A 55,974-nucleotide genomic window follows, 5' to 3' on the forward strand; every position below is an offset into this window, starting at 1 on the left:
TGGCGGAGCAGGGCTATCCGGGTTTCGAGGCCAGCATCTGGTTCGGCATGGTGGGCCCTGGCGGAATGCCCCCCGGCATGGTCCAGCGCATGAGCCGCGACATCGACCAGGTCCTGGCGATGGCCGACGTGCAGCAGAAGCTGGCGCAGGTGGGCGCGGAAGACGGCGGCGGGGGCGCGCAGCGCTTTGCCGACTTCATGAAGAACGAGCAGAAGAAGTACGCAAAAACGATCCAGGACGCGAAGATCGTCGCGCAGGGGTGATGTTTTCCCGGTGTCTGGCACCGGGAAAGCTGGCCTTCCTCAGCGGCCTCCCTCAGCGCGCCTCCCTCAGCGGGCCTCCGGGTCCACCCAGCCCGCCGTGGCCGAGATCGAGCGGGCCTTCTCGCTGAGCAGCCGGGCGGTGTCGGACTCCAGGTCGTCATCCACGGCGCCCACCGGCCCCATCAGCGTGATGGCCGCCTTCATTTCGCCGAGCATGTCGAAGATGGGCGCTGACAGCGACGTGAAGTGAGGCAGCAGCGCGTGGCGGCAACGGCTGATGTGGTGCTTGCGCACTTCGTCGCGGATGGCCTGCACGTCCGCCATCGTGTAGGCGTTGCCCGCGGTCCCGCCGTGGCTTTCCGGCACCGACGAGGCCATTTCCTGTTCCAGCAGTTCACGGGTCAGTGCATCCGGCAGGTGCGCGAGGAAGTTGCGGCCCAGCGCCGACGACAGCAGGGGCATCACCGTGCCCACGCGCAACTCCAGCAAGGGCCGGCTGCGGCTGCCTTCGACGCGATAGACGATGGTCGGCCCCTTGTTGCCCCACACCCCCAGGAACACGGTATGCCCGGTGGCCGCGGCCACCTCGGCCATGATGGGCCGGGCCGTCGTGAACACGTCGAACTGTTCCAGGGCGGCCAACCCCAGCCGCAGCGCGTAGGGGCCCAGGCCATAGTGGCCGGTGTCGGCATGCTGCTGCACCACGCCCACCTTCTGGAAACTCACGAGGTAATAGTGGACGTTGGGGACCGTCAGTTCACAGGCGTCTGCGATTTCCTTCAGGGGCAGCGGGCGGCCGGCCTTGCGGATCACGTCCAGGATCCGGAACCCCACCTCGATCGATTGGATGCCCCTGCGCGCCGTGGCCGGCGCCTGTTCCGAATTCTTTTCAGCCTTGCCGGCGGGCCTTGCCATTGCTGCCTCCACTGTGTTTGTGGCGGCAGTGTAGCAGCGGCTTTTGCCGGCTTTGCCGCGCCGCGCCGGGTTTCCCCTAGCTTTTTCCAGCCCCGTTTTAAGTTTGATAATAGTTAATGCATACAGCAGTATCAATCTAAAACGACAGGGGAAAGCAAGCATGGAAGCAAATGTCGCACTGCCCAGGCTCGACGCCGGGCCTACGCTGAGCCGCAAGGAAGAACGCCAGGTCGTGGTCGCCTCGACCCTGGGCACGCTGTTCGAGTGGTATGACTTTTTCATCTACGGAACGCTGGCCGTCTTCATGAGCCAGGTTCTCTTCCCGCAGGACAACCCGACGGTCGCGCTGCTGGCCGCCCTGGGCGCGCTGGCGGTGGGCTTCATCATCCGGCCGCTGGGCGCGGTGATGTTCGGCTACCTGGGCGACAAGCTGGGACGTAAATACACGTTCCTTATCACGGTCGTGATGATGGGCGGGGCCACGGTGCTGATCGGATGCCTGCCCACCTACCAGTCGGCGGGCCACCTGTCGTGGATCCTGCTGCTGACGCTGCGCGTGGTGCAGGGCCTGGCCGTGGGCGGCGAATACGGCGGCGCCGTGATCTACGTCGCCGAGCACTGCGAGCCCAGGCGCCGGGGGCTGCTGACCGGCTGGATCCAGATCACCTCGTCGGCCGGCCTGATCCTGTCGCTGGTGGTGATCCTGTGCGTGCAGGCGTCGATGAGCGCCGAGGACTTCCGCCAGTGGGGATGGCGCCTGCCGTTCATCCTGTCCATCGTCATGCTGGCCATTTCGATCTACGTGCGCGCCAAGCTGCACGAGTCGCCGGTCTTCACGCGCATGAAGCAGCAGAACCGCCTGTCCAAGAACCCGGTCAAGGAAACGTTCGGCCAATGGCCCAGCCTGCGCCTCGTGCTGCTGGCGCTGATCGGCGTCACCGCCGGGCAGGGCGCGACCTACTTCACCGGCCAGTTCTACGTCATGATCTTCCTGCAGCAGGCCGCGCAGCTCGACCAGACCACTGTCTACACGCTGATCCTGATCGGCTTCATCATCGGTGCGCCGACCTTCGTGCTGTTTGGCTGGCTGTCCGACAAGATCGGCCGCAAGTGGATCATGATGGCGGGCCTGTTCATCGGCGCCGTGGGCTACCACGCCATGTTCGACGTCCTGCTCAGCGCCGGCAACCCGGCGCTGGCGCAGGCCATGCAGACAACGCCCGTCCGTGTGCATGCTGACACCCGTGGCGGCGCGTGCGACTTCGGGCTGCAGGCGGCCATGATCGGCAGCCACGCCGACCACAAGAAGGTCTGCGTGCAGGCCAAGAAATTCCTGGTCGGCAAGGGCATCAACTTCGAATACGCCGCGCCGATTCCGGGGCAGGAGATCGCGATGAGCGTGGGCGGCGTCACGGTCAACGGCTTTGACCGGGCCGGCTACGCCAAGGCGCTGGCCGCGGCGGGCTACCCCGACAAGGCGGACCCCGCGCGCATCGACCGCGCCACCATCATCCTGATCCTGGTGCTCATGACCGCCGTCGTCGCCATGGTGTATGGACCGGTCGCGTCCTATCTGGTCGAATTGTTCCCCGCGCGCATCCGCTACACCGCGCTGTCGTTCCCGTATCACATCGGCGCCGGCATATTTGGCGGTATCGTCCCCTTTACCGCCACCTACCTGGCGCAGGCCAGCGGCAATATCTTCGGCGGCCTGATGTATCCGGTGACGGTGATGGTGATCGTGGGCATCATCGGCAGCCTGCTGCTGCCCAACACGCGCGCCCGGGCCATCGACGAAGACCCGGCCCATTAACGAAAAAAGCAGAATTCCGAGACAAGCGAGCAGACACATGTCCGAGCAAAAAACCTTCAAGGCCGCCGTCATCCAGGCGGCGTCCATTCCCACCGACAGCGTGGCCTGCGCCCGCAAGGCGGCTTCGCTGATCCGCCAGGCGGCCGAGCAGGGCGCCCGCGTGCAGGTGTTCCCGGAGGCCTTCCTGGGCGGCTATCCCAAGGGCAATTCCTTCGGCGCGCCCATCGGCATGCGCAAGCCCGAGGGCCGCGACGCGTTCGCCAGCTACCACCAGCAGGCCATCCGGCTGGACGGCGAGGAGGTCGCGCTGGTGGCGCAGGCCGCGGCCGACACCGGCAGCGTCGTCGTCATGGGCTGCATCGAGGCCGACGGCGGCACGCTGTATTGCACCGTGCTGTACTTCAACGGCCAGGAAGGCCTGGCCGGCAAGCACCGCAAGCTGATGCCCACCGCCGGCGAACGCCTGATCTGGGGCTTTGGCGACGGCTCGACCATGCCCGTCATCGACACGCCCTACGGCAAGATCGGCGCCGTCATCTGCTGGGAAAACTACATGCCCATGCTGCGCATGTATATGTACAGCCAGGGGGTGGCGCTGTACTGCGCGCCCACGGCCGACGATCGCGACACCTGGCTGCCCAGCATGCGCCACATCGCGCTGGAAGGCCGCTGCTACGTGCTGACGGCCTGCCAGCACCTGCGCCGCAGCGCCTACCCCGAGGACTTCGAATGCGCGCTGGGCGACGCGCCGGACACGGTGCTGATGCGCGGCGGCAGCGCCATCATCGGCCCGCTGGGCGAGGTGCTGGCCGGCCCGGACTTCTCGGACGAGACCATCCTGTACGCCGACATCGACCCCCACCAGATCCTGCGCGGCAAATACGATTTCGACGTCTCCGGGCACTACGCTCGCCCCGACGTCTTCCAGCTGCAGGTCGACACCCGCGAAAAGCGCGCGGTGTCGGCGGTCGGCGCCGCCGCGCCGCAGCAGGAGGCCTGATCGATGCATTTTGATTTCAGCGCCTTGCCGGCGCAGACGGTCTACAACATCCTCACTTCGACCGTCACGCCGCGTCCGATTGCCTGGGTCACCACGCTGTCGGACAAAGGCGTCGTCAACGCGGCGCCGTTCAGCTTCTTCAACGTGATGGGGCACCAGCCGCCCACCGTCGCCATCGGCCTGATGCGCCATCCCGACGGAGATTTCAAGGACACCGGCGCAAACATCATCGAGAACGGCGAATTCGTGGTGAACCTGGTGCCCGAGTCGCTGGTGCGCGAAATGAACCAGACCTGCGCCGACTATCCGGCCGACGTCGACGAATTGGCGGCGGCGGGCCTGACGGCGCTGCCGGCCACGCACGTGCGCCCGCCCCGCATCCAGGGCAGTCCCGTGTCGCTGGAGTGTGTCAGCCAGGCAACGGTCGTGACCGGTCCGCGGCAGATTGTCGTCATCGGACGGGTGCTGGGCGCGCACGTGGACGACGCCTGCGTGCGCGACGCCGAACGTGGCCACGTGGACACGCCGGCGCTGGGTTTGATCGCCCGCATGCACGGCGGCGGCTGGTATGCGCGCAGCACGGACACGTTCCAGCTTGCGCGGCCGACCTCGCCGACGTAGGCGGTTGGCGGCCTGCGGGCCGCCATTTTCTGCCGCCGGCAGCGGCTTTTTTACAACGTTGCCGGCGTGCCGGGCGCAATGCGTAGAGCTTGCGTCAATAAGGTCCCCACTTCGCCAGATGTCCCCTAAATCCGGGCTGCTAGCATCCGTTGGACCGTCGCGGGAACCCTCGAAACCGAACTCCCCGACGGCATTTCTCAGACACAACGGACACCTTTATTGGGGGCGGATAACCAGGGGCTTGCGAGCATCTGGCTTGAATTGGCGGCGGCGCAATCCCGCCGCCGAGGCATCCGCCCGAGCACGCATTCACACTCGCCCTGGAAGCCGCCGGAGGCAGTATGAAAAACATGAAGCTTGGAACCCGCCTGGCGGGTGGTTTCGCGATCCTGCTGGCCATGATCATGGTCATGAGCATCGTCGGGCTGGTCAGCCTGGCCAACATCAACGACTCGGTCGAAACGCTGACGCAGCGCTCCCTGACCAAGGAACGCCTGATCAACGACTGGGCGCGCAATATCCATTCCGGCGTGACCCGCACCACCGCGATCGCCAAGAGCGCCGACGCCAGCCTGGCGGGCTTTTTCGCCGAGGAAGCGGCGGCGTCGACCCGCAATTCGTCGGCCTTGCAGAAAAGCATCGAGCCGCTGATCGAAACCGACGAGGAAAAGGCGCTGTGGCAAGGCATAAGCAAGGCGCGCGGCGACTACCTGCGCACCCGCGACGGCATCTTCAAGGCCAAGCAGGAAGGCAACGTGGACGCCGCCAACAAGATCTTCACCCAGGAATTCCTGCCGGCGACGCGCCAGTTCATCGACCAGATCACGCGCCTGTCTGATCTGCAGCGCGCCGACATCGACGCCCGGGCCACGGAGATCGAAGCCTCGTACGGCGCCGCGAACCTCTGGATGATCGTCATCGGTTCGATTGCCGTCGTGAGCGGCCTGCTGCTGGCCGTGCTGCTGACGCGCAGCATCACCCGTCCGCTGTCCGACGCCGTGCGCGTGGCGCGCACCGTGGCCGCCAACGACCTGACCAGCACCATCGTCGTGACGTCCCGCGACGAGATCGGGCAGTTGCTGCGGGCGCTGGAAACCATGAACGCCAATCTGGCGGGCACCGTCGCCCGGATCCGGACCGGCGTGGACAGCATCGCGTCCGCCTCCAGCGAGATCGCGGCCGGCAATACCGACCTGTCCACCCGCACCGAGCAGCAGGCCGCGTCGCTCGAAGAGACCGCCGCCTCCATGGAGCAGTTGTCGTCCACCGTCAAGCAGAACGCCGACAGCGCCAAGCAGGCCAACCAGCTCGCCGCGGCGGCCTCCGAAACCGCCTCGCGCGGCGGCGCCACCGTGTCGGAGGTCGTGAGCACCATGAACGCCATCTCCGCCAGCTCGGTGAAGATTTCCGACATCGTGTCCGTCATCGACGGCATCGCGTTCCAGACCAACATCCTGGCATTGAACGCCGCCGTGGAAGCCGCGCGGGCCGGCGAGCAGGGCAAGGGCTTCGCCGTCGTGGCGGCCGAGGTGCGCACGCTCGCGCAGCGCAGCGCGCAGGCGGCCAAGGAAATCAAGATCCTGATCGAAGACACCGTCCAGAAGATCGGGCAGGGTTCGGGCAGCGCCGAACGCGCCGGCACGACCATGCAGGAAATCGTCAGCTCGGTGCAGCGCGTGACCGACATCATGGGCGAGATCGCCGCGGCGTCGGCCGAACAGGCCGACGGCATCGAACAGGTCAACCGCGCCGTCTCGCAGATGGACGAAGTCACGCAGCAGAACGCGGCGCTGGTGGAAGAAGCCGCGGCCGCCGCGGGTTCGATGCAGGATCAATCGGCGGAACTGACGCGGGCGGTCAGCGCGTTCAGGCTGCCGGGGGCGGGGCACGGGGGCGCGCAGGATGGTGCGCGGCGGTCCACAGCGGCGCTTCAACTGGCGGCGTATTGAGACTGTGCGGGCAGGCCGGGAATAGGGCAGCAACGTCCTGCCCGGCGCTGCGCATCAACTTGCTGCACAGCCTTGGGCGATTCGCGTTGATCCCATTCCGTTCATGGTGATGCGATCATTTGTCGGCGCCAGCCCGTACCCGGCTGCGAGCACGAGCGCGTTCTTCCGCGGCCGAGCCGGCGGGCTGTTGGGAGGCTTGGTTCGCTTGACTCGACGCCGGATTTGGCACGGGCGGCGGGCTGGGTGCCTGGAACGTGCTCGCCAACGGGTGTTCCGCCATCGCGCTACGCCGCAGCACCAATGCCGCCACATCGCTATCAGGACATTCCTTGAGCGCCCGCGACCCAATAAAGCGCAATGCGCCTTGGCGGTCGCGGCTCATGGCCGCGTCGATGTCTCCGGGCGTCTTGTCGTACCAGAATGAGTACGTCACATAGCCCTTTTTTCCACCGGTGGTGAGCGAGGGGCCATAGGTGCACTGAATGGTTTGCTGCCCGCCATTTCCTGCGTTGGTCATCCATCCATATAGCTCCCCCTCCACCCGCCCATAGAAATCTCCTGGGTAGACTTGATTCAATTCCATCTTGAAGAGACGAGCCCCGCCGTCCGGCATGACGGCATCCTTGATCTCCTGGGCGATGGCTGCCTGGGCGCGTTGCGCTTCCCCCGTGCCGCCATTGATCTCCTGGCGATCGCGCAGCTGCTTGTACTGTTGATAAAGGGGCTCATTAGCCTGCAGGGCCTCCTGCAAGCGGCCAGGCTGGATTACCGCGACGGCGATTTGCCCGTCACGCGGCGCTCCCAGCGAAGCGCGTACCCCTCGCACCCAAGCTTCGAATGCGGGCCGGCCATCGGATGGGATGCCGTTGTCCAGCGGACCGCCGGTAATGCCGTCCAATCCTCGGGCGATGGCGAGGCTACGCTCGGAAAATCCCTCGTTCAGAAACTGGATGAGAAAGGCGATGTCTTTCTCCAGCAGCAGGCCGGCAAAATCAGCCTCGGCTTTCGCCCGCGCTTGAGGCGTCTGTGCGGTATCAAGGAAAGCACGGCGGGCGTGGGCGATACGGAGGTTGAACTTGGCCTTGTCGAGGGTGGCTTGCTGCTGAGCGGCCAGGACATTGGCAACCTCGTGCCGAACGATGTCCCCAATGGTGACTTTCCCGATCCAAACCGTCGTTTGAGCGTTAGCCGACGACAGGGTGGCAATGGCGAGGGCAAAGGCAATGAGATGCCCCCAGCGTCGGCTGCGGCGCGCGGCATTGCGATGCCGCTTGCCACCAATGATGTCGGCGGGATGGGGGCTCAACAGATTGGAAGTAACCATCCGGCCAACTCCTGGTTGGATTGGGTGCTCTCAGACGCAGGGGCTTGCGGCGCAGGCGCTTGCGATGCAGGGGCTTGCAATGCAGGGGTCTGTCATACCGCTTGTGAAGCTGCTTGTGAAACTGCCTGTCAGGCAGCTTCCGGACGATGAGAGCCGCGGCGCTCACGGTTGGTCGACGGCTATTTGGCATTGTTTTTATCACCGGCGGGCAGGCCTTACCATCCCTCATCTGCGGAATTGCCGTGGGCCGCGGCGCTCGTGTAGCCCCCGGCGCAGGGGAAGGCTCTCGCAATGCCAATGTCCGCGAAAGGATGCGGCTGGCCCCGACCGAAAAGAAAAAAGCCCCTGATTTCTCAGGGGCTTCGTTCTTGAATACTGGCGGAGAGGGTGGGATTCGAACCCACGGTACGGGGATACCGTACGCCTGATTTCGAGTCAGGTACATTCGACCACTCTGCCACCTCTCCGTGGCTGGATTCCGTAACGTTGAAATCGCCGTTGTTTTTAATAACGGGTCTTTCACAAGAGATCCCTGGTCGGAAGGATCTTCGTTGTCGGAGCAGCGAAGCCCGCAATTCTACAGGATTTTTTTTGTTTGTGTAAAGCGGTAGCCAACAAGCAGGGGTAAAACGTACACAGCGGGTTTCATCCGGCTTCCAGGCCGGCCGAAGTTTGGACAGAATTCTCCCCATTCCGCATAACGGCCCCTCCATGGACCTCATCCTCATCCTTCTGCTCGCGGCCGTGCTGTGCGTGCCCATCACCCAAATGCTCGGGCTGGGCGCCATTCCCGGATACCTGGCGGCCGGCGTGCTGGTCGGACCCTCGTGCCTGAAGCTGGTCACGAACGTGGACACGATGATCGGCGTGTCGCAGTGGGGCGTCGTGATGATGCTGTTCATCATCGGGCTGGAGCTGTCGCCCAAGCGCCTGTGGGCGATGCGCAACGAGGTCTTCATCCTGGGCACCCTGCAGATGCTGGTGTGCGGCCTGCTGCTCGGGCTGGTGTTCGGCGCGGCCTTGCGGCACCTGGCGGGCATGGAATGGCAGGCGGCGGTGCTGTGCGGCCTGTCGCTGGCGCTGTCGTCCACGGCGGTGGCGCTGCGCCTGCTCGATGAACGCCAACTGACCCGCACGCCGCTCGGGCGCTCGGCGCTGGGGGTGCTGCTGTTCCAGGACATGGCCGCCATCCCCATGCTGGTGGCCGCGGGCCTGCTGGGATCGGACGGGACGTCGGCCCCGTCCTTCAAGGAGGCGCTGGTGGCCGTGGCGGTCGTGGCGCTGGCCTACCGGCTGCGGCTGCTCGGCTGGGCGGCCAAGGCCGAATTGAACGAGCTCTTCACCGCCGCGGCGCTGCTGATGGTGGTGGGCGCCGCGCAGCTCTTCGACTATGCGGGCCTGTCGGCCGGCCTGGGCGGGTTCCTGGTGGGCGTGATGATGGCCGAGTCGCGCTACCGGCACGATCTGGAAAAGGCGATCGACCCCTTCAAGGGCTTGCTGCTGGGGCTGTTCTTCGTGGCCATCGGCATGTCGATCAACCTCAAGGTGGTGGCGCATCACTGGATGTTCATCTGCGCCGGCGTGGCGGCGCTGCTGGCGGTCAAGGCCGTCATCCTCTATGGCTTTGCGCGATTCCTGGGCTTGCCCCGCTACCATCGGCTGCTGTTCGCGCTGGTGCTGGCGCAGGGCGGCGAGTTCAGCTTTGCCATCTTCAACGAAGCGTGGGACAACCATCTGGTCAACCTGGAGCAGCGCGACGTGCTGTCGGTGATCGTGGCCATCTCGATGGGCGTCGTCCCGGTGCTGATCAAGCTGCTGGAACGGGTGCCGGAAAAGTACGGCGGCATGGCGGGCCTGCCCGTGGCGGACGCCGCCCCGGCCGTGGACGCCGGGCCGTCCTCCGGCGCGGACAAGCCCCCCGCCGGTTGACCCGCGTCAGTCCAGGGCATGGCATGATGACCGCCTTGCCGGGCGGCTACACTTGAAGCCCATTCGCTTCCCGTTCCGTTTCCCCATTTATGCGCCCGCTCACAGGAGAAAGCTCATGCTCAAAGGAAAAGTAGCGCTCGTCACCGGTTCCACCAGCGGTATCGGCCTGGGTATCGCCACGGCATTCGCCCAGCAGGGCGCCGACATCGTCCTGAACGGTTTTGGCGATGCGGCTGAAATCGAAAAGCTGCGCGCGGAACTGGCGGACAAGCATGGCGTGAAAGTCATCTATGACGGCGCGGACCTGTCCAAGGGATCGGCCGTGCGCGAACTGGTCGAAAACACGGTCCGCCAGCTGGGCCGCATCGACATCCTGGTCAACAACGCCGGCATCCAGCACACCGCGCTGATCGAGGACTTTCCGGCCGAGAAATGGGACGCCATCCTGGCGCTGAACCTGTCCGCGGTGTTCCACGGCACCGCCGCCGCCTTGCCGCACATGAAGAAGCAGGGATCGGGCCGCATCATCAATATCGCATCGGCGCATGGCCTGGTGGCCTCGGCCAGCAAGTCGGCCTACGTGGCCGCCAAGCACGGCGTGGTGGGCTTCACCAAGGTCACCGCGCTGGAAACCGCGGGGCAGGGCATCACGGCCAACGCCATCTGCCCGGGCTGGGTCCGCACGCCGCTCGTGGAAAAGCAGATCACCGCGCTGGCGGAAAAGAACGGCGTGGACCAGGAAACCGCCGCCCGTGACCTGCTCAGCGAAAAGCAGCCGTCGCTGCAATTCGTGACGCCGGAACAGCTGGGCGGCACCGCCGTGTTCCTGGCCTCGGACGCCGCCGCGCAAATCACCGGCACCACCGTCTCCGTCGATGGCGGCTGGACGGCGCGCTAAACAAGGAAACCCTGAATGCTGTTGTTGCTTTCCCCCGCCAAGAAGCTGGACTACGACTCGCCGCTGCACATCGAGACGCACACCCAGCCCCTGTTCGTGGATCAGGCCGCCGGCCTGATCAAGGTCCTGAAGACCAAGACTGCCGAGGACATCTCGGCACTCATGAGCCTGAGCCCGGCCCTGTCCGAGCTGAACGTCCAGCGCTACGCGCACTGGAAGCGCAGCTTCACGCAGGCCAACTCGCGCCAGGCGGTGCTGGCCTTCAACGGCGACGTCTACGAAGGCCTGGACGCCGCCACCCTGTCGGCAAAGCAGCTGGACTGGGCGCAGGAGCACGTCGCGATCCTCAGTGGTCTCTATGGCGTGCTGCGCCCGCTCGACCTGATGCAGCCTTACCGCCTCGAAATGGGCACGCGCCTGGAAAACCCCAAGGGCAAGAACCTGTACGAGTACTGGGGCAGCACCATCGCCGACTACCTGAACGAGCGCCAGGCCGGCCAGAAGTCGCCGGTCATCATCAACCTGGCGTCCGAAGAGTATTTCAAGTCGGTCGACCAGAAGGTCTTGAAGGCGCGGGTGGTGCAGTGCGTGTTCCAGGACTGGAAAAACGGCGCCTGGAAGGTCATCAGCTTCCATGCCAAGCGCGCGCGGGGCCTGATGGCCCGTTACGCCATCCAGCACAAGGTCGCCAAGCCGGAAGGCCTGCAGGGCTTCGACCTGGAAGGCTATGCGTACGATGCGTCGGCCTCGTCGGACGACAAGCTGGTGTTCCGCCGCAAGCTGGATTGATTGCTGTCGTCAGGCACCCATCGAATGCCGGCCCGGGATTCCCGGGCCGGCATTTTTTTCGCCGCGGTTCGACGCGCGGAAGCTAGGACGCCGCCGCTGCCACCGGCGGCGCATGCAGCGGATCGGCCAGCGCCTGCAATTCCTGGCGGATCATGTGCGCGGCCTTGAGCATCTGCTTGAGCGGATACGCCAGCGCGGCCTGGTCGCCCGAGGTGTCGAATTGGGTGGGCAGGTTCAGCGGCGCGCGCGGACTGTTTTCATCGAGCAGGACCGCCATGCCGTCCAGCGCCTGCCGAATCGGCTCGGGCGTGGCGGGCAGCGCCGCCAGGATCGGAATCGCCGCGGTGATCTGCGACGCCAGCACATGGTTCTGGATCAGCAGATTGTTCAGCTCGGGCACGTTCAACTGGTGCGACTTGGGTTCGCTCATCATCCGGTAGAACGCTTCCGCGAAATTGCTGAACGCGATGTGCACGTTCTTGCGGGCCAGGCGCCAGGCGAGGTCGGCGTCCGTCACCGCGGGCGTCTCGGCGGCGGCCGCGCCCATGGGCGCGCCGTGCGCCTGCATGGCGTCGACGTAGCGCAGCCCCGCCAGCAGGTATTCGCGGTTGGCGCGCGTCGCGGCCGAGGCCAGCGGCTTGAGGTAGCGCGCTTCCCACCACGGCAGGATGTAGCTGCAGACCAGCGCCAGCGCGCAGCCCAGCAGCGTGTCGATGGCGCGTTCACCGATCACCGACATGGATACGGTGCCCGGCGACACGAAGTGAAAGACCAGCACCACGAACAGGGTGTTGAAGATCGCGCTGGCCATGTAGTTCAGCTGCACCAGGCTGTTGCCCATGATGCACGCGCCCAGCAGGACGGCGAACAGGATGCTGGGCTCGTCGGTCAGGCTAAAGAGCAGCAGGGCGGCGATGCAGCCGATCAGCGTTCCCATCAACCGCCAGCCGTTGCGTTGGCGCGTCAGCGCAAACCCCGGCTTCATGATGATGACGATGGTCAGCATGATCCAGTAGTTGTGCGCCGAGAACGCGGGCGACAGCCAGCGGCTGGCCAGCGTCATGGCGATGGCCGCCGCGGCCGTCACCCGCAGCGCATAGCGGAAATGCGGCGAATCGAGCCGCAGGTTGCTGGTCAGGAGGCCGAAGCGGAACTCCTGGCGCGAGATGAACCGCGTCAGCGATTTGTTGATGCGCAGCACGTCGGTGGGCTTGGCGTCGGGCGACGCCGCGGTGTGGTCGGCCAGCCGGTCCACGATGCGCGCCGAATTGCGCAGGCGCCGCAGCACCTGGATGATGAGGGCCAGCATTTCCGGGTCGCGCTCGCCCAGGCCCTGCTGCTTGAGCTGTTCGATCTCGTATTCGATGGCGCGCAGCTCGGCCTTGGCGCTGCTGCGGTACTGCACCTTGCGGCCGCGCGACACGTCCAGCGCGATACGGTTCAGCTCCAGCGACATCTTCACCAGCGCATCGCGCATGAACATCAGGCAGTCGTTGCCGGCCAGCGTGCGGCGCAGGGCCGCGTAGTCGGTATGCGTGGCGACCAGCGTGTCCAGCAGCTGCAGCATGTCCACGAACATGTTCCAGATCATCACGCGCTGGCGGTCGCCCAGCCCCTTGCCGCGAGGCAGGGCGCGCAGCACCATGTCGCGCGCGGCCTGGTGCTTCTCGGTCATGACGGACTGGCGTTGGATCAGCGTCCGGTAGGCTTCGTCCAGGTCGGAGGTCTCATCGTAGAAGGACGCCCGCGCGGCCACGTAATCGGCGGTGGCAAAGAGCGCCACCGACATGGCCTGCTGCTCTTCGCGCAGCCAGAACAGCCGCGAAAAACCCAGGCTGAACACAACGTAGAACAGCGCGCCGCCCAGCGTGGCGGCGGCGTGGGCCAGGACCTCGTGCGGCGCCAGCGGCGAATGCATGGTCAGCGTCATCAGCAGCAGGCCGGCAAAGCCGATCAGGCCCCCGCGCTTGCCGAAGACGGTGAACATCGAATAGATGAAGCACTGCACGATGACCGCCAGCCAGATCAGCACGGGGTGCGTGGACGCCAGCCCGGTGATGATGACCGTGATGGTGCCCAGCGCCGCGCCGCCCAGCATTTCATTGGTGCGGTGCCGCTGCGGGCCGCCCGGCTGGTCGATGATGGCCAGGCACTGCGCGCCGAACGTCGCGACCAGGCCGGTCGTGTAATTGCCGAATATGCCTCCCAGCACCAGCACGGGCAACAGCATGCCGACTCCCTGGCGCACCCCTCCGAAGAAGTAGTGGCTATAGAGAAAGCGGCGAATGCTGGCGATGCGCAAATCCATGGGCGGCGGCTCGGTTCTGGACGACGGAACAAGTATAGAGAGGCCGCCGTGGTTTTTGGGGTCGGATGGTTACCGAACCTTCCGTGCAACGGTCGGCAAAAGCCGATTTGCCACCGTTGACGCAACGCGGTAAATTGCTCCACTTGCTTCGGTCTGCCTATCCGAAACCGGAGCGTTGATGCGAACGGCCAGGGTCACATCCCAGCCGTCCTGCAGCAAGTCATATTTGCCGTTGGCCGCGCCACAAGCGTGTGTTGCCAAGGCTTCCATTTCGACCTCCAGCGTCCCCAAGGGGCGTTTGCACTGCGTTCTGTCGAGCGTGTGCCGGGTCGGCAAGGTGTCCGGGTGGCGTGGCTCCGTGAGCCGCTAAGCGCCGGATATGTTGTCGTAACCGGTATGGGTTCAGTTGCCGCCGTATCCGGGCGCGCAGCAGTCAGGGTTGCAGGGCCGGTTTTGAAAGGAACTACAACATGGAAATGAATGGCGCCGATATCGTCGTGCGCTGCCTGGCCGATGAAGGCGTGGAACACGTTTTCGGCTATCCCGGCGGCGCGGTGCTTTACATCTACGACGCAATCTTCAAGCAAGACAAATTCCAGCATATCCTGGTTCGTCACGAGCAAGCTGCCGTGCACGCGGCCGATGCCTATTCGCGCTCGTCGCAGAAGGTCGGCGTCTGCATCGTGACCAGCGGCCCGGGCGTGACGAATGCCGTGACCGGCATCGCCACCGCCTACATGGACTCCATCCCGATGGTCATCATCAGCGGGCAGGTGCCCACTGCGGCCATCGGCGAAGACGCCTTCCAGGAATGCGACACCGTCGGCATCACGCGTCCCTGCGTCAAGCACAACTTCCTGGTGCGCGACGTCAAGGACCTGGCCGAAACCATGCGCCGCGCGTTCTACATCGCGCGCACGGGCCGTCCCGGTCCGGTGCTGGTGGATATCCCCAAGGACATCACCGTCGCGCAGTGCAAGTACGTGCCGCCCAAGGGCGAGATCTCGATGCGTTCCTACGCGCCCGTCAACAAGGGGCACCAGGGGCAGATCAAGAAAGCCGTGCAGATGCTGCTGGCCGCCGAGCGGCCCATGATCTACACCGGCGGCGGCGTCATCCTGTCGAATGCCGCGCCCGAGCTCAACAAGCTCGTAACGCAGCTGGGCGCGCCCTGCACCAGCACCCTGATGGGTCTGGGCGGCTTCCCGGCCAGCAGCGGCCAGTTCGTGGGCATGCCCGGCATGCACGGCACGTACGAGGCCAACATGGCCATGCAGCACTGCGACGTGCTGCTGGCCATCGGCGCCCGCTTCGATGACCGCGTGATCGGCAACCCCAAGCACTTCGCGCAGAACGCCCGCAAGATCATCCACATCGACATCGATCCCTCGTCGATCTCCAAGCGCGTGCGCGTGGACGTCCCGATCGTGGGCAACGTCAAGGACGTCCTGGCCGATCTCAGCGCGCAATTCGAGATCGCCGCCGCCGAGCACAAGCCGGCCTCCATCGCCAAGTGGTGGGATCAGGTCGAGACCTGGCGCGGCAAGGAATGCCTGAAGTTCGCCAACTCGAACGAAGTCATCAAGCCGCAGTACGTGGTGGAAAAGCTCTGGGAAGTGACCGGCGGCGACGCCTTCGTCACCTCCGACGTCGGCCAGCACCAGATGTGGGCCGCGCAGTACTACAAGTTCGACAAGCCGCGCCGCTGGATCAACTCCGGCGGCCTGGGCACCATGGGTGTGGGCCTGCCGTACGCCATGGGCGTGCAGATGGCCAATCCGGGCAAGGACGTCGCCGTCATCACCGGCGAAGCCTCGATCCAGATGAACATCCAGGAACTGTCGACCTGCCACCAGTACCGCCTGACGCCCAAGATCGTCTGCCTGAACAACCGGTTCCTGGGCATGGTGCGCCAATGGCAGCAGATCGACTACGGCTCGCGCTATTCCGAGTCGTACATGGATTCGCTGCCCGACTTCGTCAAGGTCGCCGAGGCCTACGGCCACGTGGGCCTGCGCATCGAGCGTCCGGCCGACGTCGAACCGGCGCTGCGCGAAGCGTTCGGCAAGCACAAGGAGCGCCTGGTCTTCCTGGACTTCATCACCGACCGCACCGAAAACGTGTGGCCGATGGTCAAGGCCGGCCGTGGGCTGACTGAAATGCTGCTCGGCTCTGAAGACCTGTAAGGAGGCCCCGCAATGAAGCACGTGATTTCCGTCCTCCTCGAAAACGAACCCGGCGCGCTGTCGCGCGTGGTGGGCCTGTTTTCGGCACGGGGCTACAACATCGAAACCCTGACCGTGGCGCCCACCGAGGATTCCACGCTGTCGCGCATGACCATCGTCACGACCGGTTCGGACGAGGTCATCGAACAGATCACCAAGCACCTGAACCGCCTGGTCGATGTCGTGAAGGTGGTGGACCTGACCGAAGGCGCCCACATCGAGCGCGAGCTGATGCTCGTGAAGGTGCGCGCCGTGGGCAAGGAACGCGAGGAAATGAAGCGCATGGCGGATATCTTCCGCGGCCGCATCATCGACGTCACCGACAAGTCCTACACCATCGAATTGACCGGGGTGCAGGAAAAAGTACAGGCCTTCCTCGAGGCCCTGGACCGCAGTGCCATCCTTGAAACCGTGCGCACCGGCGTGTCCGGCATCGGACGCGGTGAACGGATCTTGAAGATTTGACCGGCCTGCCAGGCGCGGCCACCCCCTACATCTGAATCAAACGAATATCCAAATACTGGAATCTGGAGCACACCATGAAAGTTTTCTACGACAAAGACTGCGATCTGTCCCTCATCAAAGGCAAGACCGTCGCCATCATTGGCTACGGCTCGCAAGGCCACGCGCATGCGCTGAACCTGCATGAGTCGGGCGTGAAGGTCGTCGTCGGCCTGCGCAAGGGCGGCGCCTCGTGGAACAAGGCCGCCAACGCCGGCCTGGAAGTCAAGGAAGTCGCGGACGCCGTCAAGTCGGCCGACATCGTCATGATGCTGCTGCCCGACGAAAACATCGCCTCGGTCTACAACAAGGAAGTCCACGGCAACATCAAGGCCGGCGCCGCCCTGGCGTTCGCCCACGGCTTCAACGTCCACTACGGCCAGGTCGTGCCGCGCGAAGACATCGACGTCATCATGATCGCCCCCAAGGCCCCGGGCCACACGGTGCGCAACACGTACAAGCAGGGCGGCGGCGTGCCCCACCTGGTGGCCGTGTACCAGGACAAGTCGGGCGCCGCGCGCGACGTGGCCCTGTCGTACGCCAGCGCCAACGGCGGTGGCCGTGCCGGCATCATTGAAACCAACTTCCGCGAAGAAACCGAAACCGACCTGTTTGGCGAACAGGCCGTGCTGTGCGGCGGTACCGTCGAACTGATCAAGGCTGGTTTCGACACGCTGGTGGAAGCCGGCTATGCGCCCGAAATGGCCTACTTCGAGTGCCTGCACGAGCTCAAGCTGATCGTCGACCTGATCTATGAAGGCGGCATCGCCAACATGAACTACTCGATTTCGAACAACGCCGAATTCGGCGAATACGAAACGGGCCCCAAGATCGTCACGGAAGAAACCCGCAAGGCCATGCGCCAGTGCCTGACGGACATCCAGACCGGCGAATACGCCAAGAAGTTCATCCTGGAAAACGCCGCCGGCGCCCCGACGCTGACCTCGCGCCGCCGCATCAACGCGGAATCGCAGATCGAGCAGGTGGGCGGCAAGCTGCGCGCCATGATGCCCTGGATCGCCGCCAACAAGCTGGTGGACAAGTCCAAGAACTGATCCGCCTGGGCGGGCGGGGCGCGGCCCCGCCGGCCTGGACCGAAGCGGCATGCCTGCACGGGCATGCCGTTTTTTTTGGCCGTTTGCGTCGCAGGCCCCCATTTCCGGCAGGCACGAGGCTTGCTGCGGTCCCGCAAGCCGTGCCAGATAGGTTAACCTTTCAAAGTCCGTTGTAAGTTATTGAGACCATGCCCAATTTTTCCATGCGCGATTCCGAGAACCGCCACCGGAGCATCTACCTGCTCCCGAACGCGTTCACCACCGCCGCTTTGTTCGCCGGGTTCTATGCCGTTGTGCAGGCCATGAACGACCGCTTCGAAGTCGCCGCCATCGCCATTTTCGTCGCCATGGTCCTGGATGGCATGGACGGCCGGGTGGCCCGCCTGACCAATACGCAGTCCGCGTTCGGCGAGCAATACGACTCGCTGTCGGACATGACGTCCTTTGGCGTGGCGCCCGCGCTCGTCATGTACGAATGGATCCTGAACGACCTGGGCCGCTGGGGTTGGTTGGCGGCGTTCGTCTACGTCTCCGGCGCCGCGCTGCGACTGGCGCGCTTCAATACCAATATCGCCGTGGTCGACAAGCGATTCTTCCAGGGGTTGCCCAGCCCGGCCGCCGCGGCGCTGGTGGCGGGCTTCGTCTGGCTGGCCGTCGACAACAAGTTGCCCATCCATGACAGCCTGATGGCCTGGGTGGCCTTTACGCTCACCATGTACGCGGGCATCACGATGGTGTCGAACGCGCCGTTCTTCAGCGGCAAGAGCTTCGCGCTGGGCCGCAGCGTGCCGTTCTGGGGCATCCTGCTCGTCGTCGCGGTGTTCGTGTTCGTGTCCAGCGATCCTCCGGTGGTCCTCTTCGGCCTGTTCGTGCTCTATGGCCTGTCGGGCTGGGTCACGTGGGCATGGCGCTGGAACAAGGTGCGCCGCCTGCAGCAGGAGCGCCGGGGCCACTCGTCCTGATTGCCTGGCGGCCTGATGAGCTGACAGGCATGCGCAAAGCAAAACCCGCCAATTTCCGGATTGGCGGGTTTTTCGTTTGGGTGGCGGGCAGGCCGGGCAGGCCGCAGGGCCTGCCGGCATTTACCACCAGTTGAAGCGGTCGGCGTCGTACATGGGATCGGGGCCGGGGTGAAAGTGCGTCACCTTGCTGCCGTCGCGGCTCATGTACACGTACATCAGCGAATTCCACACGCTGTTTTCTTTATAGCGGTACGACCAGACGACTTCGCGCTTTTCGCCCAGGCCCACCAGGTCGATGCGGGCCGGCGGCCCGAATTCGCATCGGACCCGTTCCGGCCCCCAATCTCCCGTTTCCAGCACCTTGAAGTGCGCGTCGGTCAAAAGCGGCAGCACGCGGTCGACGCGCCCGTCCGGGGCGACGTTTGCGCCCCAGGCGTACTGGCCCATCGGTTGCTGCGTCCAGATCACCCGCCGTCCGCCGCCCGCCTGCGGACATTCGAAGTTGGGCGCGCCGAATTGCGCCTGCACCTGCGAGAGCGGCGTGCCGGGCGGAACCTGGGCCATGTTTGCGCAGGCGGCCAGCCCGGCCAGAGAGATCGACGCCAGGGCCACGCGGGCCGTTCGGTAAAAGCTAGTCATGTCCATGCTCCTGTCGGGTGCGCCCGGCCCCGGGGTTGGCCCTGGGCCGGGGCCGGTGTCCTTGCTGGGGTAATTCTAGCGAATCGGCTATAATCATCGAGCTTTATCAAATGTATTGATTCTGCAAGATCCTTTGCGCCAGCCGCAGGGGGATAGCGCAGACGCCCTCAACATGGCGCACAGCCCCATGTACAGGCGCCGCCCGATCCCGCCAACGGCAGCAGTGAGAAAGCGAATTCAAGCCTGGCTCGCGCAAATTTTTTCCAAACCACGTCAGGGCGCCTCGGCCCTGTCGCATGTCCGAAGAGGTCATCAATGTCTGTAGCTGACATCAAGAAATCCGATATCGTTGCGCAATTCCAACGCGCTCAAGGCGATACCGGCTCCCCCGAAGTCCAGGTGGCTCTGCTCACCGCCCGTATCAACGAACTGACTGGTCACTTCAAAGAACACATGAAGGACCATCACTCGCGCCGCGGTCTGCTGCGTATGGTCAGCCGTCGCCGCAAGCTGCTCGACTATCTCAAGGGCCGCAATCCCGATTCGTACCGCGCACTGATCGAAAAACTCGGTCTGCGCAAGTGATCGACGGGGCTGGCTCCCCATGACGCAACCGTGGTCGGTGCGACGCATGTCGCAGCGGCCACGGTTTTTCATTTGTAAGGAATAATCGTCATGTTCAATAAAGTGACTAAATCGTTCCAGTACGGCCAGCACACGGTCGTCCTGGAAACTGGCGAGATCGCTCGCCAGGCCTCCGGCGCCGTGGTGGTGTCGATCGAGGACACCGTCGTCCTGGCCACTGTCGTGGCTTCCAAGAAGGCCAAGCCGGGCCAGACGTTCTTCCCGCTGACCGTCGACTACATCGAAAAGACCTACGCCGCCGGCCGCATCCCGGGCGGGTTCTTCAAGCGCGAAGGCAAGCCGTCCGAAAAGGAAACGCTGACCTCGCGCCTGATCGACCGTCCCCTGCGTCCGCTGTTCCCCGAAGACTTCTACAACGAAGTCCAGGTGGTCCTCCACACGCTGTCGGTCAATCCTGAAATCGATCCCGACATCCCCGCCATGATCGGCGCCTCCGCCGCGCTGGCCATCTCGGGCATCCCGTTCAACGGCCCGATCGGCGCCGCGCGCGTGGGTTACATCAATGGTCAGTACACCATCAACCCGACCGCCTCGGACCTGAAGTCGTCCAAGCTGAACCTGGTTGTCGCCGGTACCGAAAACGCCGTGCTGATGGTGGAATCGGAAGCTGACCAGCTGTCCGAAGAAGTCATGCTGGGCGGCGTGGTCTACGGCCACCAGCAAATGCAGACCGTCATCAACGCCATTCACGAATTGGTGAAGGACGCTGGCAAGCCCGATTGGGAATGGCAAGCTCCCGCCAAGGACGAGGCCCTGATCGCCGCGGTCACCGCCGCTGCTCAGGACGGCCTGAACGCCGCCTACCAGATCCGCGAAAAGCAGGCTCGCACCACCAAGCTGCGCGAAGTCTACTCGGACGTGTCGGCCAAGCTGGCCGCCGCTGCCGCGGAAAAGGGCGAATCCGCCCCGGACGCCGTCACGGTCGACAACATCCTGTTCTCGCTGGAATCGGCCATCGTCCGCGGCCAGATCCTGAACGGCGAGCCGCGCATCGACGGCCGCGACACCCGCACGGTGCGCCCGATCAGCGTGCGCCTGGGCGTGCTGCCCCGCGCGCACGGCAGCGCCCTGTTCACCCGCGGTGAAACCCAGGCGCTGGTCGTGGCCACGCTGGGCACCAAGCAGGACGAGCAGATCATCGACGCGCTCATGGGCGAATACCGTGACCGCTTCATGATGCACTACAACATGCCTCCGTTCGCCACCGGCGAAACGGGCCGCATCGGTGTGCCCAAGCGCCGCGAAATCGGCCACGGCCGCCTCGCCAAGCGCTCGCTGGTGCCGCTGCTGCCGGCGCCCGAAGACTTCCAGTACACGATCCGCCTCGTGTCGGAAATCACCGAATCCAACGGCTCCTCGTCGATGGCCTCGGTCTGCGGCGGCTCGCTCGCCATGATGGACGCCGGCGTGCCGGTCAAGGATCACGTGGCCGGCGTGGCCATGGGCCTGATCCTGGACGGCGGCAAGTTCGCCGTGCTGACGGACATCCTGGGCGACGAAGATCACCTGGGCGACATGGACTTCAAGGTTGCGGGCACCGAAAACGGCGTCACCGCACTGCAGATGGACATCAAGATCCAGGGCATCACCAAGGAAATCATGCAGGTTGCGCTGGACCAGGCCCGCGAAGGCCGTCTGCACATCCTCGGCAAGATGAAGGAAGCCCTGGACGGTTCGCGCGGCGAGCTGTCGGCTTTCGCGCCGCGCATGCTGACCATCAAGATCAACCCCGAGAAGATCCGTGACGTGATCGGCAAGGGCGGCGCCACCATCCGCGCGCTGACCGAAGAGACCGGCACGCAGATCGACATCTCCGACGACGGCACGATCGTGATCGCCAGCGTCGACGAAACGCAGGCCAAGGAAGCCCAACGCCGCATCGTCGAACTGACCGCCGACGTCGAAGTGGGCCAGATCTACGAAGGCTCGGTCCTGCGCCTGCTGGACTTCGGCGCCATCGTGCAAGTGCTGCCGGGCCGCGACGGCCTGCTGCACATCTCCGAAATCGCCAACTACCGCATCGCGAACATCAACGATGTGCTGAAGGTCGGCCAGCAAGTCCGCGTCAAGGTCATCGAGGCCGACGACAAGGGCCGCCTGCGCCTGTCCATCAAGGCGATCGGCGGCATCGAGCAGCAGCAGCCCGCTGCCGCTCCCGAAGCTGCCCCCCAATCGGAACCGCAAGCCGAATAAGCCTGCAGCATCCTGATTGAAGAACGGCGCCGCGATGATCGGGCGCCGTTTTTTTTCGCCCTCGTCCAGGCGGACGCGTCCCCGGCGCCGTGGTTCCCCTGTCCGCCTGGCTTACGGTAAAGTCTTGCGCGAGAGAGGCGCCGCCCGTTTGCCGCTGGCGCGTGCTCGACGCATCATCGAAAAGGGGGCATTCGGATGAGCAAGGCATGACGGCGTGGCCGATAACCGCAGCCACGGCGGCGCTGCTGGCAGCGCTGCTGACCGGGTGCATGACGCCCACGGCGGGCCAGCGCGGCCCCAAGGGCGAAGACATGTCCGCCGACCAGTTCGCGCAGACGGACTTCAACCGCACCGTCACGCTGGAAGTGCGCGACAACCTCGCCAGCCTGTATGCGCTGCTCGACAAGCTGTACCGGCGCAATCCGCGCGAATGGCGCAAGACCGGCGTGCCGGACCTGGCCGCCGCGGTCAACCGCGTCAAGCATTCCATCGAAGTCCGCGTCCCGCCCAGCGACCTCGCCGGGCTGCGCGACGTCCAGATCCTGGCGGTGGCGCTGGATCCCAACTATTCGGGCGACCGGGTCGGCGCCTTCATCTACGGCCTGGCGGACACCATCATCGCCGCCCACAACGGCAAGACGCGCCTCTACGCCACCGACGCCCTGGATGGCCAGCGGGTCTACAATGCCGCACGGAACGTCGAGGCGGCGGCCTGGCTCCTGGCCACGCGCCGCAACAACCAGGGCGAATTGCTGCTGCTCGCCAATGAAATTTCTCCGGACGCCACCAATCTCAGCTTCGAGCGCGAGTTCGGCGCCATCATCGGCCGGCTGGACCTGATCGCCAACCTGCTGGGCGAAAACTCCCGGCGCATCGGCATCAACTACGCCCAGGGCCTCTTGCTATTCAACTTCCTGCCTGTGCGTTAACAGGATTTCCATCGTGATCGATATCGCCTCCATCCAGACCGCCCGCGACAACCTGCGCGGCCAGGTGCTGAAGACCCCATTTACCCTGTCGCGCACGCTGTCCGACATCTTCGGCGCCGAAATCTGGCTGAAGTTCGAGAATCTGCAGTTCACCGCTTCATTCAAGGAACGGGGCGCGCTGAACCGCATGCTCACGCTCTCGGACGAGGAGCGCGCCAAGGGCGTGATCGCCGTGTCGGCCGGCAACCACGCGCAGGGCGTGGCCTATCATGCGCAGCGCATGGGCGTGCCCGCCGTGATCGTGATGCCGCGCTTCACGCCGACCGTCAAGGTCGCCAACACGCGGCGGTTCGGCGCCGAAGTCGTCCTGGCGGGCGACACCTTTGACGACGCCAAGGCGCGCGGCTACGAGCTGGCGCGCGAACGCGGCCTCATCATGATCCATCCCTACGACGACGAAGCCGTGATCGCGGGGCAGGGAACGGTTGCGCTGGAAATGCTGGAAGACCAGCCGGCGCTCGACACCCTCGTCATCGCCATCGGCGGGGGCGGCCTGATTTCGGGCATCGCCACGGCCGCCAAGGCGGTCAAGCCCGGCATCGAGATCGTCGGCGTCCAGACCGAGCGCTTTCCCGCCATGTACGCGGCGGTCAAGGGGACGACCATGCCGCCCGGGCAGTACACCATCGCCGAGGGCATCGCCGTCAAGTCGCCCGGCGACCTGACGCTGCCCATCGTGCAGCGGCTGGTCGATCGCATCGAACTGGTCAGCGAGGCGGACATCGAACACGCCATCGTGGTGCTGCTGGAAATCGAAAAGACCGTCGTCGAAGGGGCGGGGGCCGCCGGCCTGGCGGCGCTGCTGCGCGCCCAGGAAGAAGGCAGCGACCGCTACAAGGGCAAGCGCATCGGGCTGGTCCTGACCGGCGGCAATATCGATCCGCTGATGCTGGGCGAACTCATCGAGCGGGGCATGGTGCGCGCCGGCCGCCTGGCCCGCATTCGCGTCGACCTGCGCGATCTGCCGGGGGCGTTGGCCCATGCCACCAAGCTCATCGCCGATGCCCAGGCCAACATCACCGAGGTCCATCACCAGCGCGCGTTCACCTCCTTGCCGGTGCGCAATGTCGAGGTCGACTTCGTGCTTCAGACACGCGGTCCCGAGCACATCCAGGAAGTGATCGACATCCTGAATGCGGCGGGCTTTGCCGCCAGCAATCACGATCATTGATCGGTCCGCCGGCGCCAGGCGCCGGCATGAAGCTTTCAAATTGCTTTAACCCGCCTGTCAATCTGTCCGCCAGTCGGCATGCGCAATCGAGCGCCTGCCGGCTGAATTTTTTTGCGCGTCGAGACACCCCATTGCGGCTTGTCCGCGCGCGATGCATGCGCTTGGCAAGACCGCTCGGGCAGGCGGCTGTGGAAAGGGAAAATGCATCTTAATGTTTCAGCCAAAATTATTTTGGCAAAACAGGGAACTTTCCTGAATTTGTGAAACCCGTAGAATCCGCGCGTTCTCCCGGCCGGTTGTGGTGTGAAACCACCCTTGCGCAAGCACCATTCGTCCCCCGTGCGTCCGGTCCATGGTCTCGGGAATATCCCCAACAAAATCATGGTTGGTACGGATAGGAACTGTGTCGTTCCACGATTTACCATCCGGCGTTCATGACGTTGCCGCCGCTTCCGGGCGGTTGCGTTGGATGAGAAATACGCGCCTTGGCAGACATCGATCCGCCCCGCGCGGCAGTTAAGGGAGACAGCAGCTTGATAAAAAACCGACAGGATTTCTGGTCCGGTGTGATGTTCATTGTTTTGGGGGGAGCCTTTGCCGTGCAGGCGACCCAGTACTCCATGGGCAGCGCCGCCCGCATGGGGCCGGGCTACTTTCCGTTCTGGCTGGGCATCGTGCTGGCGCTGATGGGCGCGACGGTGCTGATGAGCGCCTTGTCGCCGCGCGCCGAGACCACCACGATCAGCCGCTACGACTTCCGCATCCTCTTCCTGGTGGTCGGCTCGGTCTTTCTCTATGGCTTTGCGCTGCGCTATCTGGGGCTGTATCTCTCGGTCTTCATGCTGGTCGTCATCAGCAGCGTCGCCAGCCACGAATTCAACTGGAAGGTCGCCGTCGCCAACGGCCTGTTCCTCGTGGCGTTTTCCTACCTTGCGTTCATTCGCGGGTTGGGACTGATCTTTCCGCTGTGGCCCAGCGTGTTCACCAATTAAGGACCGGACATGGAACTGCTTCAGAACCTGATGCTGGGGTTTTCGGTCGCTTTCACGCCGGAAAACCTGACTTACGCCTTCATCGGCTGCCTGCTGGGCACGCTGGTCGGCGTGCTGCCGGGCCTGGGCCCGGTGCCCACCATCGCCATGCTGCTGCCCATCACCTATGTGCTGCCGCCCACCGCGGGCCTCATCATGCTGGCCGGCATCTATTACGGCACCCAATACGGCGGATCGACCACGGCCATCCTGGTGAACCTGCCGGGCGAGACCTCGGCGGTGGTGACCGTGCTGGACGGGCACCAGATGGCCCGCAACGGCCGCGCCGGCGCCGCGTTATCGCTGGCCGCCATCGGTTCGTTCTTTGCGGGTAGCGTGGCCACCGTGCTGATCGCGGCCTTCGCGCCGCCGCTGGCCGAAGTGGCGTTCGCGTTCGGCCCGGCCGAGTACTTCTCGCTGATGGCCCTGGGCCTGATCGGCGCCGTGGTGCTGGCCTCGGGCTCGCTGCCCAAGGCCATCTGCATGATCCTGCTGGGCCTCTTGCTGGGCATGGTGGGCACCGACGTCAACTCGGGCGTCGCGCGCTATGACTTCAGCATCCCGGAACTGCAGGACGGCATCGATTTTGCCATCGTGGCCATGGGCGTGTTCGGCCTGTCGGAAATCATGAGCAACCTGGAACTCAAGGAGAACCGGGTCGAGATCACCGACAAGGTCGGCTCGCTGTATCCCAGCCGCCAGGAATTCCGCGAGGCCGCGCCGGCCATCGTGCGCGGCACCGCGCTGGGCTCGGCCCTGGGCATCCTGCCCGGCGGCGGGTCGGTGCTGTCGGCCTTCGCGTCCTACACGATGGAAAAGAAGCTCTCGAAGGAACCGGAGCGTTTCGGCAAGGGCCATCCCGCCGGGCTGGCGGGTCCCGAGTCCGCCAACAACGCGGGCGCGCAGACCTCGTTCATCCCGCTGCTGACCCTGGGCATCCCGGGCAATGCGGTGATGGCGCTGATGGTGGGCGCGATGACCATCCACAACATCCAGCCGGGGCCGCAGGTCATGTCCAGCCACCCCGAGCTCTTCTGGGGCCTGATCGCCTCGATGTGGATCGGCAACCTGATGCTGGTGGTGCTGAACCTGCCCCTGATCGGCATCTGGGTGAAACTGCTGCGCGTGCCTTATCGCATGCTGTTCCCCGCGATCCTGGTGTTCTGCACGATCGGCGTGTATTCACTGAACTACAACGCGTTCGACATCTTCATGTTCGCCATCTTCGGCATCGTGGGCTACGTCTGGAGCAAGCTGGGCTGCGAAGGCGCGCCGCTGCTGCTTGGCCTGGTGCTGGGTCCGATGATGGAAGAGAACTTCCGCCGGGCGCTGCTGCTGTCGCGCGGCGAGTTCTCCACCTTCGTCACGCGGCCGCTGTCGGCGACGCTGCTTGGCTTGGCCGTCATTCTGCTGGTGCTGGTCGCGTTGCCCGCGCTGCGCAAGAAACGCGAGGAAGCCTTCGTCGAGGTCGACTGACCGACTGACTGACTTTCCGGCTATTGGTTGGCTCCGGGTCTGGTTTGGCGCAAGCTGGCCAGGCCCCTTTTTTTACTGCCGGGCCACCAGGTTCTTCAGGCCGTACAGGCGCTCGCGGTGCAGGGTGGCGGTCAACGGCTCGGGCTCGCGGCCCAGCGCCACATAATCGGCCGGGATCATGGCGATGGCGTCCTGCATGTTCGCGGACCCCGCGTGCCACCACTGCACCAGCATCCGGTCCGGGTTGTAGACGTCCAAACCCTGACGGCGCAGCTCCGACCGGTTGAAATCCTTCAGGTTCCAGGTCAGGACCTGCACCGTCGGCGTCTGAGGCAGCCCGCAACGCGCGCGCCGCGCCAGTCCCGCCGCGATCACATGGAAGTCCTTGGGGTCGCTGTAGCGCAGCGACGCCTCATAGACCTGCGTGTCGGTTTCCATGGCCCCCGGAAACCGCGCATTCATGTCGGCCCAGAATTCGGCCATCACCTCTGGCGGAATGTCCCAGATGCGGCAGGCATTGCGGCGCCATTCCTCGCCGATGCGTTCGGTCCAGACCGGCTGGAACACCCCGGCGTCGGCCAGCCGCAGCAACAGCCGGCGCAGGATTCCAGACATGAGGACGCAGGCGTCCAGGACGATGAACGGCGGGGAGGAAGGGGGGGAGGTCAAGATGTGATCTGTCACCGGCTTGGGCAAGGCGCGCGGGCGGCCGGGCCGGGCTTGAATTGAGGGCAAGGCAGAAGAATAGTGTTTTTTTCGGCGCCTTGCCGCCGCGGACGTCACTTTTTGAGTATTTCGTCCAGCGCCTTTAGCACCAGCTCGCTCGTGCCGTGCAGGCTGGTCGCGAAAACCGCATAGACGACCACCAACACCGCCAGCGCGCCCATCCATGGCGTCCACCACGGCCACAGCCGGCCCACGCGATAACGGCTGGACACGATGTTTTCCTGTGCGTCGGTCAGGGCCTCCGGCGTTTCTCCCCGCATCGCCCGCAGCTCCCGGTGCAGTTTGGTAATAATCGACTGGAGCGCTTCGACCTGATTATGTTGCATGCCGTATTTGCCTTTGAATCCCAGGCACAGGCACAGGTATTTGAATTCCAGCACGTCGCGGTATTTGGCCGGGTCCATCATCATGCGCGAAAGCACCGTGAAGAACTTTTCCCCGCCCCAGGTTTCGTTGTGATTCACGCTGAGCAGCGACCGCTCGGCCCAGCGCGAATGCGCGCCCCACGGCGTGCCCATGACCGCCTCGTCGATAAAGGTGCACAGCGCATAGCGATAGGCGAGCTGCGTGGCGCTGTCGTAGCCGTGCTGGCGGATTTCTCCGTCCAGCGCGGAAATCTGGTCGCGCACGGCGCCGTACAACTGTTCGATGCCTTCGTAGGCGTCAAGCTTGCGCAGGCGGATGACCAGTCCGAACAATGGCAGCGCCCCGTCCACCAGGGGGTTGTAGCCGTGTCCGCGAAGCTGGAATCCCAGATCGGCGTCGCGGTCGATATTCTCGATGGTGTCGAACGCGATTATTCCTTTCTGGTCGATCACCGCGACGGGACTGGTGCGCAAAAATCCGCCAGGACCGGAATGGGCATTATCGATGGGTTTCATGTCATTGGCTCCTGATTGCCCAGAACTGCAATTCCATCTCGGGATAGTCCCCCGCAATGTGGAAACCAAAGCCGGCGGTCTCGCGCATCATCTGCCAGCTCGGGTGGCTGCGGTCGAACTGGAAGTACGTGAATCCGGCATGAAAGGGCAGATGCCGGGGCGCGACGGGCAGGGGCAAGAGGGGGATGCCGGGAAGCTGCAGGCTGACCAGTTCGCCCAGCCTTTCCATCGATGTCACCTTCGCCTGCTGCACGAACTGCTGCCGCAGTTTGTCCAGCGGCATGCGCGCACGCACGGCCAGGATGAAATCGGCCTCGGCATACAGGCGCCGGTCGTGCACCGCCGCGGTCAGCACGCCGTATTGCTGGCGCTCGATGGGCAGCGATACGGCGCGGGGCTGCAGCACGGTGCTCAGCGCGCGGCGCAGCGTCTCTTCGAGCACGCGGAACGAAGCGCGCGGGTCGTCGTGCTGGTAGGCCGGATACTCCTGGGGCAGGCGGCCTTCGTCGGTAAACGTGACCAGCTCGCCGCAGGCCTGGCTGAACGCGATGTAAAGCTGTTCCGGGTGGACGCGCCTCAGCCGGGACAGGTGCAGGAACAAGGGGTGCAGGCGGTTGAGCACCAGCAGCAGATTGAAGTCGGTCACATCGGCCACGCCGGCCTGGCCGGGCGAGCCGATGCGCTCGGCGATGTTCTTCGCGCGCTCTCGCATCAACCCGGCAATTTCCCCGAGATAGCGCTTGAGCGGAGGAATCGCGTTCAGCGAAATGCCGGTGGGATAGAAAGTCTCGTCCAGCAGCAGGCTGCCGTCGGGCCGCCGGTCCAGCAGGCGGCACAGGGCAATGCCGGTAAACGCGCTGCGGTCGTCGCGCTCCAGCGCCAATTGCAGGTTCAACGCGGCCAGGTTCATGGGCACGTAGTCGCCTTCCTAGCTGTGCGTGTCGCGGACCTCTTCGCTGCGCGTCACGTAGCGGGCATTGGCGTAGGTGTCGGGCCATTGCACCTCCAGCACGCCGTCGGAGCGCAGCGGCAGGGTCAGGTACACCGTCTGGTTGACGGCCGACGCGTCGGTGATGGGCAGGGGCACGGGCGGCGGCTGATCGTTGGGGATGTCGAACACGCTGCCGTCCGGCATGACGCCGCGCGCGCGCACGATCGCGATCTTGCCGAAGCTCAGGTACTCCTGGTTGAGCTCCAGCTCGCTGAAGCCATAGAGGTGCTCGCTGACGCCGTTCACGCGCTGGTTGACGTGATGCTCGGCGACGCGGGCGTGCTGCTGGAAATGCTGGGGCTTGACGAAAAGCCCCTCGCTCCAGATAACGGGATTGCGTGATGTCATGGTTGGGGACTCGAAGGCGAGGGGCGGCGGCTTTCGTCGGTAATGGCGACGCGCGTGCCGCGCAGGGTCAGCAGCAGGGCGTATTTGCGCCCTTTGGGCTCGATCCGGAAGGCCTGCTTCCACACGGCGCCATTTTGTTCATGGAAGTCGGCCACGATGGCGACGTAGCGCGTGTCCTCCTGGATGCGCGCGAAATCGATGTACTTGAACTGTCCTGGCTGCAGGACATAGTCGTCCTCGGTCACGAACGTGGTGCCCAGCGCTTTCTTCAAGTCCCGCGCCAGCAGCAGCGGGTCCGCGTTCAGCAGGAGCGAATCGTCCTTGAGCTGCAGCACCTTGAAGGCGATGGGCGTGGCCATGCTGCGCGCCGGCGCGGCCGGCTCCGTGAATGCGTGGCTCGTGCCCTGGCTGTACTGGCCCAGACCGCGCTCCAGGCCCTGCGCGTCCGCATCGGCCTCGTCCCCGCTCTCGAGCGCCAGCGGCAACGGCGCGCGCGTCACGCCCTGGTTCGCCAGCGCCGGCCCGGCGCCGAACCGGCGGTTGGGCAGGTAGTGAGGTGACGCGGCGAGCGCCTCGGGCAGCGGCGCGGGGGCCGCGGCGGCCTGGGGCTGCGAGATGCGAGACGATCCCCGATCGACGCGGCTGAGCGGCTGCGACGCGGGCGCGGTGTCTTCCAGCTCGTCCAGCAGGCCGCGCAGGCCGGCGATCAGCTCGCGCCGGCTGCCTGATTTGAGATTGACCTCGAAAGGGCCCTCGCCGCTGTCGCGCGCGAGCGCGGCGGCAGCGGGCGAGTCGATCGGCTGCGGCGCGGGGGCGCTTTCGGGGTTGGGGTTGACGTCTTCGGCGGCAAACAGGCTCAGGCCGATCTGGCTGGGCTGATCGTCGGGCGCGCCCACCGGGATCGATGGGTCCATCAGGATCTGCCCGGTCTTGGTCAGGACCTCGCCCACCGAGCCGCACCCGGCCAGCAGGCTGCACGCCAGCCCGAGGGGAACCAGGCGCCTCATTGGGCCTCCGCGCGCAGTGCGCGGTCATAGGCCTGCGCAAAGATTTCCCAGAAAAGCTTTTCGAACCCGCGTTGGCGCGCCGAGCTGAGTTCATCGTAGTAATGGGCATACATCCGCCACGCCCAATCGGCGTCGTCGCCCTGCGCCGGCTGATCGGTACGATAGCGGCGAAAACGCTGCAGCAGGTGCTCGGGCGAGAAGGCGTGCAGCAGGGCTTCCAGCCCGGACTCTATGCCCTTGACCACCGCTGCCTGGTGCAGCTTCAGTTGCGTCATGCTTTCTTCGACCGCGGCCATGGGCGACAGATGCACGACGCTGCGCTTGCTGGAGAACATGGCGCGCAGGGTGTCCGGATAGCTCTGGCCAAGGCGCAGCGGATTGTCTTCGATGGGCTGCAGGGTCAGCGCGTTCATCGCCATGCGCGGCGCCGGGTCTCCCCCGGCGCCGTACAGGGCGGCAATGCCGCGTATGGCCGCGCCCAGCGCCTGCCCGGCTTCGAGCAGCAGGGCCCGGCTGGCCGGGGTATCCAGATCGTCGAGCGCAATGCCCATGCCCTGCAGCAGCGCCGCGGCCGCCTGCGGCGTATCGCCGGCCGCCTCGGGCGATGCGGCCGTCCAGGCCGGGTCGGAAAGATAATGTTCGCGTGACTGCGGCATGCGGAAATCTCCAGTAGGGGTCTTGGGCGAGCCGGCGACCGCGGCATAGCGGGTGGAGGCCAGGTCCGGTTGGGTGGGCACGTGGGCCGCGTACGGCTTGAGCGCGTCGGCGGCGTCGGGCGACATCGGCGCAGCCGACGCGGCCTGTTCCGCGGCATCCAGGGCGCGCAAGGGGTCCAGGTCGGCGTGCGGATCGTGCGGCGCAGCCAGGGCCCGGAAGACGGCGTCCTGCGCAGGCGCGCCGCCTTCCCGCTCGAATACGTAGCGGTCCCGTGGCAAATCGTCCATGCCGCCGCCCTGGTCGTTGAGGATTTCGCTCACCTCGTACTGCGCAAGGTGGCGGGACGCGTCCGGCAGCGCGTGCTGCGCATCGTGCAGATGCACGGCAACCTGATAGGGGCCGATGTGCAGGATGTCGCCGTCGCTCAGGCGTGCGCCGACCTGTGCGCCCAACGGATCGCGCGCGCCGTTGACATGGGTAAGGCCCGAACGGTCGATCACGCAGAAGGCGCCGTCGCTGTGGCGGATTTCGCAGTGGACCGGCTGCACGCGGCCGGCCTTGTCGACCAGCGTCCAGCTCGCGCCGTGGCTGCCGATGGTGCCGCCGGCGATGCCGAACCGGTGCCGGGGCGTGCTGCCATGCTGCAGCGCCTGGGGATTGGCGACGACGAGCGCGATGCCGCACTCGGAGGGGGCGGGTGTCATAGGCGCGCCTTTATTCTGACGTGGGAGGACCGGCGCACGACCGTGTGCGCGACAAAGCTCGTCCAGCCCAGATGGGCGCCGCTGGCGCGCCCCAGGTTGAACGGCGGCACTTCTTCCTGACGCAGGCCCAGGTCCAGGTCATAGGCGGCGGGGTCGCGCAACAGGAAGTCGATCAGCTTGCGCAGACGCTCGAAGTTCTCGCCGCTGGGCAGGAATTCGCGAAAGCGCCGCTGGTCGAGGTCGGGAATGACGATGGTGAACTTGCTGTAGCGCGTGCGTACACGGCCGCCGATGACAAAGGTGTCGCCCAGCACCCCGTTGCGTTCGCCCAGCGCGAGCCGCTGTCCCGGCGTGATGTGCATGTACCGGGGTTCGAATTCGCGGATATGCACCGTCTTCAAATCAAAGCAGTGCGCGATGATGCCCGCGACGACTTGCGCGGAGCGGCTGCGGCCCGCAATCGCGCCCGCATAGCTCAGCAACCGGCTCCAGGCGATGGGCGTCACGCCACGCAACTCGACGTCGCCCAGCCCCACCATGGCAAAGACATAGCGCGAGAACCGATCCTGCGCTTCGCGTCGGAATCGCACGTAGTACCGGTATTTGCGCCACGCGTGGTGCAGCAGCGTCAGCAGCCGGTGGTGAAAGAAGTCCAGGAATGCAGGCCGTATGCCGACGCCCTGGCCGTACTCGTAGGCCAGGCGGTCCAGGTAGTGGCCGGGCAAGGGCGAATCCGGCCCATGCAGGCCGAAGAACGTCGCCTGCACGCGGTAGTCGCTGCTGGCCGAGGCGGGCATGCGTTCGGCCAGCGAGACGTCCGAAGCGGGAAAGCCCAGTCCGGCATAGCTGCTCAGGCGGACGCGCTGACGCTCCGGTTCCGCGCTCTCGGGCGCCTCCAGATTGTCGTCGTGCAAGCCGTGCAGTTGCTCGAGCAGGCGGAAGAAGTCGTAGTTCTTCGCGTCGGCCAGCAGATGGTCGGCTAGATCAACGGTTGTTTGCCGGTCTGCAGGGGCCATTCGTAGTGCTCGTTGTTGCCGGTGTTGGTCGCTTCCAGCAGATGAAAGGAATTGATGCTCGCGTACAGGGCAAGGAAGTGGCTGAGTACAGTGCCAAAGAGATACAGGTCGCCTTCACACAGGAAGGCCTGGGGGTCCAGCCTGATGCGGGTTTTCAGCCCGCGGATCGGCAGGCCCTTCATCAGCAGGTCGGTGGGCGTGGTGACGGCGTCCTCGATTCCGTCCAGCCGCTTGCGGGTGGCGCGCGCGCGCTGGATGTCGTGCAGCGCGGCGAAGTCGTAGCCGCGCAGGACTGCCTTGAGCGGCTCCGTGGAAAGCAGCGACAGGTAATTGAGCGACAGGTTGGAAATGAGCGTCCATTGCAGTTCCCCGTCCAGCACAGGGCGATAGGAAGGCGTCGGGCGCGTGACGTTGCTGTAGCTCGCAAACGTGGGCGTGGTCTGGGTTTGCAGGCAGATGTCGCCTACGCCCAGGGCCAGCGGAAGATCCTTGTTGGTGCACGTCAGCGCCAGGGAGACCGTCTCGTCCTCGTCGATGTAGTCGGTCTCGTCGCTGCGGATGAACGACACGCGATGCAGCACCCCGTCCGAGGCCAGCGCCTTCTCGATCCGCGTGCGGTAGTAGAGCGCCGAGCGGCCCTGCGCGTGCTCGATCTCGTGCTGCAGGGATTCGAAGGGATGAAAGGTGCGCAGGAATTTTCCGCGTTGTCCATCGGTCTTGCGATGCCAGCCGCTCACGTCGTCGATGCTGAAGATCTCGTAGGCGTCGGGCCGCTGTCCGCCTGGCACGATCCGCTGTTCGGCAAGGCGTCCGTTCAGGTTGATGGGTTCGGCGTCATGCGCGAACAGGTTCACGGCCGGCGTGCAATACAGCATCAGGTCGCCGTTGCGCAGCCTTATGTCGGCTGGCATGGGGCGATTGAAATGGAATTCGATCCGGACGGCGCTGGTGCTCTGCGCCGGCCACAGCGAACGCAGCCCCGTCAGGCTGAAAAATTGGAAGCGGCGCGGAAAGATGAAGTATTCCTGCAGAATCCGATACCCGTCGAAGACATTCTTGGGATACGGCAGCAATGCTTCATCGGCGCAGAAGCCGGGAAAGCTGACCTGGCGCGGCGACAGCCGGCGCGTCTGCCCGTCGACCTCGACCCGTATCTCGCCCAGGTAGCGCGACAGCCACAGGTACAGGGTGAGGGCGGTCGTGTCGTCTCCGCTCAGGTGAAAATCCAGCTGATCGCAGTCGAAGCTGTCCAGCGCATTGCCCGCCATGGGCGCCAGGTCGACGCGCACGATGGACTTTTCGCGCGTGTGCGCATCGCTGACGTCCTGGATCCGCAGCGGATAGATCGTGACGTCCGAGCAGGTGCGGAATTCGCAGCGCATGCCCTCCACGGGCCGGGACAGGACCTGCGTGCCCTTGGGGATCACCTGCCGCGTCGTGATGGCGCGGTCGATGGGATCGAAGCGCATGATGGTCACGCTGGGCAACGGACGCAGGTAATTCGGCCACAAGAGCTGCAGCAGCGAATGCGTCAGTTCGGGAAGGTCGTCCTCGATCTTCAGGCGCAACTTGGCGGTGAGGAACGCGAAGCCTTCCAGCAGCCGCTCCACGTCGGGATCGGCCGCCTCGTCGCCCAGGAACTGGGAGAGCTGTGGATTGTCGCGCGCGAACTCGCGGCCGAGCCGGCGCAGGTAATCCATTTCTTCGCGGAATTTTCCCCGCAACGGCATGTTCTATGCGCCTCCTTGGGCGTTGGCTATACGATCCGCGCGTATCGGTCCGGGCGGTGGATGATGAGGTCGATCTCCACCTGTTCCTCGGCGTTGGCCAGCGGCACCAGGCAGTCCAGGCGGAAGGTCAGGTCCAGCGGCCGCGCGCCGTCCGGGCGCGCATGCACCGCCAGCACCCGGACGCGGGGTTCGAACTCGGCCACGGACTGGCGGATGTCCTGGCTGATGCGCAGCAACAGGTCGGCGCTTCCGGTCGCGGCGTCGTTGAAGTCCAGCAGGCCCAGGCCAGGCGAACTTATCGAGCAGCCTCGCCGGCTGTTGAGGATGAGTTCGAGATGCCGCTTGATGGCGCGAATGCGCGCCGCCGCGGCGTCCTGGCGGGACCGGACGCGCCGCGGCGGCGCGTCCGGCTCCAGCCGCTCGAACAGGCTGCCCTGTCCGGATGACCTGGGCATGCGGCCTTACTCCTTGTCCAGGCGACCCACCAGCGACAACTCGAAGTTGGCGCCCATGTACTTGAAATGCGGCCGTACGGCCAGCGCCACCTGGTACCAGCCCGGGTTGCCCGCGACATCCTGCACCTGCACTTTGGCGGCGCGCAGCGGGCGGCGGCTGCGCACGTCGGAAGACGGGCTTTCCTGGTCGGCGATGTACTGCTTGAGCCATCCGTTGAGCTCGCGCTCCAGGTCCTGGCGCTCTTTCCAGCTGCCGATCTGCTCGCGCTGCAGCACCTTGATGTAGTGGGCCAGGCGGTTGATGATGAACATGTAGGGCAGTTGCGTGCCCAGCTTGTAATTGGTCTGCGCGGCCTGGCCTTCGGGCGTCTTCTGGAAGAGTTTGGGCTTTTGCACCGAATTGGCCGAGAAGAACGCGGCGTTGTCGCTGTCCTTGCGCATGGTCAGGGGAATGAACCCCTCTTCGGACAATTCGAATTCCTTGCGGTCCGATACCAGCACTTCGGTGGGAATCTTGGCCTGCAACTGGCCCAGCGATTCGTAGAGGTGCACCGGCAGGTCGTCGACGGCGCCGCCCGACTGCGGACCGATGATGTTCGGGCACCAGCGGTATTTGGCGAAGCTGTCGGTGATGCGGCTGGCAAGCAGGTACGACGTGTTGCCCCACAGATAATTCTCGTGGTCGCCGTCGATCGTTTCGCGGTACACGAAGCTGCGGGTCGGGTTTTCGAGGGGATCGTAGGGCTGGCGCAGCAGGAAGCGCGGCATGGTCAGACCCAGGTAGCGCGCGTCTTCGGATTCGCGCAGGCCGCGCCACTTGGCAAAGCGCGGGCCTTCAAAGATGTCCTTGACCTCTTTCAGGTTAGGCAGGTCCTGGAAACTCTTGAGGTTCAGGAATTCGGCGCCCGCCGCCGCCAGGAACGGGGCGTGGGACATCGCGCCGACTGAGGCCGCGTAGCTGAGCAGCTTGATGTCGGGCGCGGACGGACCGAACGTGTAGTTGCCCATGATGGCGGCTATCGGCTCGCCGCCGAACTGCCCGTATTCGGCCGTGTATACGTGTTTGTAAAGGCCGCTGCGCGTGATGTCGCCGCAGCTTTCGAAGTCATCCAGCAATTCGTCTTTCGTGACGTGCAGGATTTCGATCTTGATGTTCTCGCGAAAATCGGTGCGGTCGACCAGAAGCTTCAGGCCGCGCCACGCGGATTCGAGCTCCTGCAGCGGCTTCTGGTGAAGAATCGCATCCATCTGGTGGCCGATCTTGCGGTCGATCTCGGCGATCATCTGGTCGACGAGCTGCTTGTTGACCTGTTGCTCGCGTTCTTCGCTCTTGAGAATTTCGCCGATGAATGCCGCGACGCCGCGTTCGGCGACCGCGTAACCCTCATGGGTGGGTTCGATTCGGGTTTGCGCCATGATCTGCTCGAGCAGTCCTTGGCTTTGTTTCATTTCCGGTGCAACGCTGGCTTGGGCCTTCATGCGCTTGTCCTTTTATACCGAGGGGGCGGGGAGTGAAAAGGGGCGGAGGCTCAGGAAGCCGCCGAATCCAGGACCAGGTCCAGTTCCTTGGCCAATGCGCTGCGCGCCTTGTCGTCGGCGAGCAGGGCCTGCAATTGCTTGCGGAATGCGGGTACGTTGCCCAGTGGTCCTTTGAGCGCCACCAGCGCTTCCCGCAGTTCGAGCAGCTTGTTCAGTTCCGGCACCTGGCGGGCAATGGAATCCGGCGAGAAGTCCTTGATTCCCTTGAATTGCAGGGCGACGCTCAGCGTGTCCTCATCCTGCCCTTCGCCCAGGCGCGAAGGCACCTGCATTGCGACCTGCAGCCCCGCACCCGCCATCACCTCGTCGAAGTTGTCCTTGTCGACGCGGACCAGCGGACGCTCTTCGAGCGCGGCCTCTTCCCCATGTCCCTTGAAATCGCCGGTGACGAGCAGCTTCAGCGGCAATTCCATTTCAGTTTGCTGATCGCCAGTCGCTGGCACGTACTTGATGTTGATCCGTTCTTGCGGGGCGACCGAGGCCGATTTTTTTGCCATGTGAATTCCTGGTTAATAACGCGGAAACAGCAACGGGGTTTGCCCTGAATAAACAGGGCGGATTTTCGGAAGTTTTTGAGATTATTTGAGGCTTGCCGGACGCCGTTCAGTTTTGGGTTGCGGACGGAAAATCGGCTTATTAATGCAGTATTTGGAAATACGAATTGGGGCGATCCTAAAGGGATTGGAGTGCGCCAAAAATAATAGAAATTCGAAAAATAAATGCTTGTTTATCTTGTGTTTGATCGCATATTCTTGCCGCGTATTTCGGGTTATTCCTATAACCGCCGGGATTAAGTGTTGATTAACCGGACGGTTCAGGAAATATCAAGAATAAAAACCCTCACGACGTCGGATGAGTGCAATCCATGATCAGAATTGATTTACCGGCAGTTATTCAGCGTTTGAATCCAGCGTGCCGGCAGGCGCTGGAGGAAGCGGCCAGTCTGTGCATCAGCCAGCGCGGTACGGAGGTGACAGTCCCCCTGGTGGTATCAAAGCTGTTGGACCAGCCACTGGGCGACGTGAGGCTCCTGTTGCGGCATGCGGGTCTGGATGTCGACGACGTTCGGCGCGCCGTCTCGGGCGGCCCTTCGTTTCAGGCTGACAATCCGGACCAGTACCCGACCTTCTCCCCGCTGTTGATCGAGCTGTTACAGGAAGCCTGGCTGATCGGGTCGCTGGAACTGGGCCTGACGGATATCCGGGGAGGCAGCCTGCTGCTGGCGGCGCTGCTCAACCCGGGGCGCTACCTGCCCCTGGCGGCGGCGTCGCTCTTTGAGAACGTCAACCGCGAAGCGCTGCGCAAGAACTTCGGCACGCTGCTGGCCGATTCCTCGGAGGCGCCCGCCGATGCGGCGTCCGGCAGGGCGCCGGCGCTGGCCGCCGCCGGCGACGACAGCGCGCTTGCCCGGTTCGGCCACGACCTGACTGCCCAGGCGCGCGACGGCCGCATCGATCCGGTGCTGTGCCGGGACGCGGAGATCGACCTCATGATCGATATCCTGTCGCGCCGCCGCAAGAACAATCCCATCGTGGTCGGCGATGCCGGCGTCGGCAAGAGCGCGGTCATCGAGGGGCTGGCGCTGCGCATCGTCCAGGAGCGTGTGCCCGAACCGCTGCGCCAGGTGGCGGTGTGGGTGCTGGACCTGGGCGCCCTGCAGGCCGGCGCTTCCGTCAAAGGCGAGTTCGAAAAGCGTCTGAAGGCGGTCATCGACGAGGTCAAGGCATCCAGCCGGCCGATCATTCTTTTCATCGACGAGGCGCACACCCTGATTGGCGCGGGCAACGCGGCCGGCGGCGGCGATGCCGCCAATCTGCTCAAGCCCGCGCTGGCGCGCGGCGAACTGCGCACCATCGCCGCGACGACGTGGTCGGAATACAAGAAGTACTTTGAAAGAGACCCCGCGTTGGCGCGGCGCTTCCAGCTTGTGAAGCTGGACGAGCCCAGCCAGGAAAGCGCCGTCCACATCCTGCGCGGCCTGCGCCAGACCTATGAGCAGGCGCACGGCGTGGACGTCAGCGATGACGCGGTGCAGGCGGCGGTGGCGCTTTCCGCTCGTTATCTGTCCGGGCGCCAGTTGCCGGACAAGGCGATCGACGTCCTGGACACGGCATGCGCGCGCGTCGCCACCGCGTTGGCGGAGCCGCCCCGCCGGCTGGCGCGCCTGGAGCAGCAGCAACGCCAGATTGAAGCGGAGACGGCCGTATTGCAGCGCGACGCGCGCGCGGGCCGAAAGGCCCAGAACGGGCGCCTGGCGGCCCTGCAGACGGCAGGGCAGGACGTGCAACGTCAGACCGAGGCGCTGCGCGCGTCCTGGACCCTTCAGAAGCAGCTCGTCGACGAGATTCGGGTGCTGCGTAGCCGGCAAGGCGACGGCGATGGCGATGGCGACGGCGAAACGGCGGGCGACGAGGGCGACGAGGGTGACCTTGTGGCCAAGGTCGCGCAGTTGTCGGAACTGCAGCGCGACGGCGCCTTGCTGCACGCCGACGTGGGACGGGAACAGATCGCGCAGGTGATCGCGGATTGGACCGGCATCCCGGCCACAACCATCAACCGTAGCCAGATGGAGCGTCTGGCGCACCTGCCCGCGCTGCTGCATGAGCGGGTCAAGGGGCAGGATATTGCGATCGAGCGCGTGCACAAACACCTGCTCACCGCGATGGCGGACCTGCGCCGGCCGGGCACGCCGCTGGGCGCCTTTCTGCTGGTGGGACCCAGCGGGGTGGGCAAGACCGAGACGGCGCTCGCGCTGGCCGATGCGATGTTCGGCGGCAAGAATTTCCTCACCGTCATCAACATGTCGGAGTTCCAGGAAAAACACACGGTGTCCCGCCTGCTCGGCGCGCCGCCCGGCTATGTGGGCTATGGCGAAGGCGGCGTGTTGACCGAGGCCATTCGCAAGCAGCCGTATTCGGTGGTGCTGCTGGACGAGGTCGAGAAAGCCCATCCCGAAGTGTTGAACATCTTTTATCAGGCCTTCGACAAAGGCGAACTGGCCGACGGGGAGGGGCGGCAGATCGATTGCAGGAATGTGCTGTTTTTCCTGACGTCCAATCTGGGCTTCGACCAGCAGGATGGCGCGCTGACGGATCTGTCCGAGGAAGCCCTGCGGCAGCGCCTCCTGGCGTTCTTCAAGCCCGCGCTGCTCGCCCGCATGCAACTGATTCCGTACCGGTATCTGGACGAGACCGTGCTGGGCGAGATTGTCGACGGCCGGCTGCTGCGCCTGCAGCAGCAGTTCCGCGCGCGATACGAGGCCGTGCTGGACATCGACACGCAAGCGCGCGACGAGCTGCGCCGCCGCTGCAGCCGTCACGAGAACGGCGCCCGCCTGCTCGATGCCAGCATCGACGGCGAGCTGCTGCCGCCCTTGTCCCTGGCGGTGTTGCAGCGCCTGGCCAGCGGCGCGCCCTTCGGCAACGCGCGGCTGCAGTGGCAGTCCGGCGCGTTCACGGCGAGCGTGGACTAGGGCATGCCGATGGATGCGCTGGAAGTGGCAGCAATTGCGCGGGACTTGATCCTGGCCGACAGTCCGCACGGGCTCGCGCTTGCCTTTCTGTCCGCCGCGACGCGCCAGGCCGGCCTGCGCGCCGCCTGCGTCTACAGCCGCGACGCGGCGGGCGACAAGCTGCTTCCTCTGGCCTGTGCGCCATTCGAGCTTGAACGGCTTGCCGCAATCGACATGGAGGCCCTGGACGATCCGCTGGTCTACAGCCTGACGACGGGCCAGCCGTGTTTCGTCGAGCGCCTGTCCGGCATGGTGGGCGTGGGCGCCGGCTTCGAGCGGCTGGCCGAATGCCTGGGGCCACGCCATGCGCTGCTGACCTCGCCGCAGCGCGATAGCCGCCAGCAGGTGGCGTCCGTGCTCGCCGTGGCCGGCGACGCGCGCAGCCTCGCCGCCTGGCGCGACGATCCGCTGTGGCAGATGCTCCTGCAGGTCTACGAAGCCCTGTCCGCCCGCCTCTACGACCAGATGAGCGCATCGGAAAGCGCGCGCTACCAGCGCAGCCTGCGTCAGCCGCAGGAAGAGCGCCGCAGCCTGCGCGCGGCCCGGCTGCTGGCGGCTGAATTCATCGGGGTCAGCGCAGACGCAAAGCGCGTGCGGGAAGACATCCTGCGCTTTGCGGAATCCACGCTGGCGGTGCTGCTGACGGGGGAAACCGGCACCGGCAAGGACCATGCCGCCTGGCTCATCCATCAGGCGTCGCCGCGCGGCGGCAAGTTCGTGCCGGTGAACTGCGCCGCCATCCCGAAGGACCTGATCGAGGCGGAGCTCTTCGGCAATGTCCGCGGCGCCTACACGGGCGCGACGCAGGCGCGCGCGGGCCTGGTGGCCGAAGCGGACGGGGGCACGCTGTTCCTGGACGAGATCGGCGACATGCCGATGGCGCTGCAGGCCGCCTTGCTGCGCCTGCTCAACGAGAAAAAGTACCGGCCGCTTGGCGGCGCGCGCGAATTCCCATCGGATTTCCGCCTTATCTGCGCGACCCACCAGCCGCTGGCGCAACTGATCCAGGAAGGCCGCTTCCGCGAAGATCTGTACTTCCGAATCCGGCAGCAGACGCTGCACCTGCCCGCGCTGCGCGACCGTCCGGATGACATTGCGCCCCTGGCGGCGCACATCATCCTGCAGCACAACCGCGAGCGGCGTACCCGCGTCGGGGGCCTGGCGCCCGACGCGCTGTCGTACCTGGAAGGCCAGGCTTTCCCGGGGAACGTGCGTGAGCTGCGCAGCCTGCTGCTGGTTGCCGCGGAGCGGGCGGGCCCTGGCGTCTCGATCAGCCGCCAGATTCTGCGGCAACTGCAGGATGGCGGCGCCGAGCGCGGCGCGGCCAATGGCCTGGACCGCAACCTGCACGGCCTCTTTCAAACCGACAACCTGCCGCACGCCCTCGATACGTTCGAGCGGATGCTCGTCACGGCGCGCCTGCAGGCGCTGGAAGGCTCGCGCAGCCGCGCCGCGCAAAGCCTGGGCATACCGAAGCGCACGCTCGCGCGCCGATGCCAGGCGTGGAATCTGGACCGCGAGGACTCCCACTCATGAAATTCTCCACCGCATTACTTGTTTCGATGCTGGCTGCAGCGAGCTGCCAGGCCGGCCCGGCGCCCGGCACCGCGAGAGACGATTGCCGCGCGATCGTGTCCGATCTGGAGCGGCTGGCGTGTTTCGACCGCGCCGCAGGCACGCCGCCGTCGCCCATTCCCGTCGGTGGCGGGTCCGCTGCCGCTCCATCGGCAAGGCCCGGCCCTCCGCCGCCCGCCCCGCAGATTGCCGATCTGGTCCGGCAGAACGAAGCGGGGCGCGCGGCCGGGGACTTTTCGTTTCTGATCTCCCGCGTCGAAGACGCGCTGCCCGGGCAGACCCGGGTCCTGATCTCGGCGCCGGCGCTGGATGGCGCTGCCGAGTCGGCGTTTCTCGCGATCAGCTGCATTGCGAACATCTCCCGGCTGCAATTGCTCCTGCCCCGGCCGTCCGAGCGCAACCAGATTCGCATCCGGCTCTATATCGATGACCGGCCCCTGTCGGCCCCCCGGACCTGGCAGGCGATGGAGCCGGGCAATGTGATCGACGCCGGACGCGGACTGGTGGCCGTCGATCTGCTGCGGCAGTTTTCCTCGGGCGGACGGCTGCGGCTCGAAAGCGACGATGCCGCCGTCCATGGACTGATGTTCGATGCGACCGGCTTGCACGGCCTGATCGCGCAACAGCGGGAGGCGTGTCATTGGTGATCGATTACCCACCCCTGGACCTGGAAAAGCTGGCTGCGCCGCTGGATGCGATCGACCCGGCGGGCTACTTCGATGAAGAAGACGAGACCTTCCAAGGCATCGACCACGAGATGGTCAAGCTGGGTGGTCTGCACGAGCCGCGCATGGATTGGGCCTATGTCGATGAGGCATCGCGCCAATACCTGTCTTCGCAATGCAAGCACTTCCGCGTTGCCGGGCATCTGATCGCGGCGCGCCTGCGTGCAGGCTCCTGGCGCGGCTGGGCCGAGGCCGCGGGCGTGCTGGCCAGCATGGTGGAAGGATATTGGGAAACAGGCCACCCCAAGCCGGGCCCGACCGGCTACCTGGGCAAGCGCAAGTTCGTGGCATTGCAGGTCGAGCGCCTGGGCGCGGCATTGGCCGGCCTGGAGGCGCAGGACGATGCCCGCGAGCATCAGGAAGCGGCGCGCAAGGCGCTGGATGCGCTGCAGGCGCAAGCCCCCGTGGCGAAGCTGGAAGTCGCCATGCTGACGCGGTTGGAGGCGCAGTTCGCGCGCCGCGTGGAACAGCTTCGCTATCCGGAGCCCGCGCCGCCGCCGGCCACGCTGGACCGGCGGGGCGGGCCGGCGATCAGTGAAGCGTTTTTCAGCGCGCCCGACGAGGCCCTGAAGCTGGGAGACGAACGCGAAAGCCGGCGCTCGCTGCTGAGCGTGGCCGAGTTCATCAACCAGCAGGACGCGTACGACCCCACGGGCTACCAGCTGCGGCGCTTTGCGCTGTGGGCCCATCTGCATGCGGCGCCGCCGGTGCGCAAGGAGATGCGCACTGAGTTGATGGCCGTGCCCGCCGACATCGTCGAAGGCTATCGCGAAGCCCTGTCGGCCAACATCGTCAATCCCGCGCTGCTCCAGCGGGTGGAGAAAAGCGTGGTGGCCTCGCCTTACTGGATCCGCGGCAGCTTTCTGGCGGCCAGCATCGCGCAGCGCCTCGAAATGAAGGAGGTCGCGGTGGCCATACGCCTGGCGACCGAACGCTTCGTGCGCCGCATCCCCATCCTGGTCGACCTGCAGTTCAACGACGGCCGCGCGTTCGTCGACAGCGAGACGCGGGGATGGCTGAGCGGCGCGGACGCGGATGGGCAAGGGCGGCAGGCGCCCCTGGAGTTCCGGGCCTTGAGCGAGGAGCTGGCGGCACAGCTGGAGAGCGAGGGCGTGGAGGTGGTGTTGCGCCGCCTGCAGGAGATGCAGGGCGACGACGCGACCCCGCGGTGGCGCGGGCATGCCCGCGTGATCGCGGCGGACATGCTTGCGGCGCGCGGGCTGACGTGGCTGGCAGAGGACCTGTATGCCGGCGTGGACCGGGTCATGCGGGACATGCCGGCCAGCCTGTGGGAGCCCGAGCTGTTCGGCCTCCTGGGGCAGCACCTGGCGGGCCGGCAGGGCGCCGAAGATCAACGCTAGAGCGGAATTTTTAAAGGAAACACGATGTCTAGGATCTGGGCTTATCTCAAGCGCTTTGGCTTGCCCGTGCTGCGCCAGTTCAAGAGCGCAATGCCGGTGCTGCTGCTGTTGGGCGTTCTGTTCCTGTTGATCGGCATTTGGTGGCTGGGCCCCGAGCTGAACTGGAACGCGAGCCGGCCGCTGGCTGACATGCAGGCGCGCCTGCTCGCGACGGTGGGGGTGCTGATGGCGCCGCTGCTCATGTGGCTGTTTGCCTTGCGTCGCCGCAACCGGCGGCTGGAGGCGGAGCGCGAACAGGCGGCGCAGCGCAAGGAGGACCCGGCCCTGCGGTACGTGCAGGCGCAGGAACGCGCGCTCGATTCGAGCCTGGCGGCGCTGCGCGCGAACCTGAAGAGCCGCAACGCCCTGTACGAACTGCCGTGGTATCTGGTCCTGGGCCAGCAGAACTCGGGCAAGACCAGCTTCATCAACCGGTCGAGCCAGAGTTTTTCGCTGACCGGAGAGATCAAGGCGGGCAGCAGGCGCGTGTTCGTGGATCCGGACCTCGCCTACAGCATCGACTGGTGGATGGGCGACGAGGCCGTGCTGATCGATCCGCCCGGCGAGCTGATCAGCCAGACCGAGCCCGCCGCCGCCGAGCCTGCCGCGGCATCGGAGGACGCACCGGCTGCGCCGCCCGCGCCATCCGGAAAAGCCTTGCCCGCCGGCCTGCACGGGCGCCTGTGGGAAGGGCTGATCGACTGGCTGGGCCGCAACCGCAGCCGGCGGCCCCTCAATGGCGTGGTGCTGATGGTGGACCTGGTGACGCTGCTGAACCAGAAGGCCAGCGACCGCAAGGCGCTTGCCATCCTGCTGCGCACGCGCCTGAGCGAACTGAGCCGGCATTTGGGCACGCGCCCGCCGCTTTACGTGGTGCTCAGCAAGTTCGACCTGCTGGCCGGATTTGAGCCGTTCTTCGCGCGGCTGCCGCGCTCGGTGCGCGAAGAGATCTTCGGCTTTACGTTCACCCTGGATTCGGTGAAGAACTACGACGCCTGGCTGGCGGAGCTGGCCAGCCGCTACGACGGCTTCATCGCCCGGCTGAACGAGCGGGTGTTCGACGCCCTGAGCGACGCGAACGCGCTGGAAACGCGGGAGGCGCTGTTCTCGCTGGTGGGCCAGTTGGCCGGCATGCGTCCCGTGCTGCTGGGCTTTCTGGCCGACGTCCTGGGCAGCGACCGCTACATCACGCCGGCGCTGCCGCGCGGCGTGTACTTCTCCTCGGTCTATCAGCAGGGATTGCTCTGCAACGCCTTCATCAACGCCGCGTCGCAGTCGTATGGCCTGAGCGAGCCGCTGGCCGACACGCAGCCCGCCGGGCGGGCGGTCGTCTATTTCGCCCAGCGCGTGTTCCAGCGCATCATTTATCCCGAGGCCGGCCTGGCGGGCGACAACCTGAAGGTGCTGGCCGACAAGCGGCGCGTCCTGCGGGTGGGGTTCGCCGTGGCGGCGCTGGGCAGCCTGGTGCTGATCGGCGGCTGGTACCGCTACTACGGCATCAATCGCGACATGGCCACGCGCGTGCTCGAACGAAGCCGGGACTTCAGCGCCTTCCAGATCGACGGCCGTTCCGATCCGACCGGCCGCAATCTGCTGGCGCCGCTGGACCAGATCAGCAGCGCGGTCGCGGTATTCGGGGATTACCGCGACGCCTGGCCGGTCGTGGCGGACCTGGGGCTGTACCAGGGCCGCAAGATCGGCCCGAAGGTGGACGAGGCCTATCTGCAGTTGCTGTCCCGGCGCTTCCTGCCCGAACTGGCTGGCGGCGTGATGCAGGCCGTGAACGCGGCGCCCGCGGATAGCGACGAGCAACTGGCCGCGCTGCGCGTCTACCGGATGATCGAAGACATCGACAACCGCCGCGCGCCCATCGTGCAGGACTGGATGAGCCGCCAATGGCAGGCGGCGTTTCCGGGCGACGGCGCGGTGCAGGGCGGTCTGATGCGTCATCTTTCCTATGCCATGAAGTACGCGCGCGCCGACCTGCCCATGTACCGCGAGCGGGTGGAAGAGATCCAGCGGCGCCTGCGGCAGGTGCCGATGCCGCAGCGCGTGTACATGAGCATGCGCGAGCAGGCCGGCAAGGCGCTGCAGGCGCCGCTGGACCTGCGCAACGAAGTCGGTCCGGCCTTCGACATCGTGTACGGGGGCGCAGGCCATGCCGAACGCGATACGCGCATCGATGCCTTGCTCACGGCGCGGGGTTATCGGACCTACTTCGAGCCGCGCAGCCAGGATTTCACCGATCTGGCCCTGATCGACCAATGGACGCTGGGCGAGCGCGACCGCATCGATTATTCCGAGGCCGACAAGCAGGCGCTGGCGGTCCGGGTGCGTGCCATCTACAACCGCGACTACGTCGACACCTGGCAGCGCAGCCTGAACCGGCTGGAGGTTGCCGACTTCGACGATATTGCGCAGGCGGTCAGCGTGCTGGGCAGCGTCACCAGTCCGGCCGCGCCATTGCGCCGGCTGGTGGAGACGGTGCGCGACAACACCAGCCTGCAGCCCCTGGACGTGCGCGTTGCGTCGGCCAAGGGGGATGGCCCCGCGCCGACGCCCGCGGGCGTCGCGAAGGCCCAGCAGGTGGCCGCCATCGCGCGTCCTTTTGCGCCGTTGACCGATGTGCTGGTCGCCACGGAGAACAAGCCTTCGTATCTGGACGAAAGCATGGCGGCCGTCGCCCGCGTCCATGACGTGGTCAAGAGCGTGCAGGACAGTCCCGATCCGGGCAAGGCCGCATTGAGCGTGGTGCTCGACCGCTTTGCGCTGAAAGGCACGGACCCGATCGGGAACCTGCAGCGCATCGCCGCCGGCATGCCCGAACCGCTCAACCGGCAGGTGAAGAAGCTGGCCGACGAGTCGTCGCAGGTCCTCGTGATCGAGGCGCTGAAAGAGCTGGAGCGCCGCTGGAACACCGAGGTCTACCGCTACTACGACGAACGGCTCGCCAACCGCTATCCGTTCAACCCCGCCAGCCGGGTCGATGCCTCGCTGGAAGACTTTACGGTCATGTTCGGTCCGCAGGGGCGGCTGGCGCAGTTCAAGGACCAATATCTGAAGCTGTTCCTTGAAGACAATCTGGAGGCGCTGTATTCCGAGCGTCGCGGCGGGTATCTGGTGCGCATGGATGTACTGAAGCAACTGGAGGCCGCCGACCGCATCCGCGACGCGTTCTTCAACAGCCGCGGCGCGTTGGGCGTGCAGTTCAGCGTCGAGCCCCTGGGACTGGCGCCCACGCGGCGCAGCAGCGTGCTGAGCGTGGAAGGCCAATTGATCTCCTACAGCCACGGCGCGGCCAACAGCGTCGGACTGATCTGGCCCAACAGCCTGGGCGCCAACACCGAAAGCCGCATCACCCTGGTGGGCGGCGGCACGAGCAGCAGCCTGGTGTACCGGGGGGCCTGGTCCATGTTCCGCCTGCTCAGCCAGGCCCGCCTGGACAGCGCCACGGCCACCAGCGTGGACCTGAGTTTCGCGGCCAGCGATGGCGCGATGCGCTACCGGGTGTCGGCGGAGAAGGCCAACAATCCGTTCACGCAGCCGTTGTTCGATGGCTTCGCGCTGCCGCGCACGCTGCTGGCCGAATGGCCGGGCAATGCGAAGGCGGACGCCAGGGTGGCGGCGGGCAAGGGCGCGCCTCGACGCTGACGGTCGGGTTCACGGCATCGGCGTGGCCATCAGCTTGTCCGCCGGGAACGGGACCAGAAACTCGCGGCTCTGTTGCGCCGTGGCCGTCATCCAGTCGCTCCAGGCGCCCTCGGGCAGGATGACGACCATGCGCTTTTCCTTGCCCGCCTGGTGGTACTGGCTGAACAGCGGATCGTTGTCCGCGTTGATGGTCAGCATGGTGTAGCTCTCGCGCCATTGTCCGGCGGCATCGCGGTACCGGTCCCACAGGCCCGCGATGCCCAGCGGCTCGCCGTTGGCGCGGGTGAAGCGGGTGGGGACGGCCTTGCCGGACCGCCAGTCCGGTTCGAAGATCGCATCGGCCGGAATGACGCAATGCTGCGCGCGGCGCCAGGCGTTGCCGAAGGTGTACGAGGCGGCGGCCGTTTCGGCGCGGGCGTTGAAGGTGGACAGCTTGCCGGCGCGGTCCAGGCCGTCCGGCCGGGTCATGGCGCTGATCAGACCCCAGCGGCCAGCGACGGCTTCGCGCTCGGGTACGGCGTCGTCGCCGGCGTCGTGTTCGGGCGGGCGGCGCAGGAACACGCCTTCGTATCTGGGCCACATGTCGTACTTGCCGATGGCGGCGGGCCTGCGGCGCGCGCCGAATTTCTTCAGCAGCAACTCGGCATCCTTAAGCGTCTGATAGTGCGAACACATGCACGGCTCCCGGACGGCGGGAGGCGAGGGGCGCCTCCTTGACGTCCAAGCTTGCCGCGGCGGCGCGTCGGTTGTCCAGCGGGGGGAGGGTGAGGAGGGGTGGTGCCCGAGACCGGACACCACAAACCACGGTTTCATGCGGGTTGCGAGGGCGTCTGGCGTAAAGTTGGCGGGCGGCGCCCATCGGGTGCTTGCCGGCTCGCCTCAATAAATTCCAGAACTTCTGCCCGGTCGTAGAGCTTCTTGCCGCCTATTCTAAACGGTCGGGGAAAGTCGGCTCGCTTGCAAACTCGGTTGCGCACGTGGGCCGGGTTCATGCCGCCCATCAGTTCGGCGATCTTGTTGGTGTCGATGAGGTCGCGTTCTGTCATTTATTTCCCCTTATCTTCGAACCAGTCCGGCTTGCGCAAGCCCATTTCTACGCATACGCTTCCCCCGCATTTGGGGCAACTCCCTATTCTTAGCGGCTGCGTTTTCACTTCCTGCTGTCCGCAGGAATTGCACTTGATCCAGGCCTGCATGGCGTCGGGCTGCGCGCCCTTTTTGCGGTTGTTCGAAAATAGGAATGCGAGAAAATTTTTCATAGACCTTCCAAGCGATGCCGAGGGATAGGTGGGTTTTCCAGGGTCCGTAGCTCTGCTTCGGTGATGTATCCCTCGTGACGCAGTTCGTATAGCGCTTCATTTTTATGTTCAGTCCGGGTGTCGTGACTAAGCTCCCCGTACTCTAGGCGGAATCGCAAAGGCTTCCAATTTCCCCAGCACGACTTTACTTGTGGCTCATAGAACGTTCTGCCCTCCACCACCGATTCGAGAATTCGCCAATTCTGGTTTGCGGAAGTCATTTCATCTCCTTAATTTTGGCGTCGATGGCCGCGTCCAAGCGATCGGGACCGTAGCAGGCCATCCAGCGTTCAGCGGCAAGACGCTGTGAATCCGTGGCATCGCGCAGCCACGCATACCGCCGCGCCATCGCCACCAGCGCATCTCGCTCGGCACGCGACAGGGTGACTGCTTCGCCATCCGTCTTGCAGTACGTGGGACGCTGCGCGATGGCTTCGATTTCTTCCGGACTCATAGCTGCTCCATTAATGATGCCTTGTGGCTTCGGCTGCTCGATATATGCGCTGCCAACCTGCCCAACCTCGTTGCTCCCCGTGCAGGCATAGATGTGATTGCTCGCCCGAGGACAGCGCTTGTTCCCGCACACCGGGCACAGCACCATCCGCATATCCCCGAACGACACGGGGCGGCAGGTGGCGCACCAGCACGGCTCACTCACGTCCGCCGCCGTCCGTGCGGGGGTGCTGGGGTTTCATGCAATCTCCAATTCGTATTGGTGGTGGAGCGATGCGGCATGCTGAATGCGCGCACGGGCGATCCCGATGTAATCAGCCTGCATCTCGCAGCCGATAAAGCTAAAACCCTCTTGAACGGCCGCCTTCCCGGTGCTGCCGCTGCCCATGAACGGGTCCAGTACTACGCCTCCTGGCGGCGTTACCAACCGGCACAGGTACCGCATCAGGTCTGTGGGCTTGACGGTCGGGTGGTGGTTCTTCACCGGCTCGGGTTCCCAGCCGTCGCGCCGAGTGATGTGCTGCCCGCTGGTGTCGCTGGTCATGCCGCCGACGCGATCCGGCAGCGCATCCAGGCCTTCGTTACGGTCTGCTCGGCTTGCCTTGGCGCAATAGAAAAAGCGTGCTGCGTTGGTGTCTGCCTCCACCCGCGCTATATGCATGTGAGGGGGAGCCATATCGCCAAAGCGGCCAGATGACAAGCGCGGGCGGCCCGTTTCCTTGAGGTCACCTTGCTGGCCCTTTGCGTCCGGGAATGCGCGTCTGACTTCATCGCTGCCGTCATGGATGACGTTGGCGGGCCAGCGCCCAGCAGCATCGCCGCCGCGCGGGCCAGGCGTGGGCGCGAAGTTGGTGGCTCCTGCGTCGGTGTAGCGTCGCTCGGCGCTGGCCTCGCCGGACCGGCCACGCGGCACCATCGGGTCGTTCCGGCATGGGACGCCGCCGGCACCCGCGCGCAGTACCTCGTTGGTCGAGATCCTGCAGGCCTCGATGTTCAGCGCACCCGTGCCGTAGGCCAGGACGTTGGCGGCGACGGTGCTGTCCAGCGGCTTGCGCGCCACGCAGATCGGTTCGTGGGCCGGCTTGAGCGCAGTGCCCCAGCCCTTCCAGTCGCCGTCGAGGTTGTGCGACTTGGGGAAGCCTGATCCGTACAGCCACATGATCTGGTCGCGCAGCTCGAAGCCGGCTTCCTCGACCCCGCAAGCCATGCGGTGATAGGTGCGCGCCGATGCGAACACCAGCATGTGCCCGCCCGGCTTGAGCACGCGCATGGCTTCCCGGCACCATGCCGCCGTCCATTCCTGGAATGCTCGCATGGCATCCGGCGACAAGTCATACTTGCCCGCCTCTGCCGCAACAGACTTATGGCCCCCCAATTCGCTGGCTACTGGATCATGCGATTGCGCGGCCCTCCGCGCGGCGGCTCGGCGCTCAATGTCGGCGCCATCCCACGCCTGCCCCATAAATCGGATACCGTATGGCGGGTCGGTGACAATCGCGTCGATGCTGGCGCTTCCCATGCCGCGCATGGCTTCGATGCAGTCGCCGCAGTACAGCGTTGCGGTACCGATGCGCTCAACCCGCATCGCTCTCTCCTTTCTCGCCCGTCTGTGTAGCTGTCAAGGATTGCTTGACGACTGCCGGGGTGGGGGACAGGGCGCGCTCAACGGCGGCTTTGAATCTGTCCACCGCCTCATCGCTGTTGTGCTTATGCCCAAGCACGTCGAGCTCGCGCTCGTGGGCAATCGCCATCGCGTACTCCAGCAGATTTTCGCCAGGCTGGGCGGCGTTGTTCTCAGTCATGGCTTTCCTTGGTGGAGAACTGCTTGATTCCTGCTCGGTAGAGCCGGCAGAGAGAAGCCCAATCTCGGCCGACGTCATAGGCGGTATCTCTAAAGCACTCCTTGAGCGCACACCAGAGATTCGCGAAAAAGGACCAGACGGCGCACAAGGGGAATAAGAGGGTCATTACTATCATTCCGACCGCATACCGCGTTCTGCATTTCATGCCGCCTCTCCCTGCTGCGGGGCCTGGGCAGCGTTGTTCCCAATCTTCATTGAATTGGCTCCATCTTTGCCGGGCTTAGCGGCATCGTTTTTCGGATGAATTCGGCGGTCCCTTCCAATCGCTGGGCGGCGCTGTCCGACCCCTCGGCCTGAGCCATCACCACGCCGGAGACGCTGCACAGCTTCATCAGGTAATTTCCGATCTGCGCGCGGTCGGTCATGCGGCAGGCGGTCAGGTATTCGCCCACAAGGCGGACGGCAAGCTTTTCGGCCTCTGCTGCGGTTGCCGGTGATTTCTTGTCCATCACTCCCCTCCCTGCTGGGAGGCGGCAATCGCGGCTTCAGCGGCTTGCAGTGCGCCAAGGAATTGCTCAACGGCGTCACGCACCGCAACATGGCTCATGCGACGGGGATTCGATGGAAGATATTCCCTCCGGATCATCCTGGCTGCCGCAATGGGTAGATTGATCGCATCCAGCGCATCGCCAGCAGCGGGAGCGTCGGCCAATGCGCGGCGCAAGCGGTCAATCTCATCCGCTGCTTCGCGCTCCAGACGGATGACTGCGGGGTTGCCATCTTCAGCGGCGTCCAGGTCGGCGTTGTCGCGCAGCCGTTGCGTAATGTCGTCATTCGCATCGTCCTGTGCGCTGGCGGGAGGGGTGCCAGGGAAAGGCAGCAGTTCGGCCCACAGGCTCGGGATAAGGCGCGCGAAGGGTTGGCCAACATAACTTTGCGCAATCCAGCCGTAGTCCTGGTTAAACGAACCTACAACTCGCGTACTTGCCTCGGCGTCGATGTGACGCGCAAACAGCAGCACCGGCGTTCCATCCTTCGGCGCGCTGGCTATAGGCTTCCATTCTGTGTTCATGCTCTCAGGCTCCGGTGGCGGCCGATGCGTCAAGCTCGGCCCTTATCTGGGTTTGGCGCAGCAGGTCGGATGCGTCGGCCTGATCCAGGCTGGCACCGATGCGGCGAAGGTTGGGTATCTCGCGGTTCAGGGCGGCCATCAGCGGCCCGTCGATTGGCATGCCCGCTTCCAGGCGGTTGGCAAGCTGGCGCAGCGCCGTGGCCTTGAAGGCGTGCCCGTGGCGCACTGCCCACATATCGAAGAAGTCGGCCATGCCCGCGATTGCCGGCGCGCTGGCGTACCACTCGCCGTCGGCGACGCAGTGGAAGATAGGCACATTGCGCGCGTCGACCGTGACCGTGCCGTCGCGCTCGATCTGGTCGATGATCGATTCCAGCGGCGCCAGGGTCTGCTGGGTCTTGATCAGCATGGGCAGGCGGGCGACGCGCGGAACGTAGCGCTTGTTGCGGCGGGGCTTGCGGGCGTGGGTCATGGTCAGTAGCTCCGCGATTTGTCGTTGGCCAGCTGCGCGTCCTTCAGCAACTGCTCGTCCTTGACCAAACCGTAGAGGCGGTCGTAGTTCCAGGTGGTGTCGCGGAATACGCGCCCGTCTTCGAAGTCGGCCAGGCAGTCCGACAGATCGACCACGATGTCCTTGTCGGTGTCGCCCTCGATGGTGAAACGGTCCAGGGCATTGCGGACCTGCCACGGGCCTTCACTCCAGTCGCCGCGCGTGCGCTGGCCGGCGATGGCCAGGTCCAGGTATTTGTCTTTCAGGCGAAGCGCTTCCAGCACGTCCGACCACGTCGACATGACGTCCAGCTCGTAGCGGATCAGGATGGCGGCCAGTTCCATGTCCTCGCGGCGCTTCGCTTCCTCGGCTTCGCGTTCGCGCTGAGCCTTGGTGCGCTGGACTTCGGCTTCGCGCTTGGCCTGTTCGGCGTATTCCTCGTAGCTCTTCTTCAGGCGCTCATAGGTGGCGGTGGCGTATTCGAAGCCGTCGCCCGTCTTCGCTTCGCGGCGCAGGTCCTGCAGGTATCCAGCGTCATGACGGATCGACTTGGGGAAGCGCGCGCGGCTTTTTCGGTCTGGCTCGCTCCAACTGCTGGGCATGCCAACCTCTGCCATCATGGCCGTGACGCGGTCGTGAATGGCCTTGTTGATCTCAATCCGGGGGATGTTCAACTCATGCGCGGCGACGTCCTTCTGGCGCGCCTCTTCCAGCTTGGCCAGGGCGTGGGCCGCGACTCGCTCGGGCGTCGGCTTGCTCCAACTGCTGTTCATGTAGCTGGCGTAGCTGGACGGGCTGGACTGGCAACTGCCCACGTAGCCAACTTTCTCCAGCGCCTGGATCTTGAGGGGTTCCGTCATGTCGTTCTCTGTGTAGGTGGCCGGCACCGGCAGCGGTGGGGGTGGCTTGAGGTGGCCCCGCCGCCGCGCCGGCCGAAAGGGGTTATGCGCCGTCGCCGGTCGTCTTCGCGTGCGTGCCTTCCACGCCGGCGCGCATGCGGCGGATCGTGCGCTGCTGCAACCAGTGCATGGCCTCTTCAATCTTGGTCAGCGCCAGCGCGTTTTCACGGCACGAGAACGGGCCGGCCTGGAAGCTGCGCAGGCGGTCGGCAACGATGGCCAGCAGCACTTCCTGGGTGATGCCGTTCACGCCCACTTCGTTGATGGGACCGTTCTGGAACAGGATCAGGGTAGTGTCGGCATCCTGGTCGTCCGGGTCCGAAGGATTCGTGCTGTTGTCGAAGCCTTCCACGAGGTAGGCGTGGTTGGCACCGCCCGCGCCGGGTTCATCAATGGCGCGGATGGTCAGCAGGTCATTGGCGGGGTTGACGACGTGATCGTTGATGCTACGGGTCATGGACTGCTCCTATGGGGTGCTGCGTTGGGGAAAGGGGTTATTGGTCCAGGCCCAGCGAGCCTTGCTTTTCCTCGGGCGGCACCACCGTCAGCGTGGTTTCGCGGCCCAGGATCAGGGTCAGGCGGCCGTTTTCTTCTCCCGTCGGCTTGCCGCGCACGCGCCAGCCCAGGATGATCGTGCCGCCTTCCATCGGATCCACGAAGAAGCGATCGACGATGGCCTCGGCGATCACGATGTCCGTAGTCTTGCCGTTCGACTCGCCGACGCCGTAGTGCACGGTGACCTCGGCGCCGATGATTTCCTTCTTGATGCGCTGACGGCCCAGCTCGGGAAAGCGCAGCACGGTCAAACCAGGTTCCGAGCCGTCCGTGGTCTGCTGGTCGCCCTTCTTGTAGAGCAGCGAGCGCATGTCGGGCGCCAGCAGCGCCAGCGAGTCGTTGCCCATGCGGGCCTGGAAGAACAGGTCGATGTCCGGCAAGGGGTTCTCGTCCTGCAATTCAGGACGGATGCGCATAGCGGTGAAGGTCACGGGTTGGCGGTCAAGCTGGAAGGACGTTTGCATGCTCGGGTTGCTCCAGGTGGGGAAATAGGGCGGGCGGCGCCGGGGATGCCTCCGTTGGTGAGGCGCCGCCCTGGGGAGATCAGGCGGCCGGATCCAGCTCGGCGCGGCGGTTGTCGTAGGCTTTCTTGAGCGCGTCGTAATGCTCGTCGGGCGCGTCGCGGAACGCTTCGCCGGCCAGCGCCAGCGTGTCCAGGTCAGCCGCAGCGGCGATCATCTGCAGGATGGGCGCGGGGTCGAAGGTGGGCGCGGCGACGGCCGGTGCATCGTCGTCATCGTTCGGCGCGGGCGTGATGTAGTCGCCGTCCAGCACGTTGTCCAGCGCCTGCGATTCGCCGCGGGCGTTCAGCTCGTCCAGCGCGGCGGCATTGGCAAGTTCGATGCTGACAGGCAGGTACTTGAACAGGCGGCGCAGGACGGTCTTGCGGCCCATCTCGGCGTAGTGCGCACCCCAGGGGCTGTTCTCGGTCTTGCCGTAGCGCTTGGCCTGCTTCCAGCCCTGCGAAGCATCGCGGATGTCCAGCACCTGCTGATTGCTCATGACCTCGAAGGCGTGGCCGCCGCCAACCAGCTTGGCGACCGCGTAGAAGGCGATGATCTCGCCGCGCTCTCCCATTGCCGGACGATGCTCCAGGCGCTCATCCAGGCCGTAGGCGTATTCGAAATGGTCGTTGGCGCAGACTTCATGCGCGGCGATGCTCACGATCTGGCCGGAACGGCGCGCAAGGTCAATGAGGCCCTTGTAGCCCAGCACGATCTGCACTTCCGTGATCTGCTTCTGGCGGTTATCGAAGGGGATCAGGTAGGCATGGCCCAGCGGCGTGTTCGGTTCCAGGCCCAACTGCGAAACTTGCACAACGGCGCCCATCAGCGATTCCACGGTGCAATTCATCAGCTTCGGCGTGGTACGCATGGCGCCCAACGCGATCTTCAGCATGCGGTCGGCGCTCACGTGGCGCGGCAGCACGGCGGCCAGGGTGGCTTTCTGCGATTCCATGAACGCCTTGACTTGGCCGATGCCGGCCTGGGCGGCGACCATCTTGGAGGTCTTCTTGAGATCCGCGAGGGAGGTGGTTTGGGACATGATCGGTCCTGTTATTCGTCGGTGAGCGCCCAAGCGGGCAGGGAGACTTGATGGATGCCGGTGCCGTGTCCCGGCCATTCGTTGGAGGCGAGGCAGGCGGCGTAGGTGGTGAGGTCGCGGCGGACCTGCTGCGCGCCCTGGTGCTTGCTGGCGGCGTCCAGCATCACGGCGCTGGCCGCATAGGGCCATTCCGTCTCGACCGCCACGAACACGAACGCCAGCACGTCCAAGCCGCTGGCGCGCGCGAA

The 55,974-nt window shown here is 65.3% G+C and carries 50 protein-coding genes, 1 tRNA gene and 1 pseudogene (1 of these 52 only partly in view); 23 read left to right on the plus strand and 29 right to left on the minus strand.

The genetic code is table 11. The features are described from left to right. Window positions 1-263, plus strand: partial view of a Bug family tripartite tricarboxylate transporter substrate binding protein gene (locus BMW75_RS25675; RefSeq protein ID WP_092582397.1) — the final stretch only. It extends 718 nt beyond the left edge of the window; 263 of the gene's 981 nt are visible here — the last part of the coding sequence; the start codon falls outside the window, past its left edge; the stop codon is at window positions 261-263. A 66-nt stretch (window positions 264-329) separates the two neighbouring features. Here the strand turns inward: BMW75_RS25675 and BMW75_RS25680 are convergent, their stop codons facing one another. After that, entirely contained in the window at window positions 330-1,178 is an 849-nt protein-coding gene (locus BMW75_RS25680) for an IclR family transcriptional regulator (protein ID WP_076519136.1), read from the minus strand. Between the two features lie 160 nt (window positions 1,179-1,338). Between BMW75_RS25680 and BMW75_RS25685 the strand changes: the two genes are divergently transcribed. The 4 genes from BMW75_RS25685 to BMW75_RS25700 all read left to right on the plus strand — a co-directional run bounded on the left by BMW75_RS25685 (window position 1,339) and on the right by BMW75_RS25700 (window position 6,561). Then, a complete protein-coding gene (locus tag BMW75_RS25685) occupies window positions 1,339-2,991 on the plus strand; it encodes an MFS transporter (protein WP_092582398.1) in 1,653 nt (550 codons plus the stop codon). Between the two features lie 37 nt (window positions 2,992-3,028). Beyond that, window positions 3,029-3,991, plus strand: a complete 963-nt coding sequence (locus BMW75_RS25690) for a carbon-nitrogen hydrolase family protein (protein ID WP_092582399.1) — start codon at window positions 3,029-3,031, stop codon at window positions 3,989-3,991. A gap of 3 nt (window positions 3,992-3,994) precedes the next feature. After that, the gene (locus BMW75_RS25695; RefSeq protein ID WP_076519139.1) at window positions 3,995-4,612 is read left to right on the plus strand and encodes a flavin reductase family protein; all 618 of its coding nucleotides are present in this window, start codon (window positions 3,995-3,997) and stop codon (window positions 4,610-4,612) included. Window positions 4,613-4,962: 350 nt separating this feature from the next. Next, window positions 4,963-6,561 carry a methyl-accepting chemotaxis protein gene (locus BMW75_RS25700; RefSeq protein ID WP_371467647.1) on the plus strand — a complete coding sequence of 533 codons (1,599 nt, stop codon included), beginning with the start codon at window positions 4,963-4,965 and terminating at the stop codon, window positions 6,559-6,561. 115 nt (window positions 6,562-6,676) lie between these two features. On the opposite strand, the gene BMW75_RS25705 is transcribed toward BMW75_RS25700, so the two are convergent. Then, window positions 6,677-7,885, minus strand: coding sequence for a hypothetical protein (locus tag BMW75_RS25705; protein WP_092582401.1), 1,209 nt, complete (start codon window positions 7,883-7,885; stop codon window positions 6,677-6,679). A gap of 376 nt (window positions 7,886-8,261) precedes the next feature. Continuing rightward, window positions 8,262-8,352, minus strand: a tRNA-Ser gene (locus tag BMW75_RS25710). Window positions 8,353-8,596: 244 nt separating this feature from the next. Here BMW75_RS25710 and BMW75_RS25715 point away from each other — a divergent pair. The 3 genes from BMW75_RS25715 (at window position 8,597) to yaaA (ending at window position 11,501) form a co-directional block, all read left to right on the plus strand. Further along, on the plus strand, window positions 8,597-9,814 hold the full coding sequence (locus BMW75_RS25715) for a cation:proton antiporter domain-containing protein (protein WP_092582402.1): 1,218 nt from the start codon (window positions 8,597-8,599) through the stop codon (window positions 9,812-9,814). A 115-nt stretch (window positions 9,815-9,929) separates the two neighbouring features. Further along, window positions 9,930-10,712, plus strand: a complete 783-nt coding sequence (locus BMW75_RS25720; RefSeq protein WP_092582403.1) for a 3-hydroxybutyrate dehydrogenase — start codon at window positions 9,930-9,932, stop codon at window positions 10,710-10,712. Window positions 10,713-10,727: 15 nt separating this feature from the next. After that, window positions 10,728-11,501, plus strand: coding sequence for a peroxide stress protein YaaA (gene yaaA, locus BMW75_RS25725; RefSeq protein ID WP_076519143.1), 774 nt, complete (start codon window positions 10,728-10,730; stop codon window positions 11,499-11,501). Between the two features lie 82 nt (window positions 11,502-11,583). Here yaaA and BMW75_RS25730 read toward each other — a convergent pair whose 3' ends face one another. Then, window positions 11,584-13,809 (minus strand): FUSC family protein, encoded by a 2,226-nt coding sequence (locus BMW75_RS25730; RefSeq protein WP_092582404.1) that lies wholly within the window; start codon window positions 13,807-13,809, stop codon window positions 11,584-11,586. Between the two features lie 416 nt (window positions 13,810-14,225). Between BMW75_RS25730 and BMW75_RS25735 the strand changes: the two genes are divergently transcribed. The 4 genes from BMW75_RS25735 (at window position 14,226) to pssA (ending at window position 18,552) form a co-directional block, all read left to right on the plus strand. Continuing rightward, window positions 14,226-15,995, plus strand: a complete 1,770-nt coding sequence (locus BMW75_RS25735) for an acetolactate synthase 3 catalytic subunit (RefSeq protein ID WP_256381727.1) — start codon at window positions 14,226-14,228, stop codon at window positions 15,993-15,995. Window positions 15,996-16,007: 12 nt separating this feature from the next. Then, window positions 16,008-16,499, plus strand: coding sequence for an acetolactate synthase small subunit (gene ilvN / locus BMW75_RS25740; protein WP_006223608.1), 492 nt, complete (start codon window positions 16,008-16,010; stop codon window positions 16,497-16,499). 74 nt (window positions 16,500-16,573) lie between these two features. Beyond that, window positions 16,574-17,590 (plus strand): ketol-acid reductoisomerase, encoded by a 1,017-nt coding sequence (gene ilvC / locus BMW75_RS25745; RefSeq protein WP_076519147.1) that lies wholly within the window; start codon window positions 16,574-16,576, stop codon window positions 17,588-17,590. A 188-nt stretch (window positions 17,591-17,778) separates the two neighbouring features. Further along, on the plus strand, window positions 17,779-18,552 hold the full coding sequence (pssA, locus tag BMW75_RS25750; RefSeq protein ID WP_076519148.1) for a CDP-diacylglycerol--serine O-phosphatidyltransferase: 774 nt from the start codon (window positions 17,779-17,781) through the stop codon (window positions 18,550-18,552). Between the two features lie 120 nt (window positions 18,553-18,672). Here pssA and BMW75_RS25755 read toward each other — a convergent pair whose 3' ends face one another. Continuing rightward, the gene (locus BMW75_RS25755; RefSeq protein WP_076519149.1) at window positions 18,673-19,191 is read right to left on the minus strand and encodes a hypothetical protein; all 519 of its coding nucleotides are present in this window, start codon (window positions 19,189-19,191) and stop codon (window positions 18,673-18,675) included. 315 nt (window positions 19,192-19,506) lie between these two features. Here BMW75_RS25755 and rpsO point away from each other — a divergent pair, with 315 nt between their 5' ends. The 6 genes from rpsO (at window position 19,507) to BMW75_RS25785 (ending at window position 26,696) form a co-directional block, all read left to right on the plus strand. Next, window positions 19,507-19,776, plus strand: a complete 270-nt coding sequence (gene rpsO, locus BMW75_RS25760; protein ID WP_006223612.1) for a 30S ribosomal protein S15 — start codon at window positions 19,507-19,509, stop codon at window positions 19,774-19,776. A 90-nt stretch (window positions 19,777-19,866) separates the two neighbouring features. Next, window positions 19,867-22,029, plus strand: a complete 2,163-nt coding sequence (gene pnp, locus BMW75_RS25765; RefSeq protein ID WP_092582406.1) for a polyribonucleotide nucleotidyltransferase — start codon at window positions 19,867-19,869, stop codon at window positions 22,027-22,029. Between the two features lie 206 nt (window positions 22,030-22,235). Continuing rightward, window positions 22,236-22,958 (plus strand): hypothetical protein, encoded by a 723-nt coding sequence (locus tag BMW75_RS25770; protein ID WP_092582407.1) that lies wholly within the window; start codon window positions 22,236-22,238, stop codon window positions 22,956-22,958. A 13-nt stretch (window positions 22,959-22,971) separates the two neighbouring features. After that, window positions 22,972-24,189 carry a threonine ammonia-lyase gene (locus BMW75_RS25775; protein WP_076519152.1) on the plus strand — a complete coding sequence of 406 codons (1,218 nt, stop codon included), beginning with the start codon at window positions 22,972-22,974 and terminating at the stop codon, window positions 24,187-24,189. 569 nt (window positions 24,190-24,758) lie between these two features. After that, window positions 24,759-25,181 carry a tripartite tricarboxylate transporter TctB family protein gene (locus BMW75_RS25780; protein WP_092582408.1) on the plus strand — a complete coding sequence of 141 codons (423 nt, stop codon included), beginning with the start codon at window positions 24,759-24,761 and terminating at the stop codon, window positions 25,179-25,181. A gap of 9 nt (window positions 25,182-25,190) precedes the next feature. Then, a complete protein-coding gene (locus tag BMW75_RS25785; RefSeq protein WP_076519154.1) occupies window positions 25,191-26,696 on the plus strand; it encodes a tripartite tricarboxylate transporter permease in 1,506 nt (501 codons plus the stop codon). Between the two features lie 72 nt (window positions 26,697-26,768). On the opposite strand, the gene BMW75_RS25790 is transcribed toward BMW75_RS25785, so the two are convergent. The 10 genes and pseudogenes from BMW75_RS25790 to tssB all read right to left on the minus strand — a co-directional run bounded on the left by BMW75_RS25790 (window position 26,769) and on the right by tssB (window position 37,247). After that, window positions 26,769-27,311, minus strand: coding sequence for a PIN domain-containing protein (locus BMW75_RS25790; RefSeq protein WP_254792131.1), 543 nt, complete (start codon window positions 27,309-27,311; stop codon window positions 26,769-26,771). A gap of 164 nt (window positions 27,312-27,475) precedes the next feature. Beyond that, window positions 27,476-28,303 (minus strand): type IVB secretion system protein IcmH/DotU, encoded by an 828-nt coding sequence (icmH, locus tag BMW75_RS25795; RefSeq protein WP_092582409.1) that lies wholly within the window; start codon window positions 28,301-28,303, stop codon window positions 27,476-27,478. A gap of 1 nt (window position 28,304) precedes the next feature. After that, window positions 28,305-29,642 (minus strand): annotated as a pseudogene (gene tssK / locus BMW75_RS25800) (type VI secretion system baseplate subunit TssK). After that, window positions 29,639-30,649: a type VI secretion system lipoprotein TssJ gene (gene tssJ / locus BMW75_RS25805; RefSeq protein WP_092582410.1), complete on the minus strand. Its 1,011-nt coding sequence runs from the start codon at window positions 30,647-30,649 to the stop codon at window positions 29,639-29,641. The pseudogene tssK and the gene tssJ overlap by 4 nt, the downstream one beginning before the upstream one ends. Next, window positions 30,646-32,010 carry a type VI secretion system-associated FHA domain protein TagH gene (tagH, locus tag BMW75_RS25810; RefSeq protein ID WP_092582411.1) on the minus strand — a complete coding sequence of 455 codons (1,365 nt, stop codon included), beginning with the start codon at window positions 32,008-32,010 and terminating at the stop codon, window positions 30,646-30,648. The genes tssJ and tagH overlap by 4 nt, the downstream gene beginning before the upstream one ends. Then, window positions 32,007-33,026 carry a type VI secretion system baseplate subunit TssG gene (gene tssG / locus BMW75_RS25815; RefSeq protein WP_092582412.1) on the minus strand — a complete coding sequence of 340 codons (1,020 nt, stop codon included), beginning with the start codon at window positions 33,024-33,026 and terminating at the stop codon, window positions 32,007-32,009. The genes tagH and tssG overlap by 4 nt, the downstream gene beginning before the upstream one ends. Beyond that, window positions 32,990-34,756 (minus strand): type VI secretion system baseplate subunit TssF, encoded by a 1,767-nt coding sequence (tssF, locus tag BMW75_RS25820; protein WP_092582413.1) that lies wholly within the window; start codon window positions 34,754-34,756, stop codon window positions 32,990-32,992. The genes tssG and tssF overlap by 37 nt, the downstream gene beginning before the upstream one ends. A 26-nt stretch (window positions 34,757-34,782) precedes the next feature. Next, window positions 34,783-35,211: a type VI secretion system baseplate subunit TssE gene (tssE, locus tag BMW75_RS25825; protein WP_076519160.1), complete on the minus strand. Its 429-nt coding sequence runs from the start codon at window positions 35,209-35,211 to the stop codon at window positions 34,783-34,785. A 6-nt stretch (window positions 35,212-35,217) separates the two neighbouring features. Then, window positions 35,218-36,690, minus strand: coding sequence for a type VI secretion system contractile sheath large subunit (tssC, locus tag BMW75_RS25830; RefSeq protein ID WP_092582414.1), 1,473 nt, complete (start codon window positions 36,688-36,690; stop codon window positions 35,218-35,220). A gap of 50 nt (window positions 36,691-36,740) precedes the next feature. Continuing rightward, window positions 36,741-37,247 (minus strand): type VI secretion system contractile sheath small subunit, encoded by a 507-nt coding sequence (tssB, locus tag BMW75_RS25835; protein WP_076519162.1) that lies wholly within the window; start codon window positions 37,245-37,247, stop codon window positions 36,741-36,743. A gap of 368 nt (window positions 37,248-37,615) precedes the next feature. Between tssB and tssH the strand changes: the two genes are divergently transcribed. The 5 genes from tssH to tssM are packed head-to-tail and all read left to right on the plus strand — an operon-like array spanning window position 37,616 to window position 47,612. Next, window positions 37,616-40,222: a type VI secretion system ATPase TssH gene (tssH, locus tag BMW75_RS25840; protein ID WP_092582415.1), complete on the plus strand. Its 2,607-nt coding sequence runs from the start codon at window positions 37,616-37,618 to the stop codon at window positions 40,220-40,222. A gap of 3 nt (window positions 40,223-40,225) precedes the next feature. Beyond that, entirely contained in the window at window positions 40,226-41,797 is a 1,572-nt protein-coding gene (locus BMW75_RS25845) for a sigma 54-interacting transcriptional regulator (protein WP_092582416.1), read from the plus strand. Beyond that, on the plus strand, window positions 41,794-42,483 hold the full coding sequence (gene vasI / locus BMW75_RS25850) for a type VI secretion system-associated protein VasI (RefSeq protein ID WP_217646970.1): 690 nt from the start codon (window positions 41,794-41,796) through the stop codon (window positions 42,481-42,483). The genes BMW75_RS25845 and vasI overlap by 4 nt, the downstream gene beginning before the upstream one ends. After that, window positions 42,480-43,922 carry a type VI secretion system protein TssA gene (gene tssA, locus BMW75_RS25855; protein ID WP_217646971.1) on the plus strand — a complete coding sequence of 481 codons (1,443 nt, stop codon included), beginning with the start codon at window positions 42,480-42,482 and terminating at the stop codon, window positions 43,920-43,922. Before vasI ends, tssA begins: the two co-directional genes overlap by 4 nt. 24 nt (window positions 43,923-43,946) lie before the next feature. After that, on the plus strand, window positions 43,947-47,612 hold the full coding sequence (tssM, locus tag BMW75_RS25860) for a type VI secretion system membrane subunit TssM (protein ID WP_092582419.1): 3,666 nt from the start codon (window positions 43,947-43,949) through the stop codon (window positions 47,610-47,612). Window positions 47,613-47,621: 9 nt separating this feature from the next. Here tssM and BMW75_RS25865 read toward each other — a convergent pair whose 3' ends face one another. The 14 genes from BMW75_RS25865 to BMW75_RS25930 all read right to left on the minus strand — a co-directional run. Then, window positions 47,622-48,287 (minus strand): SOS response-associated peptidase, encoded by a 666-nt coding sequence (locus BMW75_RS25865; RefSeq protein WP_092582420.1) that lies wholly within the window; start codon window positions 48,285-48,287, stop codon window positions 47,622-47,624. A 134-nt stretch (window positions 48,288-48,421) separates the two neighbouring features. Beyond that, window positions 48,422-48,658 (minus strand): helix-turn-helix transcriptional regulator, encoded by a 237-nt coding sequence (locus tag BMW75_RS25870; protein WP_092582421.1) that lies wholly within the window; start codon window positions 48,656-48,658, stop codon window positions 48,422-48,424. After that, complete coding sequence (locus BMW75_RS29575) at window positions 48,659-48,871, minus strand: hypothetical protein (RefSeq protein WP_175493268.1); 213 nt, start codon at window positions 48,869-48,871, stop codon at window positions 48,659-48,661. A 256-nt stretch (window positions 48,872-49,127) separates the two neighbouring features. Beyond that, the gene (locus tag BMW75_RS29580; RefSeq protein WP_175493269.1) at window positions 49,128-49,364 is read right to left on the minus strand and encodes a hypothetical protein; all 237 of its coding nucleotides are present in this window, start codon (window positions 49,362-49,364) and stop codon (window positions 49,128-49,130) included. A 237-nt stretch (window positions 49,365-49,601) separates the two neighbouring features. Beyond that, window positions 49,602-50,948 carry a DNA-methyltransferase gene (locus BMW75_RS25880; protein ID WP_092582423.1) on the minus strand — a complete coding sequence of 449 codons (1,347 nt, stop codon included), beginning with the start codon at window positions 50,946-50,948 and terminating at the stop codon, window positions 49,602-49,604. Beyond that, window positions 50,938-51,165 carry a hypothetical protein gene (locus BMW75_RS25885; RefSeq protein ID WP_092582424.1) on the minus strand — a complete coding sequence of 76 codons (228 nt, stop codon included), beginning with the start codon at window positions 51,163-51,165 and terminating at the stop codon, window positions 50,938-50,940. The genes BMW75_RS25880 and BMW75_RS25885 overlap by 11 nt, the downstream gene beginning before the upstream one ends. A 251-nt stretch (window positions 51,166-51,416) precedes the next feature. Further along, complete coding sequence (locus BMW75_RS25895) at window positions 51,417-51,674, minus strand: hypothetical protein (protein ID WP_092582426.1); 258 nt, start codon at window positions 51,672-51,674, stop codon at window positions 51,417-51,419. Continuing rightward, complete coding sequence (locus BMW75_RS25900; RefSeq protein WP_139208600.1) at window positions 51,674-52,237, minus strand: YjbH domain-containing protein; 564 nt, start codon at window positions 52,235-52,237, stop codon at window positions 51,674-51,676. The genes BMW75_RS25895 and BMW75_RS25900 overlap by 1 nt, the downstream gene beginning before the upstream one ends. 4 nt (window positions 52,238-52,241) lie before the next feature. Next, complete coding sequence (locus BMW75_RS25905) at window positions 52,242-52,709, minus strand: hypothetical protein (protein WP_092582428.1); 468 nt, start codon at window positions 52,707-52,709, stop codon at window positions 52,242-52,244. 2 nt (window positions 52,710-52,711) lie between these two features. Further along, complete coding sequence (locus BMW75_RS25910) at window positions 52,712-53,587, minus strand: hypothetical protein (RefSeq protein ID WP_092582429.1); 876 nt, start codon at window positions 53,585-53,587, stop codon at window positions 52,712-52,714. Window positions 53,588-53,669: 82 nt separating this feature from the next. Then, window positions 53,670-54,083, minus strand: a complete 414-nt coding sequence (locus tag BMW75_RS25915; protein WP_175493270.1) for an Acb2/Tad1 domain-containing protein — start codon at window positions 54,081-54,083, stop codon at window positions 53,670-53,672. A gap of 37 nt (window positions 54,084-54,120) precedes the next feature. After that, on the minus strand, window positions 54,121-54,645 hold the full coding sequence (locus tag BMW75_RS25920) for a hypothetical protein (protein ID WP_092582430.1): 525 nt from the start codon (window positions 54,643-54,645) through the stop codon (window positions 54,121-54,123). 79 nt (window positions 54,646-54,724) lie between these two features. Continuing rightward, entirely contained in the window at window positions 54,725-55,726 is a 1,002-nt protein-coding gene (gene recT, locus BMW75_RS25925) for a recombination protein RecT (RefSeq protein ID WP_092582431.1), read from the minus strand. An 11-nt stretch (window positions 55,727-55,737) separates the two neighbouring features. Continuing rightward, window positions 55,738-55,974, minus strand: a 237-nt coding sequence (locus BMW75_RS25930) for a PD-(D/E)XK nuclease family protein (protein WP_175493271.1), incomplete at its 5' end; no start/stop codon positions are given.

The organism is Achromobacter sp. NFACC18-2 (assembly GCF_900108985.1).
GTDB lineage: Bacteria > Pseudomonadota > Gammaproteobacteria > Burkholderiales > Burkholderiaceae_B > Achromobacter.

Bases quoted from the DNA above. Each gene is read 5' to 3' on its own strand.
- BMW75_RS25680 (WP_076519136.1), bottom strand. From the start codon at position 1,178: ATGGCAAGGCCCGCCGGCAAGGCTGAAAAGAATTCGGAACAGGCGCCG.
- BMW75_RS25685 (WP_092582398.1), top strand. From the start codon at position 1,339: ATGGAAGCAAATGTCGCACTGCCCAGGCTCGACGCCGGGCCTACGCTG.
- BMW75_RS25690 (WP_092582399.1), top strand. From the start codon at position 3,029: ATGTCCGAGCAAAAAACCTTCAAGGCCGCCGTCATCCAGGCGGCGTCC.
- BMW75_RS25695 (WP_076519139.1), top strand. From the start codon at position 3,995: ATGCATTTTGATTTCAGCGCCTTGCCGGCGCAGACGGTCTACAACATC.
- BMW75_RS25700 (WP_371467647.1), top strand. From the start codon at position 4,963: ATGAAGCTTGGAACCCGCCTGGCGGGTGGTTTCGCGATCCTGCTGGCC.
- BMW75_RS25705 (WP_092582401.1), bottom strand. From the start codon at position 7,885: ATGGTTACTTCCAATCTGTTGAGCCCCCATCCCGCCGACATCATTGGT.
- BMW75_RS25715 (WP_092582402.1), top strand. From the start codon at position 8,597: ATGGACCTCATCCTCATCCTTCTGCTCGCGGCCGTGCTGTGCGTGCCC.
- BMW75_RS25720 (WP_092582403.1), top strand. From the start codon at position 9,930: ATGCTCAAAGGAAAAGTAGCGCTCGTCACCGGTTCCACCAGCGGTATC.
- yaaA (WP_076519143.1), top strand. From the start codon at position 10,728: ATGCTGTTGTTGCTTTCCCCCGCCAAGAAGCTGGACTACGACTCGCCG.
- BMW75_RS25730 (WP_092582404.1), bottom strand. From the start codon at position 13,809: ATGGATTTGCGCATCGCCAGCATTCGCCGCTTTCTCTATAGCCACTAC.
- ilvN (WP_006223608.1), top strand. From the start codon at position 16,008: ATGAAGCACGTGATTTCCGTCCTCCTCGAAAACGAACCCGGCGCGCTG.
- ilvC (WP_076519147.1), top strand. From the start codon at position 16,574: ATGAAAGTTTTCTACGACAAAGACTGCGATCTGTCCCTCATCAAAGGC.
- pssA (WP_076519148.1), top strand. From the start codon at position 17,779: ATGCCCAATTTTTCCATGCGCGATTCCGAGAACCGCCACCGGAGCATC.
- BMW75_RS25755 (WP_076519149.1), bottom strand. From the start codon at position 19,191: ATGACTAGCTTTTACCGAACGGCCCGCGTGGCCCTGGCGTCGATCTCT.
- rpsO (WP_006223612.1), top strand. From the start codon at position 19,507: ATGTCTGTAGCTGACATCAAGAAATCCGATATCGTTGCGCAATTCCAA.
- pnp (WP_092582406.1), top strand. From the start codon at position 19,867: ATGTTCAATAAAGTGACTAAATCGTTCCAGTACGGCCAGCACACGGTC.
- BMW75_RS25770 (WP_092582407.1), top strand. From the start codon at position 22,236: ATGACGGCGTGGCCGATAACCGCAGCCACGGCGGCGCTGCTGGCAGCG.
- BMW75_RS25780 (WP_092582408.1), top strand. From the start codon at position 24,759: ATGTTCATTGTTTTGGGGGGAGCCTTTGCCGTGCAGGCGACCCAGTAC.
- BMW75_RS25785 (WP_076519154.1), top strand. From the start codon at position 25,191: ATGGAACTGCTTCAGAACCTGATGCTGGGGTTTTCGGTCGCTTTCACG.
- BMW75_RS25790 (WP_254792131.1), bottom strand. From the start codon at position 27,311: ATGTCTGGAATCCTGCGCCGGCTGTTGCTGCGGCTGGCCGACGCCGGG.
- icmH (WP_092582409.1), bottom strand. From the start codon at position 28,303: ATGAAACCCATCGATAATGCCCATTCCGGTCCTGGCGGATTTTTGCGC.
- tssJ (WP_092582410.1), bottom strand. From the start codon at position 30,649: ATGAGGCGCCTGGTTCCCCTCGGGCTGGCGTGCAGCCTGCTGGCCGGG.
- tagH (WP_092582411.1), bottom strand. From the start codon at position 32,010: ATGACACCCGCCCCCTCCGAGTGCGGCATCGCGCTCGTCGTCGCCAAT.
- tssG (WP_092582412.1), bottom strand. From the start codon at position 33,026: ATGGCCCCTGCAGACCGGCAAACAACCGTTGATCTAGCCGACCATCTG.
- tssF (WP_092582413.1), bottom strand. From the start codon at position 34,756: ATGCCGTTGCGGGGAAAATTCCGCGAAGAAATGGATTACCTGCGCCGG.
- tssE (WP_076519160.1), bottom strand. From the start codon at position 35,211: ATGCCCAGGTCATCCGGACAGGGCAGCCTGTTCGAGCGGCTGGAGCCG.
- tssC (WP_092582414.1), bottom strand. From the start codon at position 36,690: ATGAAGGCCCAAGCCAGCGTTGCACCGGAAATGAAACAAAGCCAAGGA.
- tssB (WP_076519162.1), bottom strand. From the start codon at position 37,247: ATGGCAAAAAAATCGGCCTCGGTCGCCCCGCAAGAACGGATCAACATC.
- tssH (WP_092582415.1), top strand. From the start codon at position 37,616: ATGATCAGAATTGATTTACCGGCAGTTATTCAGCGTTTGAATCCAGCG.
- BMW75_RS25845 (WP_092582416.1), top strand. From the start codon at position 40,226: ATGCCGATGGATGCGCTGGAAGTGGCAGCAATTGCGCGGGACTTGATC.
- vasI (WP_217646970.1), top strand. From the start codon at position 41,794: ATGAAATTCTCCACCGCATTACTTGTTTCGATGCTGGCTGCAGCGAGC.
- tssM (WP_092582419.1), top strand. From the start codon at position 43,947: ATGTCTAGGATCTGGGCTTATCTCAAGCGCTTTGGCTTGCCCGTGCTG.
- BMW75_RS25865 (WP_092582420.1), bottom strand. From the start codon at position 48,287: ATGTGTTCGCACTATCAGACGCTTAAGGATGCCGAGTTGCTGCTGAAG.
- BMW75_RS25870 (WP_092582421.1), bottom strand. From the start codon at position 48,658: ATGACAGAACGCGACCTCATCGACACCAACAAGATCGCCGAACTGATG.
- BMW75_RS29575 (WP_175493268.1), bottom strand. From the start codon at position 48,871: ATGAAAAATTTTCTCGCATTCCTATTTTCGAACAACCGCAAAAAGGGC.
- BMW75_RS29580 (WP_175493269.1), bottom strand. From the start codon at position 49,364: ATGAGTCCGGAAGAAATCGAAGCCATCGCGCAGCGTCCCACGTACTGC.
- BMW75_RS25880 (WP_092582423.1), bottom strand. From the start codon at position 50,948: ATGCGGGTTGAGCGCATCGGTACCGCAACGCTGTACTGCGGCGACTGC.
- BMW75_RS25885 (WP_092582424.1), bottom strand. From the start codon at position 51,165: ATGACTGAGAACAACGCCGCCCAGCCTGGCGAAAATCTGCTGGAGTAC.
- BMW75_RS25895 (WP_092582426.1), bottom strand. From the start codon at position 51,674: ATGGACAAGAAATCACCGGCAACCGCAGCAGAGGCCGAAAAGCTTGCC.
- BMW75_RS25900 (WP_139208600.1), bottom strand. From the start codon at position 52,237: ATGAACACAGAATGGAAGCCTATAGCCAGCGCGCCGAAGGATGGAACG.
- BMW75_RS25905 (WP_092582428.1), bottom strand. From the start codon at position 52,709: ATGACCCACGCCCGCAAGCCCCGCCGCAACAAGCGCTACGTTCCGCGC.
- BMW75_RS25910 (WP_092582429.1), bottom strand. From the start codon at position 53,587: ATGACGGAACCCCTCAAGATCCAGGCGCTGGAGAAAGTTGGCTACGTG.
- BMW75_RS25915 (WP_175493270.1), bottom strand. From the start codon at position 54,083: ATGACCCGTAGCATCAACGATCACGTCGTCAACCCCGCCAATGACCTG.
- BMW75_RS25920 (WP_092582430.1), bottom strand. From the start codon at position 54,645: ATGCAAACGTCCTTCCAGCTTGACCGCCAACCCGTGACCTTCACCGCT.
- recT (WP_092582431.1), bottom strand. From the start codon at position 55,726: ATGTCCCAAACCACCTCCCTCGCGGATCTCAAGAAGACCTCCAAGATG.